The sequence below is a fragment of the Colwellia sp. 75C3 genome (assembly GCF_002836255.1).
In the GTDB taxonomy this organism is placed as follows: Bacteria; Pseudomonadota; Gammaproteobacteria; order Enterobacterales; family Alteromonadaceae; genus Colwellia.
The window spans coordinates 1-57,671 of the sequence record NZ_PJAU01000047.1 but is presented as its reverse complement, the minus strand read 5'-3'; the positions used below and the strand labels follow the sequence as shown (position 1 = coordinate 57,671).

Annotated in this window: 49 protein-coding genes (1 of these 49 running past the window's edge); 24 read left to right on the top strand and 25 right to left on the bottom strand. The window is 37.8% G+C overall.

The window, feature by feature from the left end; translation table 11 throughout:
• Nucleotides 1–366 carry the start of an NAD-dependent malic enzyme gene (locus tag CXF85_RS09610; RefSeq protein WP_101228312.1) on the bottom strand. 1,323 nt of this gene lie to the left of the window's left edge, so 366 of the gene's 1,689 nt are visible here — the first part of the coding sequence; the start codon lies at nt 364–366; the stop codon falls past the left edge of the window.
• Between the two features lie 248 nt (nt 367–614).
• Entirely contained in the window at nt 615–821 is a 207-nt protein-coding gene (gene iscX / locus CXF85_RS09605) for a Fe-S cluster assembly protein IscX (protein WP_101228311.1), read from the bottom strand.
• A gap of 398 nt (nt 822–1,219) precedes the next feature.
• Between iscX and CXF85_RS09600 the strand changes: the two genes are divergently transcribed.
• From CXF85_RS09600 to CXF85_RS23075, 4 genes are all read left to right on the top strand, one after another.
• A complete protein-coding gene (locus CXF85_RS09600) occupies nt 1,220–1,678 on the top strand; it encodes an Lrp/AsnC family transcriptional regulator (protein WP_101228310.1) in 459 nt (152 codons plus the stop codon).
• A gap of 504 nt (nt 1,679–2,182) precedes the next feature.
• Nucleotides 2,183–4,756, top strand: coding sequence for a TonB-dependent receptor (locus tag CXF85_RS09595; protein WP_101228309.1), 2,574 nt, complete (start codon nt 2,183–2,185; stop codon nt 4,754–4,756).
• Between the two features lie 607 nt (nt 4,757–5,363).
• Nucleotides 5,364–5,882, top strand: coding sequence for a tetratricopeptide repeat protein (locus CXF85_RS23080; protein ID WP_232771143.1), 519 nt, complete (start codon nt 5,364–5,366; stop codon nt 5,880–5,882).
• The gene (locus CXF85_RS23075; RefSeq protein ID WP_232771142.1) at nt 5,864–6,760 is read left to right on the top strand and encodes a TonB family protein; all 897 of its coding nucleotides are present in this window, start codon (nt 5,864–5,866) and stop codon (nt 6,758–6,760) included. The genes CXF85_RS23080 and CXF85_RS23075 overlap by 19 nt, the downstream gene beginning before the upstream one ends.
• 74 nt (nt 6,761–6,834) lie before the next feature.
• Here CXF85_RS23075 and CXF85_RS09585 read toward each other — a convergent pair whose 3' ends face one another.
• Nucleotides 6,835–9,012, bottom strand: coding sequence for a winged helix-turn-helix domain-containing protein (locus CXF85_RS09585; protein WP_101228308.1), 2,178 nt, complete (start codon nt 9,010–9,012; stop codon nt 6,835–6,837).
• Nucleotides 9,013–9,143: 131 nt separating this feature from the next.
• Between CXF85_RS09585 and CXF85_RS09580 the strand changes: the two genes are divergently transcribed.
• On the top strand, nt 9,144–11,777 hold the full coding sequence (locus CXF85_RS09580; protein ID WP_101228307.1) for a TonB-dependent receptor: 2,634 nt from the start codon (nt 9,144–9,146) through the stop codon (nt 11,775–11,777).
• Between the two features lie 33 nt (nt 11,778–11,810).
• Here CXF85_RS09580 and CXF85_RS09575 read toward each other — a convergent pair whose 3' ends face one another.
• Nucleotides 11,811–12,743 carry a putative porin gene (locus CXF85_RS09575; RefSeq protein ID WP_101228306.1) on the bottom strand — a complete coding sequence of 311 codons (933 nt, stop codon included), beginning with the start codon at nt 12,741–12,743 and terminating at the stop codon, nt 11,811–11,813.
• Between the two features lie 248 nt (nt 12,744–12,991).
• Here CXF85_RS09575 and CXF85_RS09570 point away from each other — a divergent pair, with 248 nt between their 5' ends.
• The gene (locus CXF85_RS09570) at nt 12,992–13,249 is read left to right on the top strand and encodes a DUF2164 domain-containing protein (RefSeq protein ID WP_101228305.1); all 258 of its coding nucleotides are present in this window, start codon (nt 12,992–12,994) and stop codon (nt 13,247–13,249) included.
• A 95-nt stretch (nt 13,250–13,344) separates the two neighbouring features.
• Here CXF85_RS09570 and CXF85_RS09565 read toward each other — a convergent pair whose 3' ends face one another.
• The 3 genes from CXF85_RS09565 to CXF85_RS09555 all read right to left on the bottom strand — a co-directional run bounded on the left by CXF85_RS09565 (nt 13,345) and on the right by CXF85_RS09555 (nt 18,201).
• The gene (locus CXF85_RS09565; protein ID WP_101228304.1) at nt 13,345–14,967 is read right to left on the bottom strand and encodes a DUF5666 domain-containing protein; all 1,623 of its coding nucleotides are present in this window, start codon (nt 14,965–14,967) and stop codon (nt 13,345–13,347) included.
• A gap of 315 nt (nt 14,968–15,282) precedes the next feature.
• On the bottom strand, nt 15,283–17,484 hold the full coding sequence (locus tag CXF85_RS09560; RefSeq protein ID WP_101228303.1) for a M3 family metallopeptidase: 2,202 nt from the start codon (nt 17,482–17,484) through the stop codon (nt 15,283–15,285).
• A 348-nt stretch (nt 17,485–17,832) separates the two neighbouring features.
• Nucleotides 17,833–18,201 carry a hypothetical protein gene (locus tag CXF85_RS09555; protein WP_101228302.1) on the bottom strand — a complete coding sequence of 123 codons (369 nt, stop codon included), beginning with the start codon at nt 18,199–18,201 and terminating at the stop codon, nt 17,833–17,835.
• A gap of 373 nt (nt 18,202–18,574) precedes the next feature.
• On the opposite strand from CXF85_RS09555, the gene CXF85_RS09550 reads away from it, so the two are divergent.
• The 3 genes from CXF85_RS09550 to CXF85_RS09540 all read left to right on the top strand — a co-directional run bounded on the left by CXF85_RS09550 (nt 18,575) and on the right by CXF85_RS09540 (nt 22,137).
• Entirely contained in the window at nt 18,575–20,110 is a 1,536-nt protein-coding gene (locus CXF85_RS09550) for a HAMP domain-containing sensor histidine kinase (RefSeq protein ID WP_101228301.1), read from the top strand.
• Nucleotides 20,107–20,700, top strand: coding sequence for a hypothetical protein (locus CXF85_RS09545; protein WP_157829059.1), 594 nt, complete (start codon nt 20,107–20,109; stop codon nt 20,698–20,700). The genes CXF85_RS09550 and CXF85_RS09545 overlap by 4 nt, the downstream gene beginning before the upstream one ends.
• Before the next feature lie 63 nt (nt 20,701–20,763).
• Nucleotides 20,764–22,137 carry a sigma 54-interacting transcriptional regulator gene (locus tag CXF85_RS09540; RefSeq protein WP_101228299.1) on the top strand — a complete coding sequence of 458 codons (1,374 nt, stop codon included), beginning with the start codon at nt 20,764–20,766 and terminating at the stop codon, nt 22,135–22,137.
• Between the two features lie 90 nt (nt 22,138–22,227).
• Here CXF85_RS09540 and CXF85_RS09535 read toward each other — a convergent pair whose 3' ends face one another.
• From CXF85_RS09535 to CXF85_RS09525, 3 genes are all read right to left on the bottom strand, one after another.
• A complete protein-coding gene (locus tag CXF85_RS09535) occupies nt 22,228–23,160 on the bottom strand; it encodes a tetratricopeptide repeat protein (protein WP_101228298.1) in 933 nt (310 codons plus the stop codon).
• Between the two features lie 56 nt (nt 23,161–23,216).
• Nucleotides 23,217–23,888 (bottom strand): alpha/beta hydrolase, encoded by a 672-nt coding sequence (locus CXF85_RS09530; RefSeq protein ID WP_101228297.1) that lies wholly within the window; start codon nt 23,886–23,888, stop codon nt 23,217–23,219.
• 95 nt (nt 23,889–23,983) lie between these two features.
• On the bottom strand, nt 23,984–24,922 hold the full coding sequence (locus CXF85_RS09525) for a LysR family transcriptional regulator (protein WP_101228296.1): 939 nt from the start codon (nt 24,920–24,922) through the stop codon (nt 23,984–23,986).
• Between the two features lie 212 nt (nt 24,923–25,134).
• On the opposite strand from CXF85_RS09525, the gene trxA reads away from it, so the two are divergent.
• The 4 genes from trxA (at nt 25,135) to CXF85_RS09505 (ending at nt 28,676) form a co-directional block, all read left to right on the top strand.
• Nucleotides 25,135–25,464, top strand: coding sequence for a thioredoxin (gene trxA, locus CXF85_RS09520; RefSeq protein WP_101228295.1), 330 nt, complete (start codon nt 25,135–25,137; stop codon nt 25,462–25,464).
• Between the two features lie 190 nt (nt 25,465–25,654).
• Nucleotides 25,655–26,860: an NnrS family protein gene (locus CXF85_RS09515; RefSeq protein WP_101228294.1), complete on the top strand. Its 1,206-nt coding sequence runs from the start codon at nt 25,655–25,657 to the stop codon at nt 26,858–26,860.
• Between the two features lie 189 nt (nt 26,861–27,049).
• On the top strand, nt 27,050–28,003 hold the full coding sequence (locus CXF85_RS09510) for a D-2-hydroxyacid dehydrogenase (protein WP_101228293.1): 954 nt from the start codon (nt 27,050–27,052) through the stop codon (nt 28,001–28,003).
• A 94-nt stretch (nt 28,004–28,097) separates the two neighbouring features.
• On the top strand, nt 28,098–28,676 hold the full coding sequence (locus CXF85_RS09505) for a GNAT family N-acetyltransferase (protein WP_101228292.1): 579 nt from the start codon (nt 28,098–28,100) through the stop codon (nt 28,674–28,676).
• 42 nt (nt 28,677–28,718) lie between these two features.
• Here CXF85_RS09505 and CXF85_RS09500 read toward each other — a convergent pair whose 3' ends face one another.
• The 10 genes from CXF85_RS09500 to CXF85_RS09455 all read right to left on the bottom strand — a co-directional run bounded on the left by CXF85_RS09500 (nt 28,719) and on the right by CXF85_RS09455 (nt 38,880).
• Complete coding sequence (locus tag CXF85_RS09500) at nt 28,719–29,021, bottom strand: hypothetical protein (protein ID WP_101228291.1); 303 nt, start codon at nt 29,019–29,021, stop codon at nt 28,719–28,721.
• Between the two features lie 104 nt (nt 29,022–29,125).
• The gene (gene ung, locus CXF85_RS09495) at nt 29,126–29,809 is read right to left on the bottom strand and encodes a uracil-DNA glycosylase (RefSeq protein WP_101228290.1); all 684 of its coding nucleotides are present in this window, start codon (nt 29,807–29,809) and stop codon (nt 29,126–29,128) included.
• 141 nt (nt 29,810–29,950) lie between these two features.
• Nucleotides 29,951–31,255, bottom strand: a complete 1,305-nt coding sequence (thrC, locus tag CXF85_RS09490; RefSeq protein WP_101228289.1) for a threonine synthase — start codon at nt 31,253–31,255, stop codon at nt 29,951–29,953.
• Between the two features lie 70 nt (nt 31,256–31,325).
• The gene (thrB, locus tag CXF85_RS09485) at nt 31,326–32,318 is read right to left on the bottom strand and encodes a homoserine kinase (RefSeq protein ID WP_101228288.1); all 993 of its coding nucleotides are present in this window, start codon (nt 32,316–32,318) and stop codon (nt 31,326–31,328) included.
• Nucleotides 32,318–34,795 (bottom strand): bifunctional aspartate kinase/homoserine dehydrogenase I, encoded by a 2,478-nt coding sequence (gene thrA, locus CXF85_RS09480; protein ID WP_101228287.1) that lies wholly within the window; start codon nt 34,793–34,795, stop codon nt 32,318–32,320. Before thrA ends, thrB begins: the two co-directional genes overlap by 1 nt.
• 402 nt (nt 34,796–35,197) lie before the next feature.
• The gene (locus CXF85_RS09475) at nt 35,198–36,211 is read right to left on the bottom strand and encodes a GGDEF domain-containing protein (protein ID WP_101228286.1); all 1,014 of its coding nucleotides are present in this window, start codon (nt 36,209–36,211) and stop codon (nt 35,198–35,200) included.
• Nucleotides 36,211–36,819 (bottom strand): chemotaxis protein, encoded by a 609-nt coding sequence (locus CXF85_RS09470; protein ID WP_101228285.1) that lies wholly within the window; start codon nt 36,817–36,819, stop codon nt 36,211–36,213. Before CXF85_RS09470 ends, CXF85_RS09475 begins: the two co-directional genes overlap by 1 nt.
• Entirely contained in the window at nt 36,816–37,181 is a 366-nt protein-coding gene (locus tag CXF85_RS09465) for a response regulator (protein WP_101228284.1), read from the bottom strand. Before CXF85_RS09465 ends, CXF85_RS09470 begins: the two co-directional genes overlap by 4 nt.
• A 485-nt stretch (nt 37,182–37,666) precedes the next feature.
• Nucleotides 37,667–38,422: a M48 family metallopeptidase gene (locus tag CXF85_RS09460; RefSeq protein WP_101228283.1), complete on the bottom strand. Its 756-nt coding sequence runs from the start codon at nt 38,420–38,422 to the stop codon at nt 37,667–37,669.
• Nucleotides 38,423–38,517: 95 nt separating this feature from the next.
• A complete protein-coding gene (locus CXF85_RS09455) occupies nt 38,518–38,880 on the bottom strand; it encodes a YebG family protein (RefSeq protein ID WP_101228282.1) in 363 nt (120 codons plus the stop codon).
• Between the two features lie 454 nt (nt 38,881–39,334).
• On the opposite strand from CXF85_RS09455, the gene CXF85_RS09450 reads away from it, so the two are divergent.
• Nucleotides 39,335–39,679: a DUF3718 domain-containing protein gene (locus tag CXF85_RS09450; protein ID WP_101228281.1), complete on the top strand. Its 345-nt coding sequence runs from the start codon at nt 39,335–39,337 to the stop codon at nt 39,677–39,679.
• Nucleotides 39,680–39,762: 83 nt separating this feature from the next.
• Here the strand turns inward: CXF85_RS09450 and mrcB are convergent, their stop codons facing one another.
• Nucleotides 39,763–42,072 carry a penicillin-binding protein 1B gene (mrcB, locus tag CXF85_RS09445; protein ID WP_101228280.1) on the bottom strand — a complete coding sequence of 770 codons (2,310 nt, stop codon included), beginning with the start codon at nt 42,070–42,072 and terminating at the stop codon, nt 39,763–39,765.
• A gap of 22 nt (nt 42,073–42,094) precedes the next feature.
• Nucleotides 42,095–44,626, bottom strand: coding sequence for an ATP-dependent helicase HrpB (hrpB, locus tag CXF85_RS09440; RefSeq protein ID WP_101228279.1), 2,532 nt, complete (start codon nt 44,624–44,626; stop codon nt 42,095–42,097).
• A gap of 134 nt (nt 44,627–44,760) precedes the next feature.
• Here hrpB and CXF85_RS09435 point away from each other — a divergent pair, with 134 nt between their 5' ends.
• From CXF85_RS09435 to panC, 10 genes are all read left to right on the top strand, one after another.
• Nucleotides 44,761–45,246, top strand: a complete 486-nt coding sequence (locus CXF85_RS09435) for an acyl-CoA thioesterase (protein WP_101228278.1) — start codon at nt 44,761–44,763, stop codon at nt 45,244–45,246.
• A 186-nt stretch (nt 45,247–45,432) separates the two neighbouring features.
• Nucleotides 45,433–45,876 (top strand): hypothetical protein, encoded by a 444-nt coding sequence (locus CXF85_RS09430; RefSeq protein ID WP_101228277.1) that lies wholly within the window; start codon nt 45,433–45,435, stop codon nt 45,874–45,876.
• A 71-nt stretch (nt 45,877–45,947) separates the two neighbouring features.
• Nucleotides 45,948–46,661: a DNA/RNA nuclease SfsA gene (gene sfsA, locus CXF85_RS09425; protein WP_101228276.1), complete on the top strand. Its 714-nt coding sequence runs from the start codon at nt 45,948–45,950 to the stop codon at nt 46,659–46,661.
• 274 nt (nt 46,662–46,935) lie between these two features.
• Nucleotides 46,936–47,382, top strand: a complete 447-nt coding sequence (gene dksA, locus CXF85_RS09415; RefSeq protein ID WP_101228274.1) for an RNA polymerase-binding protein DksA — start codon at nt 46,936–46,938, stop codon at nt 47,380–47,382.
• A 52-nt stretch (nt 47,383–47,434) separates the two neighbouring features.
• The gene (gluQRS, locus tag CXF85_RS09410; protein ID WP_101228273.1) at nt 47,435–48,382 is read left to right on the top strand and encodes a tRNA glutamyl-Q(34) synthetase GluQRS; all 948 of its coding nucleotides are present in this window, start codon (nt 47,435–47,437) and stop codon (nt 48,380–48,382) included.
• A gap of 75 nt (nt 48,383–48,457) precedes the next feature.
• A complete protein-coding gene (locus CXF85_RS09405; protein ID WP_101228272.1) occupies nt 48,458–49,150 on the top strand; it encodes an SDR family oxidoreductase in 693 nt (230 codons plus the stop codon).
• Between the two features lie 533 nt (nt 49,151–49,683).
• Complete coding sequence (gene pcnB, locus CXF85_RS09400) at nt 49,684–51,108, top strand: polynucleotide adenylyltransferase PcnB (RefSeq protein WP_101228271.1); 1,425 nt, start codon at nt 49,684–49,686, stop codon at nt 51,106–51,108.
• A gap of 10 nt (nt 51,109–51,118) precedes the next feature.
• A complete protein-coding gene (folK, locus tag CXF85_RS09395; protein ID WP_101228270.1) occupies nt 51,119–51,619 on the top strand; it encodes a 2-amino-4-hydroxy-6-hydroxymethyldihydropteridine diphosphokinase in 501 nt (166 codons plus the stop codon).
• Between the two features lie 76 nt (nt 51,620–51,695).
• On the top strand, nt 51,696–52,490 hold the full coding sequence (gene panB / locus CXF85_RS09390; RefSeq protein WP_101228269.1) for a 3-methyl-2-oxobutanoate hydroxymethyltransferase: 795 nt from the start codon (nt 51,696–51,698) through the stop codon (nt 52,488–52,490).
• A gap of 388 nt (nt 52,491–52,878) precedes the next feature.
• On the top strand, nt 52,879–53,745 hold the full coding sequence (panC, locus tag CXF85_RS09385) for a pantoate--beta-alanine ligase (protein WP_101228268.1): 867 nt from the start codon (nt 52,879–52,881) through the stop codon (nt 53,743–53,745).
• A 111-nt stretch (nt 53,746–53,856) separates the two neighbouring features.
• On the opposite strand, the gene CXF85_RS09380 is transcribed toward panC, so the two are convergent.
• The 3 genes from CXF85_RS09380 to CXF85_RS09370 all read right to left on the bottom strand — a co-directional run bounded on the left by CXF85_RS09380 (nt 53,857) and on the right by CXF85_RS09370 (nt 57,467).
• Nucleotides 53,857–55,869 carry a M43 family zinc metalloprotease gene (locus CXF85_RS09380; protein WP_157829058.1) on the bottom strand — a complete coding sequence of 671 codons (2,013 nt, stop codon included), beginning with the start codon at nt 55,867–55,869 and terminating at the stop codon, nt 53,857–53,859.
• Nucleotides 55,870–55,958: 89 nt separating this feature from the next.
• Nucleotides 55,959–56,876: an urea transporter gene (locus CXF85_RS09375; RefSeq protein ID WP_101228266.1), complete on the bottom strand. Its 918-nt coding sequence runs from the start codon at nt 56,874–56,876 to the stop codon at nt 55,959–55,961.
• Nucleotides 56,877–57,026: 150 nt separating this feature from the next.
• Nucleotides 57,027–57,467 (bottom strand): YtoQ family protein, encoded by a 441-nt coding sequence (locus tag CXF85_RS09370; RefSeq protein WP_101228265.1) that lies wholly within the window; start codon nt 57,465–57,467, stop codon nt 57,027–57,029.
• Nucleotides 57,468–57,671: the final 204 nt, after the last annotated feature.

The following is a 57,671-nucleotide window of genomic DNA, read 5'->3' as shown; positions in this document are numbered from 1 at the left end:
TAAACCACGTGAACTACGATAAATATCAGAGAATTGCTCACAAGCATCACCTACCGTCGGGGTATAAATAATAGGCATCATTTCGGCAAGATGATTTTGTACTAATTTAAAAAATAACGTTTCATTATTATCATGAATCGCACGTAAATAAATATGCTTATTGATATTGGTTTGAAAGCAACTGTACTGACGGTATGCGCGTTCAGCTTGTTCATCAATGGTTTCAAAACGTGGCGGTAAAAGCCCTGTTAAGTTGAAGCTACCGCGCTCTTCTTTACTAAAGGCGCTACCTTTATTTAATAACGGGGTTTCTAATAATGATGGTCCAGCATAAGGTATATAAAGTGGGCGTTTAGATTGAGGCATTTGGCTGACTACTTATATGTTTGATGAATAATGAGTATATGCTTAATTAATGGAGCAAAGTATAAATGATATTGATCCTGCTGCAAAGCATGAGCATGCTTGAATATGCTAAAAATGAGAATAATTAGTTTAATCGATTTAAAAAAGATATTTCAATGCCGTCATGCGAAATAAACATGCCTTTGTCGACAAAATATCTATTCGCTAGGTAGGTAATTTCACTGCTTTATTGCAAAAAACGACTTTAACTAGTCTGCTTCAGCCATCCAAGCTAATTGAACAGCTTCGAGTACGCGTTCCCCGCAATGTTTTGGATCATCATCAAAGCGTTCTAACTCAAGTATCCACTGTCTCAAATCGGTGAAATGTAGCTTAAATGGGTCAACGTCAGGGTGCTGTTCAATTAAGTCCAAAGCGATCTCTTGCGAGTCACTCCAAAGTAGTCCTTTTGACATAATATTCTACCTATGTGGGTTATGTTACTTTAGCTTTTTCCTGTTAGGTATAATCAATGAGCCGATCCCGTTGACTAATACAGTCAGACATTAATATAGCAATCGAAAGAAAAAGAAATCTACAATTAACATTAGTAGAAGCCAAATGAATAGCAACCTAGCTTTTCGACAAAAAGGGCAATCGGTATGCCACCACTTTTTAAGTTTGTTCTTCATCTTCTGTCCAAAATAAACGCCTTGTACTTATATTAACTTATTTAATGAGCAAGGTTATAGTAGTTACCGCCCAAAAAAAATAATCTCCTAAAATCTACTCAAGCGATAAATAAAGCAACTAAGTGCTAACATATAACCATAAGTTAGTTTTACATACCAAAAATAACCGATAAGGCTGCACTATGGATTCATTTGATAAGCATATATTAAGTATTTTACAAAAAGATTGTACTCTCTCAACCAGCGACATCGCTGAGCGAGTAGGTCTATCCACAACCCCTTGTTGGCGAAGAATTCAAGCCATGGAAAAGTCAGGCATTATTAAAGGACGTGTTGCACTTGCTGATCCAGAAAAGTTAAACGTGGGTTTGTCTATTTTTGTCATGGTAAAAACTAATCAACATAACCCTGATTGGTTAGCGACCTTCGCCAAAGTTGCAGACGACTTTCCTGAAATTGTCGAATTCTATCGTATGAGCGGTGATGTAGATTACTTAATGCGTGTAGTCGTGCCCGATATGAAAGCTTACGATCGCTTTTATAAGGAACTTATCACGCGCGTCGACTTCTCTGATATTAGCTCTAGTTTCGCCATGGAAGAAATTAAATACACAACAGCCCTACCCGTTGACTATATATAAGTTCACTTGCCTCTCACTTTGCCCCAACTAACCATTTTTTGTTCTTTTTTTACATAACAATTCATTAAAATGGTTAGTAAATCAACTTCACAACTATTTAAAATATCAATAACTTCATAAATACCAATCTAAAAAACAAAAAAACTCAAAATAAATTCTCTTTAATAACAAGCAGATAAAACACACCAACAAACATTTCACAACTTTTCATACCAATTCAAGACTCTTCAATCCGCTTAGTTTTATATGAATGACGTTGCGCTAACGTTAACTGCCGTGCATTAAGTATTTTTCAGTTAAATGCTAGCTAGTGTTACTGCTTTTATTAGCAAGCAAACATTAATGACACGAAACAGACTGCTTATTAGCTCCAAGTATATTACTGAATCTGCATACGTTTTGACTGCAACAAATAAAGTGCAATGAGTGTATAGAGCGCTAAAGATGCTTATCTCTCTTTGAAAATAATTAAGAACATAAAAACTATAACAAGCGGGATACAATATGAAACACTACAAATTTAGCAAGGTGAACAACGCAGTAAAATCAGCACTTGTACTTGGTCTATTGGCAAGTCCTACCCTAGTTTTTGCCGAGGAAGTCGCAGAGAAGCAAGCAAAAACTGAAGAAGTAGAAGTAATACAAGTTCGCGGCATTCGCGGTAGTGTGGTGAAATCACTCAACACTAAGCGTTATTCAAACTCAGTGGTTGACGCGGTAACCGCAGAAGATATAGGTAAGTTTCCTGATCAAAACGTCGCTGAGTCATTGCAACGCATAACAGGTGTATCTATTACACGTAGTTTTGGTGAAGGAGAGCGCGTTAGTATTCGTGGTACAACTGAGAGCCAAAACAGAACGTTACTCAATGGTCAAGCCGTGGGTTCAGCTGACTGGTGGACAAACTCAGCAGCAAGTCGTGGTTTTAACTACACTATGCTTCCTTCAGAAATTGTTTCTGGTTTAGAGGTTTATAAAACACCCGAAGCAGACATTGATGAAGGTTCAATTGGCGGTACCGTTATTGTTAGAACGCGCAAGCCACTTGATTTAGAAGCAAACAAATTTGCCGGCTCTGTATTAGCTCAGTACTCTGAGGTTTCTGGTGAAACAGATCCACAACTTTCAGCCTTATACAGTTGGAAAAATGAAGATGAAACCTTTGGTGCGCTAATTTCTTTAGTACGCCAAGAACGTAACTTACGTCGCGATGGTATTGAAGCATGGAGCTGGACAGATCGTGATATAACAATGGCTGATGGCACTGTGCATGAGGATGTTTATAGCCCCGGTGGCGGTGGCTCGGCAATGTTTAGCCAAGAACGTGTTCGTACCGGTGGCAACCTTACCTTGCAATACCGTCCAACAGATAATACTGAAGTTACTTTCAATGCCTTACAAAGCACCATGGAAATGGATAACGAAAACCAAAACTTCTTATGGCTAACGGGTTATGGTGGCTCAGAATACACTGACATTACCATTATTGAGCACGACCAAGTAGGTGCCATGGCTGTTGGCGGCACATTCGGATTATCAGCCGACGGTAATAATATTCTTGATGAAACCAAAGTACGTAACTCAAAATTAGAAACAAGCTCATATGACTTAAAAGTTGATCATGATGGTGATGTTTGGACCTCAAGTGTTCATTTTGGTTACACCAAAGGTAGCGGTGGCTCTGAAGCAGATCGAAGCGTTGGTTGGGGCGGGAACTATGTACATAGCTATGACGCATCCAATGCAAGAGATGTTCAAACTAGCTATGATGCAGATCCAGCGGATGGCAGTAAGTGGGGCTTAGATTTTTTACGCTACGACAACAATGATGCACAAGATGAAGAAAGTTATGTGCAAGTAGATTTTGGTAGAGACATTGACCTAGGTGCATTTAGCGCAATTAAGTTTGGTGCAAAATATCGTGACCATTCGCGTTTCAATACTAAACACACGACAGATGCACGAGAAGATTTAAACTGGAGCCTTGCTGATTATTCACTATCAATGCCTTCAGACTTTTTATCAGGTCAAGGCTCAGCTGGTACCTTAAAAGATTACGCGATTACAGATTCAAATAAGATTCGCAGTGAAGGCGATGCCCTAGGTTGGGATTACCGAGTACTTAAAGCGAGTACCTTTGATATCAGCGAAAAAATCACGGCTGGTTATATTAAAGCTGAAATTGATTCAGAGGGTTTACGCGGTAACGTTGGCGTACGCTTAGTTTATACCGACCAAAGTTCAGCGGCATTTGTTGGAGCGTCAGGCAGTGAATTGTGGATCGATGAATCAACAAGTTACTTTGATATTCTACCTAGCTTGAACCTTGCTGTAGATTTAGACGAAGACTTATTACTTCGTATGAGTGCGGCACGAGTAATGTCTCGTCCTGATTACGCTAAAATGACGTCATCAACCTCATATAATAAAGAAACACAAACAGGTACTGGTGGTAATCCAGACATTGACCCATATCGTGCAACACAGTTTGATTTGGGTTTAGAGTGGTACTTTAGCGATGCGGGTATTGTTTCAGCAGTACTTTTCCTAAAAGACATTCAATCCTTTATCGACACACAATCATCATTAGAAATGCATGAAGGGGTAGAGATTTTAATTAATCGCCCGGTCAACGGTAAAGGCGGCACAATTCAAGGAATAGAATTTGGCTACCAGCAAGAGATATACGAAGGTTTTGGTTTGTCGGCAAACTACACCTTTGTTGATGGTGAAGCGAAAGATAGTGAAGGCAATAACGTCACTATCCCGGGTAACTCTGATCATACAGTCAACTTAAGTACCTATTTTGAAACAGACACGTTCAGTGGCCGTGTTTCATATAATTATCGTACCGGTTATGACACTGGTGAAGGCTGGCCTGGATATGTTGCTGACTACGGTCAAGTCGATGCAAACCTTTCTTATAACTTAAATGAAAATATTACCTTTACGCTTGAAGGCATTAACTTAACCGATGAGAAAACGTTTAGTTATCAAGAAAAAGGCGTTGAACAAGCACTAACCGGTTATTACGCAGATGGTCGCCGAGTTGTTGCAGGAGTTCGTTTTAACTTCTAAGCAATACTAACAAAGCCAGTTTGTCGCTAGTAGGCTCTTATTTTACTAGCGACATTTCATAGCCAAGTGACTTCGCAATTTGAGGTTACTTGGCTATGACCAAGACAAGGACTTTCCCTTATACCAACCGGACTAATTTATTGCTCACTTAGCGAGAGTTAAAAGGCATAGAGGCAAGGCATTGATTGAAGATAATGGTTATTCCCTTATCGAAATCAATAACGCTGCATATAAGCCTTTTAAACTCGCCCTTCGGGAGCACATTAGCAAACTGATAACATCACAAAATGAATGAAATATAGAATAACTATGTTTTATCCATTTTGTTTGTTCTAAGCTCGCTAGTGTAACTCTAAGTTGGTCAATAAATTAATTCGTTTGGTATTACACACTCTTGGTTTTTTCGCGAGTTTTAGCCGTCAGGTTAAAACTCGTTTTTTTATTTAAAGCTTAAAAAAGTAGAGCAATCAGTAAATAAACACAGTAGAATAAATTCATCCCTTTCATTGCTAAAGATATTGTTGATATTGAGTTTGTGCATGCACTATCCCCCTCTTTTTATACTTATTTTAAGTAAACGTCTGAATCGATTCAGTCGACTTTAACAATGAAACTATTTACTTATTTTCTCGTATTTTTCTCCCTGGCTTTTAGCTGTCAAAGCAAAGCCGACATTCTTTCGGCTACGCTCGATTACAACACCGGAAAATACCAACAAGCCTTCGATGAATTTAAGCGACTATCAAAATTGGGCCATAAAGATGCCATTTATAATATTGGCGTAATGTACCTCTATGGCCAAGGTGTAAGTAAGAATTTAATCGACGCGCATTCATGGTTTTCTTTAGCCGCCGACTTCGGCTTAGATGAAGCACGATCAGCTGCCCGATTAATAGAACAAGAATTAGCCGAGAAAGAAGATCCCCAACTACTTGAGATTAGTTTAAATAAACTCAACCAAACATTTGGCTATGAACGCTATCAAAATACTTTATTGCCCGTTTTTAACGATAAACAATATCAACTGACCACAAGCATACCGCCACAACGACTGCACACAGTCGATGCAAAATACCCAAAAGAAGCGTACGAAAAAGGTATTGAGGGTTGGGTTGGGTTTGGTTAGAATTCGACGTAGATGAATCAGGCGCGGTAAAAGATGTTGATATTATCGACGCTTTTCCAAATAAAACGTTTAATCGCGCGATTTACAATGCCGTGCGTCGCTGGCGCTATGAACCGTTCATCATTGATGGGAAAAAACAGAGTTATTCCAGCCGTTCGCTACTTTATCATTTCACCACGTTTAAAGGTAAACGCTACCAAGCGAGCTTTAGCCAACAGAAGAAAAGTTATCAAAAGAAGATTAACCAACTGATTGAGGGCGCTGAACAAGGTAATGCTTTGGTGCAATATTATATCGCTAATTGGTTGGTCGCCGATGAACATAACGCCACGCGATTATTACGTTCTCACTGGCAACAAACTACCGCTGGCTCAGATTTGTTACTTGCTTCAGCTATTAACGGTTATCCAAATTCACAATATCGATTAGGTAGTAATTTATTACGTGGTGAATATACAAAAACAGATAGAAAAAAAGGCATGAATTGGCTATTAAATGCCGCTCAATCTGGCTTTTCTTATGCTCAATACCGACTCGGACGTGAATTGCTAGACAAGAAAACGCTTGAATACGATGCTGACAAAGCTAAACGCTGGTTGCAAAGTGCTGCTCAACAAGGCCATTTTAGAGCATTACGTGATCTGGTCGCTATTGAGTTGAACGAGCAGGATCACCAAAAAGCCGCTCAATACCTAAAACTCGCTCTCGCACAAGATGATGAGCACCCCGATCTATTATTAGCGCAAGCAAAAATACTACAGCAACAAAAGCAATATACGCAAAGTAAGAAAAAGGCAGATGAAGCCTTAAAGCAAGCAAAATCACGTCAGTGGTATTTATCAACTATTGCTGCGTTTATTGATACAGCGAAACCTTAACTTAATAGTGATTAGTGATTAGTGATTAGTGATTAGTGATTAGTGATTAGTGATTAGTGATTAGAAATAATCAGCTACTCTGGAGATTTTCGCTGTAACAATATATCTGTTTCAAAGGCTTCTACTTTCGAAAAAACCAATTGTTTTCCATCATTAGATGCGCTGATATTAAGCATCAAATTAATGTCTTGTTCATGCCTTCCAATGTTTGCAATATGCACATGATCTTGCTCTGCAAATTTGTATAAATACAAAGCTAACTGGTGACCCTGCTTAACAACATAATATATCCCTAAATCAAAAATATGTGGTCGATATAACAGTAATGATGGCGATAAATTATCAACAGGTAATTGCTCTGGGGCATGTGCACTTAAAAACGATTCTACGTGTGAAATATAATGATGGTATGAAGGATTGAGCTTCTTCATTTGTTCTACCGATAATACTTCGCTAGTTTGTAGTGCTTGCACATTACTTTCTTGCTCTGTTATCTGATTCACCACCAGCTTATCTTCTTCGAGTAATTTTGTACTAGCTAGCTGAAGGTCATACTGCCATAACTGCTTACTGTCGCCATTGGTTGCACTAAAAACAATAAACTTGCCATCACTAGACCAATTAACTTCATCTATATTTTTATAATCAAAAATAATAGCGACCAAATGTTTACTATAAATATTGATCAAATGAATATTTTGACGACTGTCGCCTAACAGCAAGTTTTCTCCGTTTGGTGACCACAATAAGTATTTAGGGTGAATATTCTCAGGTAAGTTAGCCAATAAATTAGCGGCTTTTTTATCTTTATTTTTTAACCAAATCTCAATATGTTTTAACCCATCAGTAGAGCGTCTTTGATAAGAAATAAAGGCAGTTTGGCGACCATTCTTCGACAAAGTGGGTAAAATATCTGTTCGTGCTGACGAAGATAGCTGCTTAGCTATTACTTGTTGGTGATTATTCAGCGATTTAAGTTGTAAGTTATATAAATTTACATTAACTAAACCTTCAGCATGCGCTAATTGTTTCGTTAACGGGTTTAGATCAATATCAGGAATAAAACCAATAGGAAGATGCATTACTTCACTACTGCCATCTACTGACATTAACCGTAAACTTTCATTACCAAGCCAAAAGCTCTGCCCACTTTCATGCCACTTTAATCCCCAATACTCTTGCTCTCGGCTTTCAATAACATTGCGTTTAGTACTAACTAAGTCCATATGCTGTAATACATAACCTTGTGAGCTTTGCTCAACAAAGAGTAACTGGTTAGTTGCTTTATCAATATCCATTAATATAGGGTGAATATTTTCTAAATCGTCTTGTTTTAACAGGCTAGGATAACCCTCTGTCGCTAACGTTAATTTAGATAAAATCGGTGAATTATTTTTCCAGCGCTGGATATATAAACTGTTGTCCGTTAACCAGTGCATTTTTTGCCGACTAAAACCAACCTGACAATCGCTAAGGTGAAAGTCAGGACTCAGACGCCAAGTCTCAACTGGATTAACAACCGACATAACCCGAATTTCACAACTGATAGGATCGTGCCGATAATAAATTAACCATTTGCCATCCGGTGACCATTCTGGGGCTTCTTCACTATAGCCGGTACTTTTAATAACATGCACCGCCTGCGTTTGAGCATCAAATACTGCCATGTCCATTTGGTCACGATTATTACTGCTTTGACTAAAGGCCAAGTAACGGCCTTTAGGGGAATAACGTAGGAAGTTTTCCGGACCGGGTGTTGACGTTAATCGTGATTCATAAGTATATTCAGGCACCTGTAAACTTGGCTTAGCCAATTCAACAATGCCCATGGTAATACCAATACCGACTAAAGTACTTGCCGCAGCAACCAGAGTCAGATTGAATTTATTCTTTTTAAATTGTTCCGCCTGTTCGGATGGTGGCTCAGGAAAAACCAGTTCGGCAATAAGTTGATAACCAACTCTAGGTACGGTTTTAATAAAACGAGGGGTTTCTTTGTCGTCGTGTAGTGATTTACGTAGTTGGGTAATAGCCTGCGAAACTGAGTTATCACTAACAATTGTATCGTTCCACAACGCATCCATAATTTGATTGCGCGAGACCGCCTGCCCGTAATTTTCAATCAATAACTTTAATAATTTCAGCTGTCTAGCTTCAACATCATGCCACTGATGGTTAATACAGAGTTTCAGTGCGATAAAATCGACTTCAACCTCATTAACTTTCACTTTATCTAATTGGCTTTGTGGCATGAATTTATTACAAATTTTAGGGCGAATGATTGGTCAATCGACGTAACAAAGGGTATTATTATTAAGCACTATTCTATGCTGCGCTGGCATCTATATCAATTGAAAGTTAAAGGCTTCGGAATATAATAAAAATGAGAAATTCAACGGCTTTAGGTCTCACTTGCTCGCTATTTTTTAGTCTTAATTCCTTAGTGGTTTTAGCCACGGAAAAAGCAGCCGTTCAACCAGCTAATAAATTAGATTCCTTAGAAAAAATTCAGATCCGTGGAATTCGCGGCAGCATTGTTAAATCCATTGAAACCAAACGTTATAGTGACGCTATTGTTGATGCGATTACCGCTGAAGATATAGGTAAGTTCCCCGATAAAAATGTTGCAGAATCCTTGCAACGAATCACTGGAGTTTCCCTTACTCGAGTACAAGGTGAAGGTGAACGCATTGGTGTTCGCGGTACTGCGCCTAGTCAAAATAGAACCTATATAAATGGTCAAAACATTGCTTCTGCTGATTGGTGGATTTCATCACAACCCAACCGTGGATTTAACTACACCTTATTACCCGCTGAAATAGTTAGCTCCCTGGAAGTACAAAAATCTCCCGAGGCTGACCATGATGAAGGCTCTTTAGGTGGTTCAATTAACATTAAAACGCATGCGCCATTAGATACCCCTGACAATAGATTTATCGGCACAGCACAAATGCAATATAGTGATGTATCAGGAGAGAGCGATCCGCAACTGTCGTTATTTTTCAACCAAATTAATGATGCTAAAGACTTTGGCTTTTTGGTCTCTATTACACGTCACGAACGAAGTCTTAGGCGTGACGGCCTAGAGTCTTGGGGCTGGGCTGAAAGAAACTTTAATCAAGATGCCCAAGGCAATTTAACTGCGACTAAAAATCCAAACGCTGACTTAACCAATATCTGGTCTGCCGGTGGTGGTGGCTCTGCCGTATTTGAACAACAACGAGAATTAACTAGCGCTATGGTTACCGCGCAATATCAGCCAAATCAAGATTGGAATATTGAATTAAATACCTTGTACTCCGTATTAAATGCCGATAATTCTAACCAGAACTTTTTATGGCAACCTAGCTCTGTTTACGACAGAGGTGGCCATATTTCTGACCACACTATTATTGATAATACGCTAGTGCAAGCAACGTATAGCCAAGTGCCAGAGACAAATACTGAAGGTGCTCCTTTTAATACTTCAATGGAAGCCATTTGGCGACAATCAAAAATCACTACCAGCTTAGTACACCTAATGGTTGAACATGATTTTGACTATTGGCATGCCCAGTACCAAGTAGGCATAACCCAAGCAGAGGGTGGTACCAGTAAAGATTCAACCTCACAATGGTCTGCCAATACTGAATACTCTGTAGATTTACAGCAAAATAGAGACATTATAGCCAACTATCAAGTTGACCCAAATGATGCCAGTGCTTGGCATATTAGTGAAGTGCGTGAAGACTCACAAGAATCAACAGACAGTGAGTTTTTTGTTCAAGCAGACTTTGAACATCAACTTGACCAACCTTTTATACAATCAATAAAGTTTGGTGGTAAATACAAACAACATCAAAGAGATTTTTATCGGTTACGATCTAAAAATGGTGGTTACACCGGTATGGCCGGTGATCTAGGCTGGACATTAGCAGACTATGCTGCGCCCTTCCCATCGGACTATCTTAACGATATTGGTTCAAACCAAACATTGAAAAACTATGCTTTTGCCGATATAAATTCTCTTGAACAAAGTTATCAAACCCTAAATTTTGTTCAAGGAGAAGAAAAGCCTAGCACCTTTGATATTACTGAAAGCACTTTTGCCGCCTACGGTAAAATTAACTTTTCTGGTGAGTATTACCGAGGAAATTTAGGTGTTCGAGTAGTTCATACCCTACAAGATGCTTCTGCCTTTCAAAAGGTAGAAGAGGTTGAAACTATCTATAATGATTACGAATGGTATAACACTGATAAAAGTTATACCGACATTTTACCTAGCATTAATATTGTTATGGATTTTAGTGAAGATGTACTCTTTCGAGTTGCTGCTTCAAAAGTCATGTCTCGTGCTGAATATCACCACTTAATGCCATCAACTAATTATAATGTTACCCAGCGTCAAGGTGCCGGTGGTAATCCAGAGTTAGAGCCTTTTAGAGCAACCAATTTTGATCTAGGCGTAGAATGGTATATTGACGAGGCAGCACTATTTTCTATCGCTGCTTTTCATAAAGATATTCAATCATTTATCGATATTAAACGTTACCAAGAAACCTATGAAGGTAAAAGCATGATCATAAACCGTCCGGTAAATGGCAGCGGCGGTAGTATTTATGGCTTGGAATTAAACCTACAACAGGAGCTTTTTTACGGCTTTGGTCTTATTGCCAATTACACCTTGGTTGAAGGTGATAGAAAAGATGCCCTGAGTGGCGAAAACATCAATATTCCAGGTAACTCAAAACACAGTAGCAACTTAACCACCTATTATGAAAATGACTGGGTAAGTACTCGTTTGTCTTATAATTTTAGAACTGAATTTGCGACTGGCGTCGGTGAAGAGATTACTGATGATTATGGTCAATGGGATATCAACGTTTCGTTTAACGTTACTGAGTATCTATCACTAGTCTTTGAAGGAATTAATTTAACCGATGAAATTATTTATACCTATGAACGCAATGAATATGCGCCTATTGGTATTTATAAAAATGGCCGACGTTATTACGCCGGCTTAAGGGTTGGCTTTTAGCTTACCGATAGTAGTCTCGACCTATGAATCTAGCTAAAATTGCGCAGAAAAGCTGAAATGATACCCCTCAGATTCACCTTGATTTTTATCACCAGAAACTGAATTATAGCCAGCTTGTATTGAGTAATTATTATTTATGAAATAACGAGCACCAACACTATAAAAGTCATTATCGGCATAGCTTACGGACACTGATGTTTTATCGTCATAATAGTAACTAGCATTGGCACTCCAGTAATCGTCAGCAAAAAAATTATCGCTATTATCAAGGGTATAATTACCTCCAACCACTAAATAGCTCTGCTCAGCAAAGCCAAAAAAATATCGACTAGAAAGGTTATGAATATCAAAATCTTCGTCCACATTATAGCTAAAACCAATATAATCCGTATCGACAAGTTGTAAGTTATAACTGGCACTATAACTAAACGAGTCATCGCCATCACCGCCATCATTATAATTTGCACGAATCACAAAATCATCTGAAACTAAATAACCTAAGGTAGCCGAATAAATATTGTCATTGTCATTGTAATCAATGGTATAAGCAGGGGCTTTTGTCTCAAACTGATAGTGGCTATAACTTGCGCCAAGAATAACATTATGAGTTATCCACTCACCACCGACGCTAACATTTTTAACACTAGAGTCACTACTAGATTCTTGAGCATCATAAGACGAGAATCCATTACTATCTAGACTGTTTATTGAAGCCGAAAAATTACTGCTGGTATTGATGTAGTTAAATTCATTTAACGGACCTAAGGTTTGTTTTTCATCAAAAAAGTATTGGCTATACAATCCCACAGAACTTGAGTCACCTTTGCTGTAATAAATATTTTTGGGTGTGTTAAATGAGTAATCTGTCTTGGAGTAACTTAATGTTGTAAATGATTGATAGCTTTCAGCTATTGCTGCATTGCTTAAAAGTACAGCGACTAGGCCTGATAGTTTTGATAATTTCAAAGTGTAAGATCCCTTTAATTATAATATCCATATGAAAAACAGAGTGAATATGACAGTTAATGATCTTCGCGTCTACTAGTCGACTTATAATCTTACACTTCTCAAACAAATAACACTCAACTAAGCAACAATATAGAACACGTACCTAAGTAAAAAATGATTACCTCACTAAGAAGCTCCTTTTACTGTATATCTAGGTATAATAATAAAATATCACACCCTTTTTAGTGTCCTTTTACAGAGTTATTATGAGCCCAATAAAATTTTCAACGACAGAAACAGAGCAACTAGTGACTAAGATCCAAGGCTATTTTTCTAATGAGCTTGACCAAGACCTTGGTCAATTTGATGCAGAATTTCTATTAGATTTTTTTTCGAAAGAAGTTGGTGCTTATTTTTATAATCGTGGCTTGTTTGATGCGCAAACAGTTATTGCGGCCAAATTAGAAAATGTTGCTGAGATGGTACATGAAGGAATAAGTGAAATAGAAAAGCCAGTGAGTTAATGTTGCTTCCGTCACCTAACAATGAAACGATAAGCAATAAAAATCCGCCATTAAGTCATTAACTTAACGACGGAAACTTTGAGTTGAGCTAATAACTAGTTTGCATTTATTTCGATAAATTCAATTTCATCAGCTACTAGCTGACCATCACTATTTACTGTTCCTTCAACTTCAATCTTGGCATTAAGTACTAAGTCATTTACAGAGCCATTTTCAAATTTTGTGTGCATATTGGTCACAACATCATGACCATTTACGGTAAAACTGAATCTATTGGTAAAGTTATCAATAGTACCGAGTAACTCTGTATCGCCATTATCAATTTCTACCGCTAAAGCTAACCAATCATTGTCGATTTTCGTTAGTTCAACTTCAACTTCATCCTGCTCTTTCAATTTCAAGAAGAAGGTATCTTGATCAACATCATTACCTTGTGCATCTTCAAAGTCAGTCTCTTCATTGGTTAACACGATAATGCCTTTAACAGAAAAACTTGGTAAGTCTATGTTATCAACAACACCTTCAATTTCATGGCTCTCTTGATCATTTCCACCCGTTTCTTCACGATCGACTTTACGACTAATTAAAACACCGTTATCTTCATAAGCATCAATAGCTAATTTGTCACCAATAGCAATATTAGTGAAATTGAAGTTACGTAAGTCTTGCTCTGAATCATCCTCATACTGAGTATAATTATCAACAGTAAACTCTTGACCGAATAGAGTGAAGCTATCATCAGAAATTAACTCAACAATACCTTCAAGGCTAATTTCATTAGCTAATTCAAGACGAATATTATTAACTGGGTAATTTGGGGTATCTGTAATAGATTCTGACTCAACCACGGTAGCAACTAAGCTAACTTGACTACCTATTTTCAGATCGTCTTTATCACCTTGACTAAAGTCAGTGGCATCAGATAATACATATTTTCGGCCATCTACTTTTATTATTATTGTATTTCCCGCTTTGTCAAAATCTTCAACAATACCCGTAACCTCAAGTAAGCCATCAATATATAAAAGCAAGCCTAGTGCGTTAATTTTATCAGCAACAAGTTTATTATTAATAGGCGGAAATTTGCTTTTTACTTCAACAAGTGAACCTGAAGTTAACATTCCAGTAATGTCAGCATCCTCATAACTAACAACTAATTCACCTATGGTAAAGGTCTTATTCACCTTATTAATATCGCTAATAGTCCCCGTTAATTGCTGCTCGGTTTGTGCATCTTTAATTGCTAAATAACTAACAACAAAATTACCATATTCATTTTTAAAAGCACTTAATTCAACAATCATGTCGGTGCGTAATTCACTGAAGCGTGTATCGTCAAATTGAGTCGCTTGTGTAATTAAGTAGGTTTGTCCTAAAATACTTAATGAATTATTGGCAAGGTCAATAGCATCAACAGTACCAATAGCATCAGCAAGATATTTCACGTCCTGTGCTGTTGGTTCAAAATCCGATGATTTTTGCGCATTAATGACAACTTTCATGCCCACTTTAAGTGACGCTTCATCACTTTTATTGCCGTTACCAATAATGTTGCTGTCTTTGGTGATATAACGCACACCATTAACATAAACACTACCAAAGCCACTGATCACGCCTGAGCTGGTAATGTAAGTAACCGGTGCATCTTCTTCTGTACAAGCAGACAAAAACAAACATAAACTAGCTAAGCCGGCAATTGCGGTAAATTTGTGTTGCATCAATACATTTCCATTATATATGTAGGGGGATTTCCCTAACTAAATTAAAAGCAATACAGCTTCGCTATATCAAGTGCATTGATGAACATACACAAAGAGCAATCATAGTAATAAGCTGTAAATATAGACCGAGTCTACACGCGTAACTTTGTCTTTTATGTTGTAGTTTTGTTCGCTTATGTTACCCAAAAGCAATGTCATAAGACGATATGAATCAGCGGCCTTGTTACGACTAACCTTAAAGTGATGAAATGAGATGTTACAGGCATAAAAAAACTCGCCGAAGCGAGTTTTTTTTACAATAATAGATAGCCTCTATTTACTGCTCTTTACCGTTGTCACTGGAAAACCACGGTCACGCATTAACGCTTCAACTTTAGCATCTCGACCTCGAAAGGCACGGTACGCTTCACTTGGATCAACCGCATTACGCACACTAAACAAATGCTCTACCAACTTATCAGCAACGTCTTTATCATAAAAACCACCTGGTGCTTGAGCAAATGCTTCAGCCGCATCAGAGGTTAATACTTCAGCCCACATGTAACCATAATAGCTAGAAGCATAACCTTCGCTGCTAAAGATATGGCCAAACTGCGGGCTGCGATGACGCATTACAATTTGCTTAGGCATTTTAAGTGCAGCTAAAGTTTCACGTTCAAACTTGTCAGCATCAATACCAGTAGGATCAACGGTATGGAATTTCATATCAACTAAGGCTGAAGCTAAATATTCAGTGGTTTTAAAACCTGAATTAAACGTAGCCGCTTGCTTAATTTTAGCGATAAGTGATTTTGGCATTGGCTTGCCAGTTTTGTAATGTACAAGGTAGTTATCAATCACTTCATCGGTAGATAACCAGCGCTCTAATAACTGTGATTGAAATTCTGTGTAATCACGTACACCTGAATTCAATGTTGGGTATTCTACTTTTGAGGCTAAAAAGTGTAAAGCATGGCCAAATTCATGGAAGTAAGTTTCAGCATCAGACCAAGAGATTAATGTTGGTTGACCCGCTACACCTTTCGAAAAGTTTGAGTTGTTTGAAGATAATACATTTTTCTTACCATCAAAGGTGGTATGTGCACGATACGTGGTTGCCCATGCACCTGAACGTTTACCTTTGCGAGCGAACGGGTCTAAATACCATAAACCAATGTGTTCACCTGAGGTTTTATCTTTTACTTCCCAAACACGTACATCTTCGTGAAATACGGGTACTGAGCCATCAGTCACTTCACTAAAGCTAAAGTTAAATAAACGCCCTGCTACATAGAACATAGCTTCACGTAAGTTGTTTAATTGTAAGTACTGCTTAACTTCATCTGAGTCTAGGTTGTATTTATCTTTACGTACTTTCTCAGCATAAAAACGGTAATCCCATGCTTCAACTTGCTCTATACCGTCTTGTTTTTTGCCGATTGCTAACATGTCAGCAACTTCTTCATCAACACGGGCAATAGCCGCAGGCCATACAGATTCCATCAAAGCAATAGCATTTTCAGGAGACTTTGCCATACGATCTTCTAAGCGCCACGAGGCATAGTTTTTATAACCTAATAAACCAACACGTTCATGACGTAACTGCAGAACTTCAGCAATGATGGCATTGTTATCATACTGGTCGCCATTATCACCACGACTGTAGTAGGTACTCCAAACCTGCTTACGTAATTCACGTTCTGTCGAATACGTTAAGAACGGGTCCATTGATGAGCGAGTATTGGTGATAGCGTATTGACCTTTATGGTCTCGCTCTTCAGCTGCCGCTGCTGCAACATTAACTACAGATTCAGGTAGCCCACCCAATTGTGACTTATCTAGATACAGCACATAGCCTTCTTCATCGGCTAAGATATTGTTACCGAATTTTGTTTGCAGGGTAGATAATTCTAAGTTTATCTCTGCATATCTTTTCTTATCAACTGCATTTAATGTCGCGCCATTACGGGCAAAGCTGTTATACGTTAATAATACTAAACGCTGATTTTCCGGGCTCATCGCTTTAGTTTTTTCACTATTATAAACAGCTGAAATACGCGTAAACAGTTTATCATTTTGCTTGATTTTTGAAGAGAAAGCCGACAGTTTTGGTGCTAATTCACTTTGTAATTGACGAAATTCAGGGCTTGATTTATTTGAACGCCAAATGCCGTAATAGCTGAAAAGCCTATTAAGTTCCGCGCCCGTTCTTTCCATCGCTACGATAGTATTTTCAAAAGTAGGTGCGTCATTATTATTGGCAATAACATCAACTTCAGCTAACTCTTTAGCCATCGCTTCTTCCATAGCAGGAACTAAACCACTAAGTGATACTTGATCAAATGCTGGTACGCCCTCAAATGGTCCTTGCCATTTAGCCAAAAGCAGCGCTTTTGATTCTTCTACGCTTTGAACACTCGCAGTAGCTTTATTTATTGTATTAGCAGCAGGCTGAACATTAGTCGTTTCCGTTGCTGTTGAGCAACCCATCAAAATACTAGACACTAAAAATGCTTTGATAAACTGAGGTTTCATTGAATATTCTCTTTTTATAGTAATTACCCTTAGTCTAACAAGCATCAACTGGAGAGGATATATCCGCAACTACCGTCTACCGCAATATCTATACGGTTAATCCTGTTTGATATTTCCTTACCTATAAAAAAGGCCGACTACCTAAGTAGCCGGCCCAAAGGGGAGTGGATTTATAACAATTCGGTCAAGCCGTTTTCTCTGTCCGTAAGAATGACGACTAGATGATTTGATACATACCCGTCACCAATCAATGAAGTGCTTGAGCAAGAACGCTGAACCTGCATATTGAATGATAATGGGTATAATTGGGAGCTCCCCTTTAAACTTTGCCGAGTATGTCCTTACTCGTTATTTACTTGTCGCTACAGTCGTAGTAACAAAATCAACTAATTCTTGTTCTGTAAGAGACTTATCAGTATTACTATCAATTTGGCTAAAGGACTTCACCAACCACTCATTCTTGCCAGCAATAACTTCTTGTTGGCTTAACTTGCCATTTTTGTCAGTATCTAGTGAAGTAAAAGTAAACTTATCGTTCATCTCTTTTATTTCTTCAACTGCAACTTCAACAATCTCTGTGATCACTGACGTTTCTGAATGTATAACGGTACTAGCTTCAGTAGTATCAGCTAGAGCATCATCAGCATTGACAAAAAAAGAAGCCAGACTTACGGCTACAACAAATGTGGTTACTTGCGTTAAACTGATACTATTCATGGTAATCCTCTTTTTAAAATTAAAGCGCTTTAATTGCGCTGAATATAATTCATTATTGACAGAGATATAGCACGGAGTGTGCCAACAAACCCAAGCGCATGATTGTAAAGGATTTAATAAAGAACCTACTGTTTTTTATAACCTAAACCCTTGTTAAACTGTCGCTAAATACCAACACAATAAAATATTACCGACTATCGCTGACTAATACGTCGACACAAATCATAATAAACTAATGTTTTACAGTTACTTAATAACTCGGCATTTATGATTTAACCTTGTCTCAAAATAAAGACACCCTTGTTTTTATTTTATTTTTGTCATACAAAGGGCATCCAGATTTACTTACCGTAAAAATTTCAGGCTGAATTCCATGACTTCCCTTAGCAAATTAAAAAAAAGTAAAGCATTGCTAAGACAGTTGACACTTTCTTTTTATATATTTAGTCAGTCACTTCTTAACAAGGTTTCTATTAATAAACTAACATTAATTGGTTTTACTTTTGTTGCCATGCCTTTAGTAATGGCCTTACTGTTCGGTGCGAATAAGGTCAGTCAATTAGCAAAACAAAGCACTAGTGCTATTTACCATGTTGCACAATTAACTCAACTAAACAGCAAACTAGATGACAGTATTGCCAAAATAGAACGCTCTGCGAGTCAATATGTGGTACTTAAAGACGATGAATTACTTACCCTATTTGGTCGTCACCAAGCCGTTTTAAAAAGTATCATCAAAGAAACATCCACAAAACAGCAAGATAAGCTGTTAAAAGAACGGCTTATGTCGCTACATTTTGAGAGTGATCGAATAAGAGAATTGATGCTAAGTAATGAGATTGAAACGATGTCATTGGCGCAAATCCAAAAAGAATTTAAAACATTACATCAGATTAATAAACAACTAGAAAAGCGCAGTAATTTTGTCGTTAATGAACAGGTTTCAAACATACACCAGACTACCGAAAATATTAGTAATAATATCCTTGAGCGGTTATATATTATTCCTATCACCTTCTTAATTGCCGGTATATTTATCATTTTGATCACTAAACCATTAAAGCGGCTTACTGATAAAATCAAACTACTAGAGCAAGGAAATTTCGAACAAAAAATCAACTTGCACGGCCCTGCCGAAGTAAGGGAAATAGCAGATGCGTTAGAGAATATGAGGCAACGTCTTCATACTCTTGAATTACAGAAATCGAGTTTTATTCGACATATTTCCCATGAATTAAAAACACCATTAGCAGCTATTAGAGAAGGCACTGAGCTTATCTATGATAATAGTGTTGGCCCACTCAATGATGATCAGCAAGAAATTTGCGATATCATCCGCACCAGTGTAAATCGCTTACAGCGTTTAATTGAAGACTTACTTGATTTCAATATTGTATTGGATTCAACTAGCTTGCATGGCTTAGAAAAAATGAATTTATCTGAGCTAATAAGTGCTGCTTGTAAGGACAGAAAACTTGATATCAAATCTAAAAATTTAACCCTGAAGTGTAATAACAGTCCTTATTTTATTTACAGTAACAGTAAACAACTCAGTGTGATTTTAGACAATATTTTATCTAATGCGATAAAATACTCCCCCATAGACGGAAATATCACCATTACGTATAACAATAGCAAGGAGTGCATAAACATTAATATCATTGATCAAGGTCCAGGGATAGAACCATCACTTAGTGAGAAAGTATTTGATGCTTTTTATCAGGGTACAGCACCGATAAACAGTCAAATAAAAGGCAGTGGTTTAGGGCTGACTATAGTCAAAGAGTTATTACTGCGCCTCAATGGCAGTATCAAAATAATACCAGCGGGAAAAATTAGCGCTACAAATACAGGCGGTACCTGTGTTTCTATCACCTTACCGAATGCTCAAACAGATAACGTATTATGAAAATGATTAACCCTCATATAAAGGTTTCAATAATTAGCCGGGCTAAGCAGTGCTTTTCCATCTCCTTTATTATTCTATTAGTGAGTTTATCAAGTGCTTGCCAAGTTACAGCACCCGTAACTGAGACTAAGACTGAGACATCTCATGATTCGGTTAAATATAGTCAGTATTACTTATGGCTAAAAACCCTAAATAATAAACAACTTTTGCTAGAAGAAAAGCAACAATACGTCTTGATGACTAACCAACTTAAGGACAAAGCCTTTAGCCAAGGCAAACTCATCCTAATTTATAGCTTGCCAAACCCAGTAATTTATCAACCTTACAAAGCTAAAAGATTGCTCAATGAACATTTATTAACAAGCAATATCCTCAGTAAAGAGAATTTGGCCTTTACCATGTTATTAAGAGACCAATTAAATACTCAATTGCATTTGCTGGAAAAACAAGCGCTATCTGAGCAAGGCTTTACTAAGCAGAGCGATGAGCATCACAAGATAATTGAGCAATTAAACCAACAATTAAACCATGCAAACCAGCAACTGATGTTACTCAAACAAATTGACCAAAATATTAACGAACGAGACTAAGATCAGCGGATTAAATAAGTGATCAGTTAATTCGATTGGTATAAACCTCACAGAGAACGTTTTATGAACCTAAGCAGCCAAAAAGTTACCCGAAATTCAGCCAAAATTCTCATTGTAGATGACGATCCAAGTTTATTACGTTTACTCAGTATTCGTTTATCCGCTGCTGGTTATAATGTTGAATCTGCCGCCAATGCAAAAATAGCGCTAGGAACATTACAAAACTTTATTCCTCAAGTCGTTATTAGTGATTTGCGCATGGAAGGTATGGATGGCATGGCTTTATTTGAGCAAATTAGAGTACAGCATCCCAATATTCCCGTCGTGATCATGACCGCCCACGGTACTATTCCTGATGCGATTAGTGCGACTAAGCAAGGTGTATTTAGTTTTTTAACTAAGCCTTTTGAAAGCCAAGAGTTACTCGATACCGTTGAGCAGGCGATACGTTTACAGCCTTCAAGTGGTGAACAACCTTGTGAAGCTGAACAATGGCGTAATAATATTATTAGTCGCAGTACTGTAATGACTTCACTATTGCAACAAGCTAAGCAAGTAGCTAACAGTGACTTTAGTGTACTTATTCACAGTCAGAGTGGTACAGGTAAAGAGCTACTGGCAAAAGCCATTCATCAAGCCAGTAATCGTAAAGATAAAGTTTTTACTGCCATCAATTGTGCCGCGATCCCTGAACAACTACTTGAGTCTGAACTCTTTGGTCACATTAAAGGCGCATTTACCGGTGCAGAGAGAAATCACCAAGGTTTATTTCAAGCAACCGATGGTGGTACTTTATTCTTAGATGAAATTGGAGATATGCCACTAAGCTTTCAAGTGAAGCTATTACGCGTTTTACAGGAAAGAGAAATCAGACCAGTAGGCAGTACGCAAGCGATAAAAGTGGATGTACGCATCATATCGGCAACGCATGTTAATTTAACTAAAGCCATTAAAGCGGGCACATTTAGAGAAGATTTGTATTACCGATTGAATGTTGTTGAGTTGGAATTACCCACGTTAATGCAACGACGAGAAGATATTCCACTGCTAGTACAGTACTTTCTAAATCAAGCAGTTGCTCGTTCAAATGTTCCTATAAAAAGCATTAGCCAAGAAGCCATGGAGTTACTTATTAGTGCGCCTTGGCCTGGTAATATAAGACAGTTGCAGAATGTTGTAGAGCAAAGTATTGCGCTATCGAGTGAAAGTGTCATCAGTGCTAATTTAGTGAAAAATGCACTGCGTGATGATTCAACTCAGTTCCCCTCTTTCCAGCAAGCGCGTGATCATTTTGAGCGAGATTATTTAGCTAAATTATTAAAGATTACTGCGGGTAATGTCTCGCAAGCTGCACGTATTGCACAACGAAATCGTACCGAGTTTTATAAATTGTTAAATCGTCATCACTTAGTCGCAGAATCATACCGCGAAGACTAATCATGGATAAAATAAAGTCACATCAAGTTGATGTGACTTTATAGACTGTGAACGAGTAAAGTCTGCTAGACCATTAAGGCTTGTTACTTTTTAGTTAAGCTTGAAGTCTACCTTCCTCACTTTAATATTGACGCCTGCATCGGTTAACTCTTGGTATAAATCACCCTCTTGGCAATAACTCACTTGTCGACAAACAATCACGTACTTAAGCACTCCAGCTTTATTACTTTGCAATGCGGCTTGTTTAAACCAATACATCGCTTGGCTAAGGTCCTTATCAATATATTCACCACTCAAATACATTTCAGCCAAGTTAACTTGCCCTTGAGAAAACCCTAACTGAGCTGATAGGCTAAATCGCTCAAAAGCTTGCTGTAAGTTATTTTCTAGATAGCTCGATTTTTTAAAGCTTAGCCCTGCAAGGTTTTCTCGTTTACCAGGAATATATAATGTTGAACTAAGTTCAGGCTTAGGATCATTAATATAATTTCCATAAAGCATATTTTGATCTGGCCGTTTAATCATATAAATTGCCGCAGAGTCATGCATACTTTTTAACTTGGAAAGCTTTAAATCATACCGCTTAGATTCAAAATAACCTTTGTACCTTAATTGTCCGTAGCGAATACTATCTTTTAATGATTGCTGACGAAGATATAAAACATTGCCATAAAGCAGTGTCACGATATCACCGGTAATATCGACTACTTTGGCAATGCGATATTTTTGATTAGGCCTCAGGCTTTCACTGAGCAGACGAAAGTCTAAAAAATAAATATCGTCTACTTTAGGACTAGCAAGATAGGCTAAACTGTTATTATCTTCTTGTTGAGATTGGTTCGATTTTTTATAAATGAAAAGGCACAAGCACAATAAAACAATGAGCTTTAGCACGTTAGCAACAGTAAAGTAGCGAATAAGTCGTTGAGACGTTAGCCTTGCCTTTATCGCTTTCATTGCTGTTGTTGTTGCTTTTGCTTTCATCGTGTTTTCAATTCCGTTTTGTCTTTTGATGTTGTCCATTCATCACCCTTAAATTATATAATTCAAATGAAAAAAAGAACCTTAAGTCGTGAGCTCTAAAGTAATCTAGCTTGTAACCAAGTTGAAATATCAGCGAGCTGCTCTGGTAATACCGAATGCTCCATCGAGTAACTCTGCCAAGTTACTTTATAGTTAGCTGCTGTAAGTAAAGTATTGGCCATTTTACCCGCACTCATAGGTACAACATCATCTCGATCACCATGGTTTTGTAAAATTGGCGTAGCAACATTAGCACTATGACATTGCTCTGGTAATTTATCTGCGGTGGGTAAATAACAAGATAATGCTAAGATCCCCGCTAAACTTTGCGAGAAACGTAAACCGGTAAATAAGCTTAATACGCCACCTTGGCTAAATCCTGCTAAAACAATATTCTTTGCTGCTATACCCAAATCAATTTGCTCTTGGATTAATGCTTGCACCAGCTTTTCAGATTCTAATACACCTTTCATATCGGCGCGGTTATGTAAATCCATACTCTTTATGTCATACCAAGAGCGCATAACATAACCTTGATTGATGGTTACCGCTTGCTCTGGTGCATGGGGGAAGATAAAGCGTATACCGTGATTTTCTGGCAAAGCTAATACTGGTACGATAGGCGCAAAGCCAGCACCTGAATCTCCCAGGCCATGTAACCAAATTACACAGGAAGTTGCAGGAGATTTAGGCTCTATAGTAATTCGTTCAAGTGACGTTGCTGACATAAAATTCAATGATTTATTCGTTAATAAAAAGATGCCACATCATAACAATCGTTAGTGCCTGTGGCAAAACTGCATATCGAATATTCATTGGATACTTACAGTAATTGCCCAACATTACTTTGGAAGTAATCTAAAAAGGTTCGAGTTTTACTGGCAATATTACGGCTTTGATAAAGCACACTTAAACGCTGGGCGACACTTTCATTACTGAGCGACAATCGTTGTAGCGGCTGTACTGGTGCAGTATCTTTTAAAGTATCCGTTTTTAACGCAATGTTCCTGATAATATAATCAGGTAATTTACACAGACCAAGACCTTGTTCCGCTGCTTGAAGACGCATTTCAGGACTAGAAAGTACCACTCTACCGCCAACATTCACTTGCTCGATTTTATCACCATTACGAAAGTGCCAAGGCTGATTTTCTTCTTCTAAGATACAGTCATATTGGCTAAGTTGTTCTGGTTTAATCAGCTTTTCTTGCAGCAGTTTACTTTCTGCCTTAGACGACATAGTTGCCGAAAGGTAAATAGATTGTGGGAAGCTTAATAATTCTTTCGCAATCCAATTTGTTGTGGGCAGCGCTTGTTCGTGTAACACAAAACAAAGATCAAACTTGGGATCAAATTCAGGAACCGATCCAGAGTAATGCTGACAATGTAATTTAATTTTAGGGTAACGTCTCAAAAAGTCGCCAATTAAGGTACTTATAATTTTATTAAAAAATTCTAACGGTAATAAAATGTTCAGTTTACCTTGCGGTTGACTCAATGAAGAAGAAAGCTCTTCTTCTACTTTAGCTAAGGCATCTATATGCTCTTTACTGGCACAAAAGAGTAGTCGACCACTATCGGTAAGCTCTTGCTTTCGTGTAGTGCGCAACAGCAGTTCACAGCCTAATTTTTTTTCTAACGAGACTAAGCGTCGACTTAGTTTTGATTTTGCTATGCCTAATTCTTTTGCCGCTAAGGTAAACGATCCCGCTTCTACTAAGCATACAAATAAATGCAAATCATCTAAATTGCTCAATTTCATGCTTCCCCTTGCCTTATGAACTTTTCGATAACTGTTCTATTTTCAGAACAATGAATCCCATTAAACACATCTAATAAAGTAATTACAACTTAAGTACACTGCATTTACTGATTAAGCGTTAAGTAAAACTCGTTGAAGCTTGATTCACTACAGAAAAACAACAGTAATTAATCCGTATGGTATTAAATACCCCCTACATAATGGAGTACATCATGAGCACAGCAACATTGATAAAAGTTGAAGACGTTTTAGCCGAGAATTTTTCACAACAAGTAGAGCAAGTCAAAGGTAAAGTATTAATCGATTTTTATGCACCATGGTGCGCGCCATGTAAGATGATAGCGCCCGTTGTTGAGCAAATAGCACAAGAACATCAAGATATTAGAGTCATCAAAATTAACGCTGATGACAGCCAGGAGCTAATGACTAAATTGGGTATCCGAGGCATTCCTACATTATTATTAATGAACAATGGAGAACGCGTTGCAACACAAGTAGGCGCAGCTTCGGTTAGCCAAGTTAAAAAATTCGTTCAGCAGTAATAAAATCCCTTGCTACTTAGCTCACTAGGCTATCAACATCGATAGCCTAGTTTTATATTATATCCACCTAATTATTCACTATTCATTGATCTATTTCGGGCATCGCCACTGACTATTCATTACAATCATTTATAACAATCATTCCTAACAATATCGTCATAATCATCTTCGATGTACATAAGGCACACAAATGATGCAAATCACCGACTTAGCAACAGAACAAAAAATTCCACCACTATTACGCTTAGGCTTTCGACCCTTTTTCCTTAGTGGCGCGATCTTTAGTGTTTTCGCCATCACGCTTTGGCTATTAATGTATAAGGGAACAATTGACTTATCGCCTTTGGGGGGCGGTTATTGGTGGCATATTCATGAAATGATCTTTGGTTTTGGCGGTGCCATTATTGCAGGGTTTCTCCTAACAGCAGTACAAAATTGGACCGGCGTTAGAGGTGCCCAAGGTACAACACTACTCGCGTTATTCCTACTCTGGTTAGCGGGTCGAATTTTTCTAGTAATGCCTGAGTTACTTGGTTCAACGCTTTCAAGCATAATTGACTTACTTTTTCTGCCAACGGTTGCTTATGTTTTAGCTAAACCCATTTTGGCCATCAAGCAGTATCGTAATTTATTCTTTGTACCACTATTAGCATTATTTACTATCGCTAATGCAGAGATGCACCTAGCAATACACTTCCCAACAACATTTAATAGCATTTATTCTGGTTATGCTGGCGTTATGCTCGTTACGTTTTTAATGTCGGTAATGGCTGGTCGTGTTGTTCCTATGTTTACCAGTAATGGGACAAAAACCGATAAAGCGATACCACTACCTTGGTTAGATAAAGCAGCCAATGGTAGTTTAGCCATTGCGATGTTCAGTTTATTATTACAACCAATAGTTGGCTTTTCAGCGCTATTTTTTGGCATATTACTTATCATTTCGAGTCTATTTCAAACGATGCGTTGGCTAAGATGGCGACCTTGGATCACTTTACAGGTACCGCTTTTATGGTCTATCCACGGCGCGATGAAATTTATCTGTTTTGGTTTATTCGTACTGGGTGCAAGTTACTTAATACCCGAAGTACCGAGTAATCATGTTTGGCACTTACTGACGGTTGGCGGTATTGGTGGTTTGATTTTAGCTATGATTTCGCGTGTTTCTTTAGGCCATACTGGTCGTCCGCTAACACCACCAAAATCGATGACCATTGCCTATGTATTAATAAGCTTAGCTGCACTTGTTCGTGCTTTTGGTCCTTGGGCTGTGCCTGAAAAAACGTTACTCTTTATTGATATCAGTGGCGGATTTTGGCTTATCGCTTTTGCCATCTTTATTATTGGTTACGGTCCTATGTTAATAAACGCAAGAAAAGATGGTCGCCCTGGATAACGTGATTTACACTATCTAATTATCACGACTGCAATTTATTACAGTCGTTGAATAGGTAAATAAGCTAGCTAGTTCTCTAAGAATTACCTAGCTTATTTTTATTGCGGGGAGCTAAAGAACTTTGCTAAGTAATGACTAAACCAGCAATAAAATAATTAGATAACAATTAAAAATAATAGAGTAAATAATATGCGTGCAGTATTTTTAGATAAAAACACCTTCAGTTCTGCCATTGAGTTTTCAGCGATTAAACAACAGGTTTCACAGTTAGTCTGTTATGAGAATACCTCTGCTACTGAAATTATACCGCGCTGCCTTGATGCCGATATTATTATTACTAATAAGGTGCTATTAACTGCCGAAATATTATCATCCTTACCTAAGGTAAAGCTCATTTGTATCAGCGCTACCGGTTATAACAATGTAGATATAAAAGCGGCTAGCCATTTAAATATTGCCGTCACTAATGTCAGCGGTTATGCCGGGCAAGCAGTAGCACAATATGTTTTCGCCCAATTACTCGAGTATTATCAACAAACCAGCCACCAAAATAATAATACAGAGCAAGGTTTATGGTCTAAAAGTGATGCTTTTTGTTACCACGGTAATAGCATCAGTGAATTAGCGGGCAAAACACTGGGCATTGTTGGTTATGGTAGTTTAGGTAAAGCCGTTACAGCTATTGCACAGGCTTTTAATATGAAAGTGCTTATTAGTGAGCGACCTACGGCCAGTGTAATTAGAGCAGACAGAGTTACGTTTGATCAAGTCATAGAACAAGCTGACATTATTAGCTTACATTGCCCACAAACTGCTGAAACAGAAAACTTAATCAATGCTGATGTTTTATCACGTATGAAAAATACCGCAGTGTTAGTCAATACTGCTCGGGGTGCTTTGATTGATGAACCTGCTTTATTAAATGCCTTAAAAAGCAAAGAGATTGCTTGTGCTATTTTAGATGTATTAACACAAGAGCCGCCACCCGCTTCACACCCGTTACTTAACAGTAATTTAGCGAATTTAAAAATTACTGCTCATATCGCCTGGGCAAGTATTGAGGCGCAGCAGCGGTTAATTAATTTATTAAGTCAAAATATTATTGCCTTCGAACAAGGTAAAGAATTAAATCGTTTAGACTAAATGGATACGTTTAATATAAATTTTTTTAACTGCAACTTGTCTAAAGCTTTGCTATCTTAATGTTGAGATACCCCATTAGATGTGTTAATAAACCATGACTATTATAAAAGAAAAAATTAAGTATTTTCCTTTAACTAGTGAGTATTATTCTCAAGTTATTGCCCTTGCCAATCATGTTCATGGTGATGGTTATTTAGATGATGAAAAAATAGTTGCATGGACCAATAAAGGTATAGTTAACGAGATAAATTGTAGTTTTGTTGCTTTACTTAATAAGCAAGTTGTTGGCTTTCGTAGCACTTATTCCGCCAATAATTGGCGAATAGATCAATGGTGTACGCCCGAATTATGGCAGCTCGACAGTCAAAAATGTTGTTACTTTAAATGTAATACCGTTGATGAGAAATATCGCGGTTTAGGTATTGGTAAACAACTATTACAACTTGCCATTAACGCTGCGCAGCAACAAGGCGCCCAAGCAGGTATTAGCCATTTATGGAAACAAAGCCCTAATAATAGTGCCGTGTCATATTTCAGTAAATGTGGAGGGAAATTAATAAAGTCCCACCCGAATAAATGGAATGAGGAGAGTAAACAAGGTTATAACTGCATTTTATGTGGTCATAACTGCCACTGTGAAGCGGCAGAAATGATTATTCACTTTGGCAATTAATACTATTAAAAGCATCTAAGAAACACAGTGACTAGCTACTAATTAAATACTATCGACTTCACTATTGAGCTGGTTTTTTATATGCTGAAAGATATCTTCATTAAATAACGCTATGCCTTTACGGGTAAGAATAAAAGATGATGCGCTACCAACGTCATGAGCAATAAGGTCTTCATGACGTAAAAAGGCGAGTGTACCTATATGGGCAGCACGTTTATCAATTTCAGCCTCTGACTCTGGAAAGACATCATTAAAGCCAATCTCTGTTGGGCTAGGAAAATGTAGTGCTAATCGTTTTAGTATTACTACTGACGACTCATCGAATTGTGAAAAATTGACACCCATTGTATTTCCTATGTTCTATAAAGTAGCTCTCTATTTAAAATATAGCAGACTCAATACAATTATAAAATTGTTAAGTGTTTACCGTAACTAACTTTTGTATAACTTTAAACGGATACTTCTGCAGGTAATTGCCAATCGATTTGATTAATCTCGTGTTTAGCCAACCAAGTGTTGGCTTGAGAGAAATGCTGACAGCCATAAAAACCTCGGTAGGCAGACAATGGCGATGGATGTGGGCCCGCTAAAACTAAATGCTTTTCTTGGTTTATATTTTTACCTTTTTTATGCGCATGTGCGCCCCACAAGATAAACACACAGCCATTATTATATTCATTCAATTCGTTAATAACTTGCTCAGTAAACATTTCCCAACCCAGTTTCGCATGAGAATGCGCATTACCTTGCTGCACAGTTAACACTGTATTTAGCAATAAGACCCCTTGCTCCGCCCAATGCGTTAAACAACCATGCTTTGGTGCTTTAAAGCCCTTGATATCCGTTGACAGCTCTTTATACATATTAACGAGTGATGGTGGCACTTTAATACCATCTTGAACTGAAAAAGCTAAACCATGGGCTTGATCTTTGCCGTGATAAGGATCCTGGCCAAGAATAACAATTTTTACATCGGCTATATCAACATGATTAAAAGCATTAAACACATCTTTTTCTGCTGGATAAATTGAAATTTCTGATGCTCTTTGTTTTTCGACTTCAGTGATTAAGTTTTTAAAGTAGCTTTGCTTAGTTTCACGATTAATTAACTGCTGCCATTGTGGTTTGATCATATTCATATCCAAAGATTTATACCTGTTACCAATAAAAAAGCTATCACCAAAGGTGATAGCTTTATATTTTGAATTCTTATTTTAACTTAAGCAATACCGTTAAGCATTGTCAAAAGTGTTATTTAGAGATTTTATCCAAGATTAACTTAGTAAATAGCTACGTAAATCACTGAAGTCAGTAGTCAGATCTTGCGATAAAATAGGCTCGCCTGCGCAATCAGCAAGTTCTTTTGGTAAACCTAATGGCTGACCAAGAATACTTTCAACAACTTCTTTAAATTTAGCTGGATGAGCCGTTCCTAAGAACACGCCAAACTCATCTTCAGTAGCACTGTATTGTAATGCTTTATACGCTACAGCTGCATGCGGTTCACTAATGTAACCCAATTTTCTAAGCCCAATAACAGTAGACTGCGTTTGCTCTTCGTCGATGGATACTGAACTTACACAACCTTGCTCAACAATACCGCTCTTCAACATATGTTCTACGCGTGGCCAGTTATTCGGGTTACTCACATCCATTGCATTTGAAATAGTCGCTACCGTTTTATTCGGCGTCCATTCTCCTGTTTCTAAGTAACGTGGCACAGTATCGTTAGCATTAGTCGCTGCAATAAAGCGTTTAATAGGTAACCCCATTGCTTTAGCAAACAAACCTGCTGTAAGGTTACCAAAGTTGCCACTTGGAATAGAGAATACGATGCTGCTTAAGTCACTTTTTACTCTTGATAGCTGTGCTACTGCTTCGAAGTAATAACATACTTGTGCTAATAATCGACTGATATTGATAGAGTTTGCCGAGTTTAAACCAATGGTATTTGCTAATTCTTTATCGTCAAAAGACTGCTTAACTAACGACTGACAATCATCAAAGTCACCATCAACGGCTAATGTTTCAATATTACCACCTAGGGTGGTAAACATTTTTTCTTGCAGTAAACTAATTTTTCCTTTTGGATACATGATAACAACACGAATATTATCAATACCATGGAATGCATGAGCAACAGCAGCGCCGGTATCACCTGAAGTAGCGGTTAAAATAGTTAACGGCTTAGTTTCGCCACTGGCTTTAGCATCCTTAGCAACAAATGTTTGCAAACATTTCGCCATGAAACGAGCACCAAAATCTTTAAATGCTAACGTTGGTCCGTGAAATAATTCTAAAATAGCTCGGTCTGGGCTTATCGGCTGTAATAAAGCGGGGAAATTAAAAGCGTCGGTAACAATGTCAGTTAATTCACTTTTCGTTAAATCACCTTCAACGAAAGGCTGTAATATTTTGACACTACGCTCGACCAAAGGCAGTGCTAGTAACTCATCTATGTTATCTAATTTAGGCATTGAACTAGGGAAAAATAACCCCTGATTCTTACCTAAGCCTTGCTTTACCGCTTGTGAGAAAGATACCTGTTCATCATTTTCTTTTAAATTATAATATTTCACTTTCTTTCCTAATAATCTGTTTACTAAATTGTTTCGCCATCGTGCTTATATATTTAAAAGCACGATGATCTTAAATTTCTGTTGCGCCAACTTTATCGACTTTACAAACATGGACAAAGCCTAATGCTGTTTGTAGGTAGTTATCTTGTAACCATAGCGCGTATTGCTCTGCCTGTTGCTCGCTATCACAAACACAAAATAGTGTCGGTCCTGAGCCTGAAATACCAACAGCTAAAGCGCCTTGTGCGGTCAGATAGTCTCGAGACTCTTGATATCTAGGCAACAAGTTAGTCCGGTACGGCTCTGCAATAACGTCGGTTAATACCGAGAATGCTTGGCTCTTATCTTGACGGTGACATGCATCGACAAAGGTTGCTAAGTTTTGACCATAACTAATAACGTCACTACGGCTATAAGTTGTTGGTAAAACATCCCTAGCAGCTTTAGTCGAGACTTCTATACCAGGATATGCCATGACATAGTAGCAATCATCGAAGTTTGGTAAAATGCGTGAGATCACGTTTTCATCCGGCACCATTAACTGCAGACCACCTAAATAACATGGCGCAACATTATCGTAATGTAAACTGCCACTAATTTGTGCTTCCATTTGGCCTGTCATTTTTAACAAGTGATTTTCAGAAAAACTAAAATCCTGATATTTAGCATAAAATGCATTTAAGGCTGCTAGCGCGGCAACAACAGAGCAGGCACTTGAACCTAAACCACTGCCAACAGGCATTTTTTTATCCAAGCTGATATCTAAAAATACAGGAACTCTGTCAGTGCTGATCAATTGTTCATTAAAAAGTAATAAGCAAGACCAAACAATATTATCTTCTTTGTTCGTTGGCAACTTATCGGCAAAACTACCAGTAACCGTTAGGCTACTTTCATTAGATGTCGTTGCACTAACAGTAACAACATCACCTAATAATGTACCATCTATTGGTTTTACTGCCAGCCCTAAAACATCAAAACCTACGCTGACATTACCAATAGAAGCCGGTGCAAATACTGAAACACTGTTCTCAATATTAGCGTTAGTATTAGTAACTGACATTAGTGCTGTTGCTCCCAAGCTAAAGTTCTTAATAGATCACCGAAAACACCTGCCGCTGTAACCGCTGCGCCAGCACCGTAGCCACGTAAAACAAACGGTAATGGTTGGTAATAACGACTATGAATAGCTAAAGCGTTTTCGCCATCTTTAATGCTATATAACGGGTGGTCAGATCCGACCGACTCAATAGAAACTTGGCATTTACCGTCAACAATATTACCAATATAACGAAGTACTTTACCTTCAGATTTTGCATTTGCTACCCGCTCAGCAAAACCGCTATCAAGTTTAGATATGTTACTCATAAACTGACTCACATCGCCACTGGCATCAAAATCACTAGGTAATACTGATTCAATATTAATATCTGATAACTCTAATTGCATACCGGCTTCACGTGCCATGATTAATAATTTACGAGCGACGTCCATACCACTTAAATCATCGCGAGGATCTGGTTCCGTAAAGCCATTTTCTTTGGCAATAGCGGTAGCTTCTGATAACGACATACCCTCTTCCAACTTACCAAACATGTAAGATAAAGAGCCAGATAATACCCCTTCAAAACGCTGTAACTCATCACCCGCTTTAATTAAGCTTTGTAAGGTATCAATAACCGGCAAGCCAGCACCTACCGTTGTTTCATATAAGAAACGACGATTAGTTTTCTGTGCCGTACTACGCAACTCTTGATAATATTCCCAAGAGTCTGTATTGGCTTTTTTATTTGGCGTGACGATATGGAAACCTTCAGCTAAATAATCAACATAACTCATCGCTAATGCTTCATTTGACGTTGAGTCAACAAACACAGGGTTAATTAGATGATTATCACGAACAAAACCTTTAAGGTTATCGACATTAACGGGTAACGCGTCAGTTGCATTGGCAACAGCTTCTTGCCAGTTATTTAAATCAATGCCTTCTTTGTCAAAAACCATACCTTTAGAATTAGCAATTCCGTAGACTTTCAAAACGATATTTTGCTTTTTCAAACTCGCTTGTTGACGTGATATTTGCGCGATTAGCTCACTGCCAACAACACCACAACCTACCAAGAAAACATCAATCGTTGGTTTATGGGAAAAGAAGTTTTGATGACTAACTTTCATCGCATCCATACATTTTCGTTGTTCAACAACTACAGAGATACTACGTTCAGAGGAGTCCTGAGCAATAGCAACTACGTTAACCCGAGCTTGAGCTAATGAACTAAAGAATTTAGCTGCCACACCTCGTTGATGATGCATACCATCACCCACTAGTGACACAATAGATAGTTCACCCTTTAACGATAAAGGCTCAAGTAAACCATTCAAAAGCTCTAATTCAAATTCATCTTGTAAACTTTGTTTTGCACGCTCTGCATCACTTGAATAAATACAAAAGCTAATGCAATACTCGCTCGACGACTGGCTAATAAGTATCAAAGAGATATTCTCTCTACTCATAGTGGCAAAAACACGACTTGCCATGCCGACCATACCTTTCATGCCTGGTCCAGACACATTTACCATGGTTAAGTCGTCAAGGTTGGAAATTGCTTTAACGCGTTTTTGTTGGTCATTCTCACTAGAAATTAACGTACCTGGTGCACTTGGGTTACTGGTATTTTTAATTAGACAATTGATATGATATTGAGCAATAGGCCCAATTGTTTTTGGATGTAAAACACTGGCACCAAAATAAGATAGCTCCATTGCTTCTTGATAAGATAAATAATCAAGCAATTTAGCTTCTTTAATATAACGAGGATCAGCATTGTAGACTCCGTCTACATCAGTCCAAATCTCACAACACTCAGCTTCTGCACAAACAGCTAATACGGCAGCAGAATAATCCGAGCCATTACGCCCTAAGGTAGTTACTTGTGGCATATTGCTGTTGTTATCAGCATTAACACCAATAAAACCAGGCATTAACGATACTTTACTTAATTTATTGTATTCACGCGCAAACTTTTCTTTTGATAGTACTAAATCGGCTACCGCATTCAGTGAAGAGTTATTGGTATATAAAAACTTCTCTGGCGCTAATAATGAGACCTGTAAACCATAAGCTTGTAATACCGCATCAAGGATCGCCACGCTTAAACGCTCACCTGTACTGATGATTCGCGCTCTAATATGAGCAGGGCAATAAGTTAATAAGGTTACACCTTGCATATAACGTTGTAGTTGATGCTCATAATTAGTTAACGCTTGCTCACAATGCTGGTGATTAAAGTTACTAATACTTGCTGATAAGTCATCAATAATTGTTGTTATTGCGCGTTTGAAGTGGCCTAAGTCTGTTACCAGCTTTGCTTCATCACTGATATTCTCAGCCATAGCTACGAGGTGATTGGTCACCCCTTGTGGTGCAGAGACAACAACAGCAATATTTGAAGATTCACTTTTGTCTTTGATAATATCAGCAACTTGACGAAAGCGCTCTGCTGAAGCTAGTGAAGAGCCACCAAATTTAAGTACACGCATGTTTTCTTCCTTTATAAAGAGATAATGAATAAATATACTCTTTTATTGTTTAAGCTATTGTAAGCTACCACAAGCTATTAGAGCTAATACTCTTCATTGTAAGCATAAAAAAACCCGTAACCTTTTCAGGTCACGGGCTTCGATAAAATTTTTATTTTTTACACGTTAGCCAGCGACCGCCATCCTAATTCGGGTGGTGGTGGTAATAATAATAATGTGGCTGTTGTTTATTTTCATAAGCTTAAAATGCCTTAAGTTATGAAGAGTGTCAATGTTTAATGACAAAAACCAGTAAATAAAAAGTTATAGTTTATGCAAAAAAACAAATAAAACATTCTGCTTTATTCATAATGATATAGAACTAGACCTGATGGTGTAGCGTGGAGGATGTTTATCGGGGTATTAATCAATAACTAAACTGGTAGAGCAAGCGGTACTGCACACTTGATTACGTCCTAGCGCTTTTGCTTGATATAACGCGTTGTCAGATTGAGTTATTAATTCTTCATAATTAACTTCTTCAGCACTGAGTTGTGCCACCCCCAAACTTACCGTTACCTTGAGGGTCTGATCTTTATAAGTTAAAGCTGTTGCAGCTATGCTATTACAAATCCGCTGTGCTAGTCCTATCGCGCCACTTAAACTTGTTTCAGGTAAAATAATGGCAAACTCTTCACCACCATAACGACCAAAAACATCTTCAACTCTTAATAAAGAACTTATTAAAGCGCTGACTTCAATTAACACCATATCACCACATTGATGACCATAATTATCATTGAGTAATTTAAAGTGATCTAAATCCAGCATAACTAGTGATAGTTGTTTGCCATGTCGTCGTGATTTTGCATACTCTTGCTCTAGTGACTCTTGCCAATGCCTTCTATTATAGATTTGAGTTAAACCATCTATACGGCTAATTTGCGCCAGCTTAGCTAATGTCTTTTGTAATTGTGTTTGATAATGACAAACATCGGTAACATCTTCAATTAAGATACAGATGTGTTTACCTTTACAATCCGTTTCTATTGGCAAAAAAGTACAGTTTTGTGCCATAAACTCACTATCCGTTGTGATAGGACGAGTATGAGGTAATTCAAATAGATGATGTCTTTGTTCCCACGAACAAAAGCTTGGGGTATTTAATTGCAAAACAGAGCTAAACTTACGTGATAACCAACGCTGTGGCAACTCTGGAAATGCACTAAAGATAGACTGACCCAGAGTATTTTCAGCTACTTTATCGGTATGAACCTGTAAAAAACGATTCCAAATAACAATATTAAAATCAGCATCTAATACCAAAATACCGGTATTTAATTGGTTAGCGATTTGACTATTTATTTGTTTAAGCACCTGCTCATTAAAAGTCAATGTGTCAGGTGTTGTTGAAATAAGAGCGTTAAAATCAAGCATTAGAATTCTGCCAATATCCGATCAAGTACGTCTTTGATATTCGTTATCGCCGTTTCAGGGATCAACAAGATCATATTACAATTAAAGGAATAGTCAGTAACTTGATAGTTAATATTCACTTTTAATGCTAAATCCCAACTAAATGGCATTTGTTGTAAGTGCTCAGATAAGTTGTCCTTGGCACTGGGCAGTAACTTAGGAGCATTATAAGACATTTGATTATCAATTTGACGAGCAAATACATTCAAAAATGTTGTCGTTAAAATAGAGCTAATATCAATTAATTGTTCATCTTGTGATAACTCATCAGGTTCATAACCAAGTAAATCGGCAATGCGACCAGAGTCTTCTTCTTGGTAAACTAAGAGTGCTTCACCACGGATACCTTCATAACCAAAAAAACCTTGGCTTACTACAGCCATAGTATTTTTCTGCTGGCTCAAAGTATGCATTAATTCTTTAGCATCAACACTTTCAATGTTTGGCACTTTCAAGTAAACAAAAGTATCAAGATAACGAGCAAGTTGATCACTTGCTTGTCCCATAGCAATATTAATAAGCTCTTGTAAGCAATCTTGCTGATCTTCAGTTAGGTGAAATTCACTCATAGAAGACCATGCTGTTGTAAATGATTGATTAAATCATCTGGTTTTACTGGTTTACGCAAAAACTCTTTCGCGCCGAGTGCTTTTACCTTACTTTGCATTTCAGGTTGAACATCAGCTGAAATAACAAAAACACTGCAATTAAGATTTAACTTTTGAATACCTTGTAAAACGCCAATACCATCAATTCCTGGCATAGTCAGATCAAGGAAGAGCACCTCAATACTATTATCACGTAAAATAGTTAATGCTTCAGCACCATTAGTTGCAGTTTGAACAGAGCTTTTCCATTGTTCAGGAAGACTTCTAAGCACTTGCTTTCTGGCCATGTTTGAATCATCACAAATAAGCACCGATGGGCTCATAACAGGAAGGACCTTATTTTATTTTTATTTTGTTGGAGGTAATTTACCCTAAAAAAAAGCAATTGTTAATCAACAATTGCTTTTTTTTAGGGTAATTATAAAGATTGTTATTTTCAAGTGTAAAAATCAGACTTGATTACGCTAAGCCACGCATTTTAAATTTGTTTTTTTATTAAAAAATAAGATAAAAGTACAATCTGAGGAAGTGTTTATTTAAGGCAGTCTTTAGCGCTGCTATAAACTAGCCGCCAAGAATAAACGAAGCAAAAGCGAGAGATAATACAGCTGAGCTAAAGTAAATAGCTGAGATCTTAATACTATGAAAGGTAGTTTTCATCACGTTGCCTTTTAAAATTTAAACCGTTAATTAATGAGAAACATTATAATTTATGGGGATATAGAAAAGTGTAGTTAACGGTTGTCGTTTTGTCTAAATTTGTGATCGAAATCATTGAACAGGGAGGTTTTTGTTGCTTCTATTATCTTTAGCTAGGATTTTGCCAGTGTAATTGTGATTGATTAATACTTAGCCACTTTTTAGCTGTTTGGAAGTTCGGGCAGTATTTTTCCACCAGTTGCCAAAATTCTTTAGAATGATTTAAATATTCTAAGTGGCACAACTCATGGATAATAACGTAATCAATAACGAATATTGGTGCCATCATTAAAAGATAATTGAAACTGAGCTCACCCCGATTATTACAACTTCCCCATCGTGCCCTATATTGACGAATATTTACGGTTGTTGGGATTAATGATGTCTGTCTACTAAGAAATTCAAGCCGCTCAATAATCAACTGCTCAGCCTGCTGCTTAAAGTAAGTTTCTAATAGTTTTTTAACCTGCTTAGCTCTGGCTAAAGGCTCTGTTAGTCTGAGACCTACTCTTTCACTAATAACAACATTAAGTTGTCTAAGTGATGGTTTATAAGTACTGAATAAATCAACTTCATTTACTAAACTGTTATCGATGAATACATTAGATTTCTTTGCCAAATAGATATTCAGCGTGAGGGGTTCACCTAAAAACAATAGATTTGAGTTTTGGCTGAAATCACAAAAATCTGGTTTGTCCTTTTGCTCAGCTAACTTTGTCAGTAACCAAGCTGACTTTTCTTGAATAAAAGTATCAATGAAGCTTGTTGTGACATAATAAGGGGCTCGCACAGTGACATGACCATGCCTAACTTGTAAGGCAAGTGTTTTCCTACGCTTACTACGAATAAGTTGATATTCAAGCATAGAAAATTAACCACACACTTTACTAATCAAGAGGCTAATCAAGATATAGCTTTAAGAGTGCTTGAGCACTTTGAATGGTACTTGCATATATCCAATTAACTGGCTTCACTTAATTTTGTGGTTGTTGCTTTCACTTTACTTTTTTTGGCTTTGCTAGCCTGCTTTGGCTCGTCACTGACAACTTCAACAATAGGTGTATCAATTGAATTTTTAGTGGCAACCTTTGTCGGCTTTTTAGCTAACAGCGCAACAAGTACATCTTCTCGATGTTCTGCTAAGAAAATGCTTAACTCTTCGTTGGCACTATCACTTAACTCTACCGAAGATTGAGAGAACATTTGGCTTAAGTTATCAGCCATATCCAACATTTTGTCATATTCATCAGCTGATTTCTTATCCATAAATGTTTTCGCCTCGATCCCGTTTCTAATTACTACAAACCGACTTTCAACTGCCATTAGTTTTCCCCATTCCTACATTAATCTTATTAAAGATTAGATAATACTGTAAAAAATAATACCTAAACCCAAATTATATTTACCACAATAGCATAATCAAAACAAAAACTGTATATAAAACCAGTTAACCTAGCTATTTCAAAAATGGTGCTCAATATAAACATTTAACAACAAGCCAATCATCGCAAGTTTAATCACGTCTACACCAGCTTTCGTATGTCAAAATAACACCAAATGTAAATATTAATGTCAGCAAGGCACAACATTAATTATTGAACAAACAGACAATCAATGACTTAGCAAAAATACACTATTTAACGCTTGATTTTTACTTACATTCTCTGGGTGAATGGTTACAACTTTTTACTAAAAAGGGTCCACTATTATGATGTGCCTTACATAACTAGGCCGAACAAAACACTAACGATATACAATAACTCTCTGGAGAATTACCATGACTACTTTCAAAAAAACATTACTTGCTCTTACCGCCGCTTTACCTGTTTTAGCTATGAGTTTACCAAGCCAAGCAGCAATGACACCTTATATGGAAAAAGCCTTAATCGACGTTTGTAAAGCAGCGAAAAGTGATAGTCTTTTAAAACTTAACAGCACAACCAAATCTTACCGCTTACAAACTAAAACCGTCGCTTTAAAATTAATGTGTAATGGAGAAGATGTAATTAGTTTCGCTCAAAGCAATGGTGCAGAGAAAACAGCAGCGAGATTACAAAGAAGTATTGGTAATGTTAGCATCACTGATGTTGCAGCCTTATCAAAAGTAAAAGTAACTTTTTAATATGATGGCTAAATAAGAACGCTCAACAGGATATTATTGAGCGTTCATATTTACCGCTAATAAACTAAAAAATTAAAAAATGACTAATCACCAAAAACTTTTTCAAACCAAGAACGACGATCAACTTTTTCTTGTAAACATTCTTTCGAAGTAACTATTCCGTTTTCAACCGCTGGATAGATGACAGTATTAGCACATTCTTCTGTTACTGCATTACCCGTTTGTTGTTCAAATAAGGTAACTACAATGCCTTCGGGTTTATCTTCAATTTTATTTACTACACCTTGCCGCTTCATGAAATCGGCAAACAATGGTAGCGCTCCACTACTTCCTGTTAACCCTGTTGGCTTGTTATTATCTTTTCCCAACCAGGTTGTGATTAAGTGTTTGTTGTCATAGCCGATAAACCAACTATCTCGTAAGGCATTACTGGTACCCGTTTTACCCGCAACTCTCTTATTATCTAAACGCCAAGTGAGTGATCTAGCAGTGCCCACTTGAGTGACTTGCTCTAAGGCGTAATCAAGCAAGTAAGCTGCTTGGCTTGATAGTCGCTGCTCACTTACTTGCTCTTTTTGCCAGAGTGTCTCATTTTTTGAGGACAGTATTTTAGTGATAGTATGGCTCTTTTGGTAATAACCTTTATTTGCAATCGCTAAATATAACTGGTTAATTTCCAATGGCGACATATTAACAGCACCTAATAAAACTGACGGACGCATTTGCAGGTGATGTTGATAGCCAAGTGCTTTAATAACGTCAGCTACACTGGTTAGGCCTAAACTCATGCCCAGATTAATCGTTGGTATATTAAGGGAGTATACTAAACCTTCGATTAACGATACCTGCCCTCGGTATTTTCCATCATAGTTTTTAGGTTGCCATTTTTTACCTGAGCCTTTTTTTAGGGTAATCGCTTTATCATCTAAAATAGTAGCAAAATTATATTGTTGATAACGCTCAAGTGCCGCGACATAAATCGCTGGTTTGATTAATGAACCGATATGTCGTTTTGCATTAAGTGCACGATTAAAACCGGCATAACCACTTTCTCGGCCACCAACTAACGCTCGAATCTCGCCACTATTGATATCAGTGACTATCATTGCCGCTTCTAAATCGCTTTGTTTATACTTGCGCTCAAGTAAGGGCAGTTGCTGAGCAACACTCTGCTCTAATAACTGCTGACTGCGGTGCGAGAAGCCAGTGAAGACTTTGATACCAGATTTTTGGGTAACACTTGAAAGATGCTGATTTAGTTCCGCGCTGACTAGCTGCAAATAGGCTGGGTACTTTTTTTTAGCTAAACGACGTTGCACTCTAACAGATAATTCTGACTCTGCAGCCTGCTCAAAATCGACCAGTGATAACATGTGTTGTTCAAACATAAGCCTGAGAATAAGATCTCGTCGTTCTATTGCACGTTTTGGATGACGCCATGGGTCGTAATAACTTGGGCCTTTAACTTGGGCTATCAATAAAGCCATTTGACCATGACTTAATTCATTAATTTTTTTACCAAAGTAAAATTGCGCAGCCAAGCCAAAGCCATAGACACCGTTGGCATAGTTTTGCCCTAAGTACACTTCATTAATATAAGCTTCTAGTAGTTGATCTTTACTGTACCTTAACTCTAAAATCACCGCCATTAGCGCTTCTTTAATTTTCCGAGAAAGTGTCCGCTCTCGACTAAGAAACATATTTTTAGCTAGCTGTTGTGTTAACGTACTACCGCCCTGCACCGTGCGCCCTGCACGGATATTATTGAATAACGCTCTAAAAATCCCAACAGGTGATACGCCATGGTGATGATAAAAATCGCGATCTTCAATAAGCAACAATGTATCAATTAATTGGCTAGGTAACTCTTCTAGCGACACCAAGACACGATCTTCTTTATTATCAGGAACTAAACGTGCCAGTAATTGTGGCTCAAGCATTACAGTGGCAACAGGCTGCTCATCCACACTCAAGGAAACAACAATATCGCTAACAACTTCAATACTCAGTTGCTGCGTGTTGTTAGTACCATCAGTGAAATCGAATGCTCGCTGAAAGATATTTAAACGCTCTACCGATTGAGAAAATTGCCCCGCTCGCGTGGCAAACTTCACTTTCTGATAGTTATTAATTTTTAGTGATTGGGCTATTTCTTCCAAATTAGCTTGTTCACCTAACTGCAATGTTTCGATTTGACCGTACACTTGTACAGGCACTTGCCAGCGCTGACCTTCAAATGTTTGTCTTACCTTAGCATCAAGGTAAATGCAGAAAATTCCTAACGTAAATAGACCGGCAATCATTAACTTGCCTAACGTCATAGCGGTTTTACGTAATATTGATTTTTCTTTTTTCACTGCTGTGCTACGTTTTTTTATTTTAATTTTTGGCATTATTTTTCGATATGCTGAGTTATCAGAGTTTTAGATGTCGTTTCATTTTATTGGTTGCCTTAGCATTAACAGGATCGTCTGGCCAATAATGTCTAGGATAACGGCTTTTCATGTCTTTTTGCACGGCTTGATAGCTACCAGACCAAAAGGTAACTAAATCTTGTGTTACTTGAATAGGTCGTTGCGCGGGTGAAAGCAATTCTAACAATAAGGGCACACTTTGATTTCCTCCAGCTATGCCTTCGACAACACCAATACTCGGTGTTTCTGTTAAGCCGTATAACTCTTGCATCGGCAATGACACTTTTGGCGACTTATCTTGAGAATAACTAATAGGGCAATGTCTTCCTGTCGGTCCTACATAAACAGTAGGCGCTGCTTGGCTTAATATTTTTTGTTTTTGATAACTAAGTAAAGACAATAACATTTGTGATAAATCCAGCTTGGCTAGTTGTGCTTTATTTTTTATCTCACCAACAAATGGCGCAAACCAAGTACTTAGTTTTTCTAATAGTCGATTATCATCAATAACCGCTAAATCATATTCAGGAAAGTATTGATTTAACCATTGCCAACGAGCCTTGAGCGCTAAATCTTTGGCTTGCCAGGGTAAAAAACTCAAGCCTTTTTTCATCACCAGTTCACACCACATAGCACTAATTGTTTCTGTCGTGACTTCTTGTTTTAGTGGCTGTTCTGATAAGGCTATTCCGCCCAATGTAGTTTGTCTTTTAGCGATAATTCTACCGCTCTTGCTATCAAAGTTTGCAATATCTTGCGTCTTAATTTGTGCCGAAAAAACATCAGTTATTTCGACTAGACTAATTTGACTCGCTAGCCGTACAGTTAACTGATTATCATCTTGGCTCGTTTGAGCAATAACAATAAAGTCTTCACTTGCTAAGGCATCTTGTTCATTAACTGATGCCCCTTTGCCATTTACGCAAATATATTCACCATGATTAATCCTAGCTTTCGCCACCCGTTCTGGATAAGCATAAGCGATTAATATACCAGTCTTTGATAAATCTAAGGAATGTACGTTAAAACGTAATTGTAAATTTTGAGCGAGTCGATTTGCCTGTAATAAAATCCGTTCTAACAAGGGGTTTTTATTACTCTTATGCTGAATTAATAATTGTAATCGGTGCACTAGATCACAATCGAATTTAGATTGCTCACCTTTGAAAATATCACGTTCCTCGAGTAACGCTGCAATCAAACAAGCTAAGATAGTTATATTCTGCCCTTTCGCTTGTGCCATTAAAATCATGTGAGCGAAACGTGGATGGCAAGGTAAATTGGACGCTTTTTCACCGTGTTTGGTGAGTACATATTTATTATCGACAATGGCTAGACTTTGTAACTCTTGCCAAGCTTGTTGCTCTTTAACCTTACTCGGAAGTTCTAATAAAGGTAAGTCAGCTAAAGTAGAAACGCCCCATCGAGCGGCTTCAATCAAGGTCGGTAGTAAATCGGCTTGTTGAATATCATTAACGCTGTGCAGCGGTCTGCGCTCAAAATCATCTTTGCCATATAAACGGATACAATGCCCAGGCATTAATCGCCCTGCTCGCCCTGCTCTTTGTACCGCTGACGCTTTTGATATTTGCTTTTGCATGAGTTTATTCATCAAACTGGCACTATCAAACACAGCCACTTTTTCAAGCCCGCAATCAATAACAAGATCAATACCATCAATGGTCAGTGATGTTTCTGCGATATTAGTCGCTAAAACAATTTTACGGTGGCCATTTTCACAAGGTGCTATTGCTTGCTGTTGTTCCTTGAGACTCAATTCACCAAATAAAGGACAAACTTTCACACCTTGCGTTTGATGGGCCATCAAACGTTCAAGTAAAAAACGAATATCGGCGACACCAGGTAAAAAAACTAAGATTGATCCCATATGATCAAACATTTTATCTTTGATCACCGTCAATGCATGTTCACGCCAACGTTGATGTCCCCTAGGAGCTTGATAACTCACCTCTATCGGATAGCTTCGCCCTTCACTATTCAATATATGAGCATCGGGCAATGCTTGGCTTAAATACTCGATATCTAGCGTTGCAGACATGAGCAATATTTTTAAATCATCGCGCAGCTCGGTTTGTACTTCGCGGGTGAGCGCAAAGGCTAAATCCCCCTGTAAACTTCTCTCATGAAATTCATCAAAAACTACTAACGCGGTATCTAAGAGTTCGGCATCTTTTTGAATAATCTGCGTTAAGATGCCTTCAGTAATGACTTCAAGACGCGTTTTCGCTGACGTTTTACTGTCGTTACGTAACCGATAACCAATGGTTTCGCCTACTTTTTCATTGAGTTGTTTTGCTAGGAATATTGCTATGTTTTTAACGGCTAAACGTCTAGGTTGTAGTAAATAAATTTTTTTATTAGCCAAACTTGGCAACGTCAATAACCATAAAGGTAAACACGTTGATTTACCTGCTCCTGGTGGAGCCGATAAAATAAGGGTATTTTGCTCATCAAGAGTTTGGCAAAATTGTTGTTTAATTGCCTCTATGGGTAATGAAGTAGTCACGGCCATCGATAAAATATAGTTATTAATATAATGGCTATTATCATAACAATTATTACTTGTCGGGCATAACTCGATAAGCAATTGAATTTGTCTATAATTGATATATCTTCGACTAAATACGCTTTAAAGGTGTCTATTAAATGAAAAAGTCTCTCGATAATGTGGTTGAATTTTGTTTTTTAGCTGAGCCTACAGACGTTAACTTTGGCGGTAAGGTTCATGGCGGCATGGTAATGAAATGGATAGACCAAGCGTCTTATGCTTGCGCTGCAAAATGGAGTAAACGTTACAGTGTGACTATTTCTGCTAATGGTATCCGCTTTATTCGTCCGATATTAGTCGGTCAAATGATTACAGTCACAGCTCAGATAGTACACACTGGGCGTAGTAGCATGCACATTTATGTGGTCGTGAGAGCCTGTGACCCTAAAGAACATAGTTATGTCGTTACCAACCGATGTTTCATTACTTTCATGGCAACTGATGAAAGTGGTTATCCGGTAAAAGTTCCTAAATTTGAACCACAAAATGAAGAGGAGAAAAAATTAGAGCAAGTGGCAATGCACGCAAAAGAGTTTGCTATAAAACTAGACCAAGATTTTGAGCAGCAGTTAGGTTGGAAATAACGTTCCCTAAACATAGCAACAATAACAGCCACTTACATTTAATTATGAACGATAATTAAGAAACTAAATAAATATGTAAAAAACTTGCAAATAAAAATTTATCTGCTTACTTGGCAAGTTATTTAAAGCCTGTTATTACTAAACGTTCCCCTTCTACTAATCAGAACTAATCAGAGAGGAGTTACCATGGAATACTCAGCACATGGACGTTATGTTATTGAGCAACAAAACAATATTTTATTAGTCGATGCACATGGACCGTTTAATGAGGTTACAGCAGAAAAGTACCATCAAGATATAAAACAGCTAACCGAACAAATGAGTGGTGAACCGTGGGGCTCATTAATCACCTTTCGTGGTAATAGTGTTTTTACTCCTGATGCTGAACAACAATTAAGAGAAACAACTCAATATAGACAAAAAAAAGGCATGATTGCTATCGCTGTTGTTATTTTAAATAGCGCCTATGCGGATATGCAACAAATGCAATTACAGCGTATCTATCACGACTGCCAAATAGAATTTCATGTTTTCAGCGATAGGGAAAGTGCTACCGATTGGCTCAATGGTTTTATAGAGCAAGCAATATTATTAAAAAATAAACAACGAAAAACAGCGCGAGTTAATTAAATAACTATGCCAATAAAAAATTACGTTATGATTAGCTAAAGTTCAATAGCCCCTAATTAGCTCATTTTAATATGATACTTCAACTGCAATCAGCAAAATTAATTAAGCGTTACAAACGTTTTCTCGCCGACATTGAACTTCCCAGTGGGGAAGAAACGACTATACATTGTGCTAACACAGGTGCAATGAAAGGCTGTGCTGAGCCTGATGATACCGTTTGGTATAGTACGTCAACCAACACGAAACGAAAATATCCCTTTAGTTGGGAAATCAACCAAACCCAGAATGACCACTTTATTTGCGTAAATACCTTACGCGCCAACCAACTGGTCGAAGAGGCATTAAACAAAGGTTTGATCAGTGAACTATCTGGCTTTGATGAATTAAAACGAGAAGTGAAATATGGAAATGAGAACAGTCGAGTTGATTTTTTAGCAACCTATATTCATGCGCCTGACACCTACATTGAAGTAAAGTCAGTTACTTTATTAGACAAAGGTCATGGTTACTTCCCTGATGCGGTTACCACGCGCGGTCAAAAACACTTACGTGAATTAATGGACATGGTCGCACAGGGACATAGAGCCGTATTATTATTTGCCGTTTTGCATTCCGGTATTAATGCTATTTCTGCCGCGAGTCATATTGATCCAACCTATGCAAAGTTACTCGAAGAGGCCAAAGCTGCTGGCGTTGAAATAATAGCCTATAAAGCTGGGTTCACCCTCGAAAACGGAGAGCTAGATATTAATTTAATTGAAAATATTCCCTTTATTGAACGATAAATATTGACTAGTACCACTGAAATTTGCTAAAAGAGCTTGCTAAAAATGTTTAAATAACAGAATAAAAATTACCATTACCATTAACTAGTTGATAAAATTAGATAAAATATTTATTTTAACTAATTTGTTGATTTTTATCATGAGCGACACAATATAGTCCTGATTAATCGGGTCATATATAAAAATATTGGTACTTACAACAAAGGCACCATACCACCTTAAACGTGGTATATTAGTAAATCGCCTTGGTCTATGTAGCATTTGGAGAATAAGCATGCCAAAAAGTAAACACAAGCCATTAGGTATCCTTGCCTTAGCAGGCGTTGCGCCATATCAAGAAAAAGCTGGCGAAGAGTACATGGAAGAGCCTCAACAAGAGCATTTTAAAAAGATTTTAGATGCTTGGCGCTTACAATTACGGGAAGAAGTTGATCGTACTGTTTCGCATATGCAAGATGAAGCAGCAAACTTTCCAGATCCTGTGGATAGAGCAGCTCAAGAAGAAGAGTTCAGTCTTGAATTACGTACACGAGACCGTGAACGTAAACTTATCAAGAAAATTGAAAAAACGTTACAATTAATTGAAGATGACGATTTTGGTTTTTGCAAATCTTGCGGTATAGAGATTGGTATTCGTCGTTTAGAAGCCCGTCCAACTGCCGATCTTTGTATTGAATGTAAAACGTTAGCTGAAATTAAAGAACGTCAAATGGCTGGCTAATTATTAGCTAACCATACCTAGTTCTAGCTAGTATTTACTAGACATGGTTCACATGCAAAATTTGCATATCAAGCGACCACAGGAGGCCAATCAGGCTTCTCAATATCGTGGTCGCTTTGCTCCATCCCCTTCAGGCTTACTTCATTTTGGTTCCCTTATCGCTGCTCTTGCGAGTTTTCTAGATGCTAAATCGTTTATTAATGATCATGGCAAGCAAGGAAAGTGGTTAATTCGAATTGAAGATATCGATCCGCCCCGTGAACAACAAGGTGCCAGCACAGCAATATTAACGAGCCTTGAAGCTTTTGGGCTACACTGGGATGAAACCGAGCTTTATCAAAGTTCTCAATCTCAATACTACCGTGATATTTTATCTAACCTGTCAGAACAAAAACTAAGTTATTATTGCCAATGCACTCGCGCTCAGATCAAAGCTATCGGCGGTATATATCAAGGTCATTGTCTTAGTGCTAATCATCCGCCCCAACACAGCGCTTTAAGACTCGTTAATCAATACGGTTTACATCAATTTAATGATCTATTTCAAGGCCATGTGCTTTGTGACAAAAAATTAGCTGATGAAGACTTTATTATCCACCGTAAAGACGGCTTATTCGCTTACCAGCTTGCCGTAGTTGCTGATGATATTGCACAGGGTATTACCCATGTTGTCCGCGGCTGTGACTTACTCGAACCGACAGCCAGACAATTGACCCTTTATCAAACATTAAACAATAGCTTTTTGAAATGTAATACCCCTCTATTCGGTCATATTCCCTTAGCAATAACCAGCGATGGTTACAAACTTAGCAAGCAAAATAAAGCGCCTGCTATTGATAATGACAGACCACAGCCAGCCATTATTGCAGCGTTACAATTTTTAGGTCAATCACCAGCACCTGAGTTACATAATGCTAGCGTTGAAGAGTTAATTAAATGGGCCATAAATAATTGGCAACGAGGCAATGTTCCTAAAGCGGTTGAAATAAACATTGATTAAGCTAACGGGTAAAAATACCACCGGTTAAATCACTTATACCGAAACGACTAAAATACATTAAATAAAGGAAATATAATGTCTACTAATACACATAAAACCATTGTAATTACTGGCGCTAATCGTGGTATCGGTTATGCCATGGCTAACATTTGTCAACAACGTGGTGATACCGTTTATGCACTTTGTCGTCAAAGCTCTAAAGATCTAGATGCGCTTGGCGTAAACGTTGTAGAGCAAATAGATGTTGCGACACAAGCTGGCATCGATAAAGCCGTATCAGCTCTCAGCGATGTTAGCATTGATTTATTGATCAACAATGCCGGTATTTTACGTAACGAGCAATTGAGTGATTTGAACCAAGAAACAATTGTTGAACAATTTAATGTCAATGCTGTTGCACCACTCTTCTTGAGCCACGCTTTATTAGCTAACTTATCTTCGGGTAGTAAAATTGGCTTCATTACTTCTAGAATGGGCTCAGTTACAGATAATACTTCAGGAGGTCGATACGGTTATCGCATGTCTAAAGTTGCCCTTAATATCGCGGCGGTATCATTAGCCAGAGATCTTGCTGATGAAGATATTTCAGTCGGTATTTATCACCCTGGTTATGTACAAACGGAGATGGTAAATAGTAGTGGTATATTAAGTAATGGTGATATCAGCGCCGCAGTTGCAGCAGAGCGTCTAATCGCCTTAATGGATAATTTAACCATGGCGGATTCAGGTGTATTTAAACACTCAAATGGTGAAACATTACCGTGGTAGTTTGAGACTAGAGAAATTAGTAAATACCCGTTCCACTTGAAGATGCTGGATTCAGCTGGAATTATAAACGCTTTTAGACAAGGCATTGATTGAAGAGAATGGTTGTTCCCTTGTCGAAATCAATAACGTAGCATAAAACGCTTATAAACCAGCCCTTTGGGGAAGCCTGAGCAAAACATCCCCGTCGTTACCTTTATTTTTAAGGACGCTACATGGATGTAACTTAATAGAAAATGCAGGAGCACATTATCCTGAATACCCTTAACAAAAAAATGTGCCTTGAGTATGATTCGCTCAGGTTTCCTGAAATGAGCACCTTCAAATGGAGCGGGTATGAAGAAAGAAAAGTGAGCTTTGCTTCTCATGGTGCTTTCTCTGTCCTTTTTTGCTGTTTTTTCATGCTAATTATCCCGTCTGTTATTCTCTTTTGCCCTGCACTGTTATATCATTGCGGCACTATTTTATGTCTGTCTTAAAGGCCTGTGACTATCAAAAGCGTTATTAATTTATGCAAACGAGTTTTCTCCAAAAAAGTGAGTAAAACTATCGTTGAAACGACCCCTAAAAAAAACGCTAAGAAAAGCACCAGTAACAAAAAAAATGTTGCTACTGCATCCTTTGATAACCCATTGGTTTTCTCACGTGATCAGCATCCTGTCTCGCGCCAATTAATGAGCCCTAATGCACTTAAAGTATTACACCGTTTAAATAGAGGTGGTTTTGAAGCTTACCTTGTTGGTGGCGGCGTCCGTGATATTTTATTAGGTTTCGAGCCTAAAGATTTTGATATCGCAACCAATGCAACTCCTGATGAAATTAAAGATTTATTCCGTAATTGTCGCTTAATTGGAAGACGCTTTCGATTAGCACATATTGTTTTTGGTCGTGAAATTATTGAAGTAGCCACTTTCAGAGGCCATCATGATAATGCGTCCGAGCAAGAGAAAAGCTGTAAAACAACCTCTAAGCAAAGCGAAGATGGCATGTTATTGCGAGACAACATCTACGGCAGCATAGAAGAAGACGCTGAGCGTCGAGACTTTACTATCAATGCTTTATATTATTCATCTAAAGATTTTAAGGTGTATGATTTTGCCAATGGCGTGCAAGATGTAAACGATAAAATCATACGTTTGATTGGTGATCCTGAAACGCGCTACCGCGAAGATCCCGTACGTATGTTACGAGCGATTCGTTTTGCCACTAAACTTGATATGAAAATAAGTGATGCGACTAAAGCACCCATTAAAGAACTATCAACATTAATGGCCAATATTCCTGCGGCTCGTTTGTTTGAAGAGTTCTTGAAAATGTTCATTGCAGGTAAAGCTGTTGCAAACTTTGAGCAACTGCGTAGTTATGACCTATTTGGTTACTTCTTCCCAGCTGTTGACCAAGCGCTTAACAATGAATCAGACGAACAAAGCTATTTGTTAGATTTTATTATGCTAGCAATGGAAAACACTGATAAACGCATAAACAATGACCAACGCGTAACACCGGCATTTCTATTTGCCGCCATGCTTTGGTATCCATTACAAAAGCATATGCATCAAATTAAGGCGACTACTCAACTAACGCCACAAGATATCTTCTTTGCTGCCCTCAATGAAATTATGCCCGAGCAGCAACGCAGTATTGCGATCCCTAAACGTTTCCAAGCAGTCATTAAAGATATTTGGATCCTGCAAGATAAGTTAAGTCGCCGCGAAGGTAAACGTGCATTTAAAACATTAGAGCACCTTAAGTTCAGAGCTGGTTATGACTTCTTATTATTACGCGCACAAATAGAAGGCACACCTGAACTAGAAGAATTAGCACTGTGGTGGACAGACTTTCAAGAAGTGTCGAATGATGCCCAGCTTCAAATGATTAAAGGCGTAAACGTGCCACAAGGCTCAAAACGACGTAATCCAAAAAAACGTCGTAAACCTAGTGCAAAGCCAACTGAATCATAACGGCAAAAAAATGCAAAAAACGACCATTGCCTACATAGGGTTAGGTAGTAACTTATCAAACCCTAGATTACAAATAAGTAAGGCTGCTGACGAAATTTCTCAGATTAAAGCGGGTAATGTAATTGCATTATCGGCTTTATATTTGAGTAAGCCTATGGGTCCTCAAGACCAAGATGATTACATCAATGCAGTCATAGCCATAGAAACCACTTTACCTGCCCTTGAGTTATTAGACGCCTTACAAGCAATAGAAAATGCAGCAGGACGTGTACGAAAAGATAACCGTTGGGGCGCACGAATTCTCGATTGTGATATTCTATTATTCGGTAATGAATCGATAGAGAATGAACGATTAACGGTTCCTCACTACGGTATGAAAATTCGAGAATTTGTTTTACTGCCATTAGCAGAGATTGCGCCTACTTTACATTTACCTGACGGTACCTCTATCAGCTCTCTTGCTAGTGAAATCAACAGCAATGGCATAGTGAAATTATCGCTATTAAAATAATAAATATTAAAACTATTTCCCTTAACACTATAATAAATAATTAGAACTACTGCTAATTAACCTATTCGGAAAAATCATGGCTAAAATAACTACCGCAAGCTTGCTGAACATGAAATTACAAGGCGAAAAAATATCAACCATTACCGCCTATGATGCCAGCTTCGCAAAACTATTTGACCAAGCAGGTATTCACGCCATATTGATTGGCGACTCTTTAGGCATGGTACTACAGGGTCAAGACAGCACCTTACCCGTGACTATTGAAGATATGGCTTATCATACACGTTGCGTAAAACGTGGCGTTGAAGAAACCCTTATTATCGCTGATATGCCTTTTATGAGCTATGCCACTAAAGAGCAAGCTTTAACAAATGCCGCACTGCTAATGCAAGCTGGTGCTAGCATGGTAAAAATGGAAGGTGGCGCTTGGCTTAATGACACCATTTCTGCATTGGTTGAACGTGGTATTCCCGTTTGCGCTCATCTTGGATTAACACCACAATCAGTCAATATTTTTGGTGGTTTTAAAGTACAAGGTCGTGATGATGATAAAGCAGAGCAAATGATCGCTGATGCAAAAGCACTTGAAGCAGCTGGCGCGCAATTATTGGTACTTGAATGTATTCCCGCCATTTTAGGTGAAGCCATCACTAAAGCGCTAACAATTCCTACTATTGGTATTGGCGCAGGTAAAGATACTGATGGACAAATTTTAGTTATGCACGATGCCCTAGGTATTGCCTGTAATTATATGCCTAAGTTTTCGCGTAATTTCTTAAAAGATACTGGCGATATTAAAAAAGCAGTTGAGCTTTATATCAGTGAAGTGAGTCAAGGTAATTTCCCTGGCGATGAACATATATTTAAGTAATCAACACAAGTAAATTACTTAAAAAACAATCAGAAAGCATTACCAGAAAACACTAAAAATATAGCTCTATTAATAATACCAATTACACTAATAAATTGATCAGCTTAGAGTTATATTAGCGAGCTTAGAACAAGTAAAATTACTTAAACATAGTTATTCTATATTTCTTTAATTTTATGCCGTTATTAGTTTGCTAATAAACTCCCAAAGGGCGAGTTTAAAAGACTTACATGCAGCGTTATTAATTTCGAGAAGGGAGTAACCATTCTCTTCAATCAATGCCTTGCCTCTATGTCTTTTAATTCTCGCTAAGTGGTCAATTAATTAATGTACTTGGTATAAGATACTAATAATAAATAATTATAAAAAATAACGGCAAAATAAATTTATGAAAACAGTCAGTCAAATTAGTGAATTACGTGCGCAAGTCAAAGCATGGCGTCAACAAGGTTTAACCGTTGCTTTTGTGCCTACCATGGGTAACTTACATGCAGGTCATATTTCATTAGTGGATGAAGCACACAAACATGCCGATAAAATTGTTGCCAGTATATTTATCAATCCAATGCAGTTTGGTATAAACGAAGATATTGATAACTATCCACGTACCATGGTTGATGATCAGCAGAAATTAACCGTTGCTGGCACTGATTTACTATTCACACCAACACCTGACATTATTTACCCAAAAGGGTTGGCGAAGCAAAGCTTTGTAGAAGTACCAAACATCTCTGACGGGTATTGTGGGGAGAGTCGCCCAGGTCACTTTCGCGGTGTTGCTACAGTAGTTTGTAAACTATTTAATCTAGTACAACCGGACGTCGCTTGTTTTGGCTTAAAAGATTATCAGCAAGTACAAGTTATCCAAACGATGGTTGAAGACTTGTCGCTGCCAATTACTATTATTCCCGTGGCAACCACCAGAGAAGAAAGTGGTTTAGCCTTAAGTTCTCGTAATGGTTATTTAACTGCTGAAGAAAAAGCTATCGCACCTGTGCTTCAACAAAATTTACAGTGGCTGGCTGAACAAATTAGCATTGGTTTTGCTCAGAGCGATAGCATTGATTTTATTGGATTGTCTAAGCAAGCAGCTAAAGCAATAAATGATTCAGGTTTACATACTGATTATCTGCATGTTTGCCACGCACAGACATTGCAACCTGCAAGTGAAGATGACACTCAGTTAGTTATTTTAGCCGCGGCACATTGCGGTAAAGCACGTTTGATTGATAATCTGCAAGTTGATCTAACCTAACTGTATGTTATCTATATTTCTCGACGTATCTAGCGTAATTGTTCATCGCTAGGTACGTAAAAATACGCCATACCAGCGTTCTCTCAATACAAATAGTCAGCTATTACTCAATCAAGCACCTTCCCCTAATTTATTTCCTCTATGCAAAACAAGAACACAAACTAATCGAATTGGTATAACTTGTATAGTTAGCTTTCTGCGTACCGATAATATTCCCATTAAAAAGATAAGCCATGTAATTGCCATACTACCAGCACTGGTTTGCTGTTCTTGTGTCATATCAGAGGAGTCTTTTGATACCGGCATGGTAATTGAATCAGATATCACCACAGGATCAGTGACAAGGTCTGGTATCGCTGCAAGTTCCGGTGTCGGATCTGGATCAAGGGCTGGTGTAATTTCTGCCTCGGGAATAACGTCTGGTTCGGGAATAATAACAGGATCTGGCAGCACCAGCAGCTCTGTCATTGTTGTACTACTAAAAATGAACTCTTGTTGAGCCAGAGTCAGTATTGTTTCAACCTGTTTTTGATAAGTATTGCCACTGCTATGTCGTAAGCATAACTTATCACCTTCACTGACTTGTATCACATCAGTATTATAAGCATCCGCTATGCAACCAATTGAGTATTCCCCATTACTAATACTGAGCTTAATATTAGTGTTGATGCCAGTAATAATAACCGCTTCAGAATAAACAGCTACATCTAGTTCAACATCCAATTGCTCCGTAAAGCTAATCTCCTGAACTTGCTCATCTATATCTGACGGCTCAGAGGTAACTCTCAGATTATCTATTGAAATATCACCTTTACTTCCACCAATAACCTGTCCAGAAAGTCTTAACTGAAAAGGCGAAGCTTTATATTGCCCTAGTGATATGGTGGCGAGTGACCAACTCAAACCACTTTGATGTTGCGGACCTGATTTGTGCCAAAGAGTTTGCCAACTTCCCCCATTATCTTGAGTAATCTGTACGCTTAATGATCCCGTATCTGAGCCATACATAGAATAATAAAAGCTTAATTCTGCTGCTGAAGACGCTTCAAACCTGAAACAAGGGCTAATAAGATTGACCCTATCATTAGCTGAAATTAATTCATGTGATGCATCAATATGTAAAAAAGTATGGCCTTCTTGTGGTTTACTCGCTCCGGTACTTGAGGTACTCGTACTGTTATAATATTTCCAATTAAAGTTATCTAAATAACTATCTTGTCGCCAACTATTATTTTGTGGTGACTCGTTGTAATTAAAGCCTTCCTGCAAACCTTGCGCTGTATGAATAGCTAAATCACGACACGTCGGATTTTTTGCGGCTGCAAAGCTATTGAATAAATGGAATTTATCACTCAGTAATACTCTTTCGATCCGCTTGATTTGTCCGGCGCTAAAACGATTCCGACACGTATTATGCCCTTTACCCATAATATTAAATCCGTCGGGGTGGTAGGCATTACCTGTTGAATCAACTGTACTTGCTGAATAGACACAATCGTTATAGTAGCTGCGTTCGCCAGGGTCTACCGCAGTATCAATAACTTTATCACCATACTGCCATCCCCCATCTCCTTCAAGTAATGTGATTGGGCCATCATCAATACTTTGATAAGTATGCAATAATCCTAAATTATGCCCAAACTCATGGGATATAGTAGAAGTTGCTAAATCTTCTGGCTCAACCTCAATCATATCAGTCGCTTCATAATTCCAATAAGCATGACCATTTTTACCATCAAGATTTGCAACAACAACATTTAAAGAACCATAACGAAGGAATTCCCTTACTTGTTCTTCATTGTTAGTATCCCATTTACCATCATGTATGCCCGCGACATCATTATTGGTTAAATAGATTTTATCCCGTAAAACAAAACTGATATTTAAAGCCTTAAAGTCACGATTAAGCTGATCAATACCCTGGTTCAATTGTGCCTCTGTTGCACTCGCCCCCTGACCACTTCGGTCATCCGCTGAAATCAGATAATATACGCCAATTTCATTTACGCTAGATTGAGAAAATACCGTTAAGCTATGTAACAACATAAAGCCGATAATAAGCGTTTTTAAAAGAGGTAAAGTACTGCGTGTCGACATGATTGAATTAAAACGTTGATTGAACAATAACTAAACCATACTTAATAAAAATATCGTTTTGAATAGATACAATGCCTGTTTTATATCGATTTTTGCTCTATTGACAGCGAATGCTACTACCCAGGCTTAAAATCAATTTTGCTTAGTCTTTTTTTATCAAAAGTTGACTTTAATTTAACAAGGCCAATCATAAACCAAGTAGTGATAACAAAAGGCGCAGTTAATGTGGGTAGTGCTATTATCTCAAAAGCTCTTGTAAGCAATACTGAGAGTAAAATAGCAAAAATGGTAATACTGTACTTGTTTGGGTAGCGATCGATAAGCGCGATAGCAACAAGACAGCCATTAAAGCCATAAAGTCCCATCATTGCTTTCTCTTGAGGAAAATCTAAACCAATAGCAATAAGAAAACTAATAAGTGAAGAAAATATTGCCCATACTGCCGCTTGATAAGAATTACATAGCAATGCACAACAAAACACAGCACCTGTAAGCCAGTTATCTTGCAACATAACTTGCCCTACTCCACGAAGAACACCAGACAATGCCGTTATAAATGACAATGTAATAGGTGCAACAACACTCTCTTGGTTTTCTTGGCTTGAAATGACTAGCCCTGCATAATCAATTATCAGCACTAACATCCATGTTGATAGAATAAATGGCGCAGTCAGAGCTGGGATAGCGGGCATTTTAGTTAGCATAAAGTGCATCAGCAATGTCGATGAAACAGCAACGACAATCACTAAAAACAGAGCAGTAAAACTAAGCGGTATAAAGTAAAAAACAGCAATACCAACCAGTGCAGCATTGAAGCCATACAGACCTTTAGCCACTGAATCTAAGTCATACTTTAGTAATTTAGCGGTTACTAAGCTCGACAATATTGCTAGTACGCATCCGAGTAACATCGTAGTTGAATTGATGCCAATACCGACTAAAAATAACAGACCAGTAACCGCATTTTTTTGCAGCATAATTTGAGCTGAACTGTTTAAAGCACTTTTAGCAAAATGCTCAAAGGGATAATTCATGAATATTTATAGACCAAAAAATTACGATCAACGGTAACAATGAACGTAGCTGTTTAACCTAATAGTTAAACAGCTAGAATGAAAGAGACTAATATGGGTAATTATCTAGCGACTACACGTTAGCAGCGACCAGGAGTTTACTGATTAAAGCTAGTTGCTACTGATATATTTTAACGTGGTGATAACTTGCTCAACCGAGGTAGCCCAAGCTTGCGCACTTGCATCAACTTCTTTTAATGGGTGAATTAACGCTTCACCATGTAATGTTATATAAGGCTTGTTAAGTGCTGCACAATATCCGGCATCAAAAGCGGCATTCCATTGTTTATATTTATCACCAAAGCGGATAATCGCCACATCACAGCGCTCAATAAGTGTTTTGGTTCTCATTGCATTTACTTTGGCTGATTTATTATCTCGCCAAAACTGCTCGGTTTCAGCGCCAAGATGATCACCAGCACCATCACTTGTTTCATGATGAGTAACCGCCGAAGAAAAAGTGATATCTAAGTCACTTTCTTGGCAACCTTGAATGATTTTTTCACGCCAATCGGTATGAATTTCACCGGAAAGATATACTGCTAATTTCATGATTAAGCCTCTATTATAATGAGCCAAAGTTATATTCAGCCATTGTTATATTCAGCCATGATACATGACTTTCGAGTTATTCAATGTATGAATCTAATGAAATGACATTTCACTATGTGGGATATCAAGAGTATGTGAGGTGTTTTACTTTCGCGGTGGTTCATATCAGCTTGATTCAACGTTGGAGAGTAAACTCTCTAAGTA

What these genes read in the sequence shown, in the direction of transcription:
- iscX (WP_101228311.1), bottom strand. Translation starts at nt 821, where the DNA reads ATGTCAAAAGGACTACTTTGGAGTGACTCGCAAGAGATCGCTTTGGAC.
- CXF85_RS09600 (WP_101228310.1), top strand. Translation starts at nt 1,220, where the DNA reads ATGGATTCATTTGATAAGCATATATTAAGTATTTTACAAAAAGATTGT.
- CXF85_RS09595 (WP_101228309.1), top strand. Translation starts at nt 2,183, where the DNA reads ATGAAACACTACAAATTTAGCAAGGTGAACAACGCAGTAAAATCAGCA.
- CXF85_RS23080 (WP_232771143.1), top strand. Translation starts at nt 5,364, where the DNA reads ATGAAACTATTTACTTATTTTCTCGTATTTTTCTCCCTGGCTTTTAGC.
- CXF85_RS09585 (WP_101228308.1), bottom strand. Translation starts at nt 9,012, where the DNA reads ATGCCACAAAGCCAATTAGATAAAGTGAAAGTTAATGAGGTTGAAGTC.
- CXF85_RS09580 (WP_101228307.1), top strand. Translation starts at nt 9,144, where the DNA reads ATGAGAAATTCAACGGCTTTAGGTCTCACTTGCTCGCTATTTTTTAGT.
- CXF85_RS09570 (WP_101228305.1), top strand. Translation starts at nt 12,992, where the DNA reads ATGAGCCCAATAAAATTTTCAACGACAGAAACAGAGCAACTAGTGACT.
- CXF85_RS09565 (WP_101228304.1), bottom strand. Translation starts at nt 14,967, where the DNA reads ATGCAACACAAATTTACCGCAATTGCCGGCTTAGCTAGTTTATGTTTG.
- CXF85_RS09560 (WP_101228303.1), bottom strand. Translation starts at nt 17,484, where the DNA reads ATGAAACCTCAGTTTATCAAAGCATTTTTAGTGTCTAGTATTTTGATG.
- CXF85_RS09555 (WP_101228302.1), bottom strand. Translation starts at nt 18,201, where the DNA reads ATGAATAGTATCAGTTTAACGCAAGTAACCACATTTGTTGTAGCCGTA.
- CXF85_RS09550 (WP_101228301.1), top strand. Translation starts at nt 18,575, where the DNA reads ATGACTTCCCTTAGCAAATTAAAAAAAAGTAAAGCATTGCTAAGACAG.
- CXF85_RS09545 (WP_157829059.1), top strand. Translation starts at nt 20,107, where the DNA reads ATGAAAATGATTAACCCTCATATAAAGGTTTCAATAATTAGCCGGGCT.
- CXF85_RS09540 (WP_101228299.1), top strand. Translation starts at nt 20,764, where the DNA reads ATGAACCTAAGCAGCCAAAAAGTTACCCGAAATTCAGCCAAAATTCTC.
- CXF85_RS09535 (WP_101228298.1), bottom strand. Translation starts at nt 23,160, where the DNA reads ATGGACAACATCAAAAGACAAAACGGAATTGAAAACACGATGAAAGCA.
- CXF85_RS09530 (WP_101228297.1), bottom strand. Translation starts at nt 23,888, where the DNA reads ATGTCAGCAACGTCACTTGAACGAATTACTATAGAGCCTAAATCTCCT.
- CXF85_RS09525 (WP_101228296.1), bottom strand. Translation starts at nt 24,922, where the DNA reads ATGAAATTGAGCAATTTAGATGATTTGCATTTATTTGTATGCTTAGTA.
- trxA (WP_101228295.1), top strand. Translation starts at nt 25,135, where the DNA reads ATGAGCACAGCAACATTGATAAAAGTTGAAGACGTTTTAGCCGAGAAT.
- CXF85_RS09515 (WP_101228294.1), top strand. Translation starts at nt 25,655, where the DNA reads ATGATGCAAATCACCGACTTAGCAACAGAACAAAAAATTCCACCACTA.
- CXF85_RS09510 (WP_101228293.1), top strand. Translation starts at nt 27,050, where the DNA reads ATGCGTGCAGTATTTTTAGATAAAAACACCTTCAGTTCTGCCATTGAG.
- CXF85_RS09505 (WP_101228292.1), top strand. Translation starts at nt 28,098, where the DNA reads ATGACTATTATAAAAGAAAAAATTAAGTATTTTCCTTTAACTAGTGAG.
- CXF85_RS09500 (WP_101228291.1), bottom strand. Translation starts at nt 29,021, where the DNA reads ATGGGTGTCAATTTTTCACAATTCGATGAGTCGTCAGTAGTAATACTA.
- ung (WP_101228290.1), bottom strand. Translation starts at nt 29,809, where the DNA reads ATGATCAAACCACAATGGCAGCAGTTAATTAATCGTGAAACTAAGCAA.
- thrB (WP_101228288.1), bottom strand. Translation starts at nt 32,318, where the DNA reads ATGTCAGTTACTAATACTAACGCTAATATTGAGAACAGTGTTTCAGTA.
- thrA (WP_101228287.1), bottom strand. Translation starts at nt 34,795, where the DNA reads ATGCGTGTACTTAAATTTGGTGGCTCTTCACTAGCTTCAGCAGAGCGC.
- CXF85_RS09475 (WP_101228286.1), bottom strand. Translation starts at nt 36,211, where the DNA reads ATGCTTGATTTTAACGCTCTTATTTCAACAACACCTGACACATTGACT.
- CXF85_RS09470 (WP_101228285.1), bottom strand. Translation starts at nt 36,819, where the DNA reads ATGAGTGAATTTCACCTAACTGAAGATCAGCAAGATTGCTTACAAGAG.
- CXF85_RS09465 (WP_101228284.1), bottom strand. Translation starts at nt 37,181, where the DNA reads ATGAGCCCATCGGTGCTTATTTGTGATGATTCAAACATGGCCAGAAAG.
- CXF85_RS09460 (WP_101228283.1), bottom strand. Translation starts at nt 38,422, where the DNA reads ATGCTTGAATATCAACTTATTCGTAGTAAGCGTAGGAAAACACTTGCC.
- CXF85_RS09455 (WP_101228282.1), bottom strand. Translation starts at nt 38,880, where the DNA reads ATGGCAGTTGAAAGTCGGTTTGTAGTAATTAGAAACGGGATCGAGGCG.
- CXF85_RS09450 (WP_101228281.1), top strand. Translation starts at nt 39,335, where the DNA reads ATGACTACTTTCAAAAAAACATTACTTGCTCTTACCGCCGCTTTACCT.
- mrcB (WP_101228280.1), bottom strand. Translation starts at nt 42,072, where the DNA reads ATGCCAAAAATTAAAATAAAAAAACGTAGCACAGCAGTGAAAAAAGAA.
- hrpB (WP_101228279.1), bottom strand. Translation starts at nt 44,626, where the DNA reads ATGGCCGTGACTACTTCATTACCCATAGAGGCAATTAAACAACAATTT.
- CXF85_RS09435 (WP_101228278.1), top strand. Translation starts at nt 44,761, where the DNA reads ATGAAAAAGTCTCTCGATAATGTGGTTGAATTTTGTTTTTTAGCTGAG.
- CXF85_RS09430 (WP_101228277.1), top strand. Translation starts at nt 45,433, where the DNA reads ATGGAATACTCAGCACATGGACGTTATGTTATTGAGCAACAAAACAAT.
- sfsA (WP_101228276.1), top strand. Translation starts at nt 45,948, where the DNA reads ATGATACTTCAACTGCAATCAGCAAAATTAATTAAGCGTTACAAACGT.
- dksA (WP_101228274.1), top strand. Translation starts at nt 46,936, where the DNA reads ATGCCAAAAAGTAAACACAAGCCATTAGGTATCCTTGCCTTAGCAGGC.
- gluQRS (WP_101228273.1), top strand. Translation starts at nt 47,435, where the DNA reads ATGCAAAATTTGCATATCAAGCGACCACAGGAGGCCAATCAGGCTTCT.
- CXF85_RS09405 (WP_101228272.1), top strand. Translation starts at nt 48,458, where the DNA reads ATGTCTACTAATACACATAAAACCATTGTAATTACTGGCGCTAATCGT.
- folK (WP_101228270.1), top strand. Translation starts at nt 51,119, where the DNA reads ATGCAAAAAACGACCATTGCCTACATAGGGTTAGGTAGTAACTTATCA.
- panB (WP_101228269.1), top strand. Translation starts at nt 51,696, where the DNA reads ATGGCTAAAATAACTACCGCAAGCTTGCTGAACATGAAATTACAAGGC.
- panC (WP_101228268.1), top strand. Translation starts at nt 52,879, where the DNA reads ATGAAAACAGTCAGTCAAATTAGTGAATTACGTGCGCAAGTCAAAGCA.
- CXF85_RS09375 (WP_101228266.1), bottom strand. Translation starts at nt 56,876, where the DNA reads ATGAATTATCCCTTTGAGCATTTTGCTAAAAGTGCTTTAAACAGTTCA.
- CXF85_RS09370 (WP_101228265.1), bottom strand. Translation starts at nt 57,467, where the DNA reads ATGAAATTAGCAGTATATCTTTCCGGTGAAATTCATACCGATTGGCGT.